58 protein-coding genes and 3 tRNA genes are annotated in these 55,139 nt (G+C 62.7%); 3 read left to right on the forward strand and 58 right to left on the reverse strand.

Translation table 11 applies throughout. The annotated features are described in order from the left end of the window. Positions 1 to 256: 256 nt before the first annotated feature. A complete protein-coding gene (locus tag E5162_RS13595; RefSeq protein ID WP_135945829.1) occupies positions 257 to 1,789 on the reverse strand; it encodes an acyl-CoA carboxylase subunit beta in 1,533 nt (510 codons plus the stop codon). A gap of 237 nt (positions 1,790 to 2,026) precedes the next feature. On the opposite strand from E5162_RS13595, the gene E5162_RS13600 reads away from it, so the two are divergent. Beyond that, positions 2,027 to 2,473, forward strand: a complete 447-nt coding sequence (locus tag E5162_RS13600; protein ID WP_135945830.1) for a hypothetical protein — start codon at positions 2,027 to 2,029, stop codon at positions 2,471 to 2,473. Here the strand turns inward: E5162_RS13600 and E5162_RS13605 are convergent. The 53 genes from E5162_RS13605 to tuf (E5162_RS13865) all read right to left on the reverse strand — a co-directional run bounded on the left by E5162_RS13605 (position 2,470) and on the right by tuf (E5162_RS13865) (position 51,103). Then, the gene (locus E5162_RS13605; RefSeq protein ID WP_135945831.1) at positions 2,470 to 3,210 is read right to left on the reverse strand and encodes an ATP12 family chaperone protein; all 741 of its coding nucleotides are present in this window, start codon (positions 3,208 to 3,210) and stop codon (positions 2,470 to 2,472) included. The two genes, E5162_RS13600 and E5162_RS13605, sit on opposite strands and share 4 nt — an antisense overlap. Then, positions 3,210 to 3,899, reverse strand: coding sequence for an HAD-IA family hydrolase (locus tag E5162_RS13610; RefSeq protein ID WP_135945832.1), 690 nt, complete (start codon positions 3,897 to 3,899; stop codon positions 3,210 to 3,212). Before E5162_RS13610 ends, E5162_RS13605 begins: the two co-directional genes overlap by 1 nt. Continuing rightward, positions 3,896 to 4,879 (reverse strand): RluA family pseudouridine synthase, encoded by a 984-nt coding sequence (locus E5162_RS13615; protein ID WP_135945833.1) that lies wholly within the window; start codon positions 4,877 to 4,879, stop codon positions 3,896 to 3,898. Before E5162_RS13615 ends, E5162_RS13610 begins: the two co-directional genes overlap by 4 nt. Beyond that, positions 4,876 to 5,262, reverse strand: a complete 387-nt coding sequence (gene crcB, locus E5162_RS13620; protein WP_135945834.1) for a fluoride efflux transporter CrcB — start codon at positions 5,260 to 5,262, stop codon at positions 4,876 to 4,878. The genes E5162_RS13615 and crcB overlap by 4 nt, the downstream gene beginning before the upstream one ends. Positions 5,263 to 5,308: 46 nt before the next feature. Then, positions 5,309 to 6,130 (reverse strand): PIG-L deacetylase family protein, encoded by an 822-nt coding sequence (locus E5162_RS13625; RefSeq protein WP_135945835.1) that lies wholly within the window; start codon positions 6,128 to 6,130, stop codon positions 5,309 to 5,311. A 70-nt stretch (positions 6,131 to 6,200) separates the two neighbouring features. Continuing rightward, complete coding sequence (locus tag E5162_RS13630) at positions 6,201 to 7,493, reverse strand: replication-associated recombination protein A (protein WP_135945836.1); 1,293 nt, start codon at positions 7,491 to 7,493, stop codon at positions 6,201 to 6,203. Between the two features lie 592 nt (positions 7,494 to 8,085). Then, positions 8,086 to 9,522 (reverse strand): Do family serine endopeptidase, encoded by a 1,437-nt coding sequence (locus tag E5162_RS13635; RefSeq protein ID WP_174235013.1) that lies wholly within the window; start codon positions 9,520 to 9,522, stop codon positions 8,086 to 8,088. A 173-nt stretch (positions 9,523 to 9,695) separates the two neighbouring features. Continuing rightward, positions 9,696 to 10,118 (reverse strand): 50S ribosomal protein L17, encoded by a 423-nt coding sequence (gene rplQ / locus E5162_RS13640; RefSeq protein ID WP_135945837.1) that lies wholly within the window; start codon positions 10,116 to 10,118, stop codon positions 9,696 to 9,698. Positions 10,119 to 10,166: 48 nt separating this feature from the next. Next, the gene (locus E5162_RS13645; RefSeq protein ID WP_135945838.1) at positions 10,167 to 11,186 is read right to left on the reverse strand and encodes a DNA-directed RNA polymerase subunit alpha; all 1,020 of its coding nucleotides are present in this window, start codon (positions 11,184 to 11,186) and stop codon (positions 10,167 to 10,169) included. An 86-nt stretch (positions 11,187 to 11,272) separates the two neighbouring features. Next, positions 11,273 to 11,662 carry a 30S ribosomal protein S11 gene (gene rpsK / locus E5162_RS13650; protein WP_135945839.1) on the reverse strand — a complete coding sequence of 130 codons (390 nt, stop codon included), beginning with the start codon at positions 11,660 to 11,662 and terminating at the stop codon, positions 11,273 to 11,275. Positions 11,663 to 11,674: 12 nt separating this feature from the next. Beyond that, positions 11,675 to 12,043: a 30S ribosomal protein S13 gene (gene rpsM, locus E5162_RS13655; RefSeq protein WP_135945840.1), complete on the reverse strand. Its 369-nt coding sequence runs from the start codon at positions 12,041 to 12,043 to the stop codon at positions 11,675 to 11,677. 209 nt (positions 12,044 to 12,252) lie between these two features. After that, positions 12,253 to 12,816, reverse strand: a complete 564-nt coding sequence (locus E5162_RS13660) for an adenylate kinase (protein WP_135945841.1) — start codon at positions 12,814 to 12,816, stop codon at positions 12,253 to 12,255. Next, the gene (secY, locus tag E5162_RS13665; RefSeq protein ID WP_135945842.1) at positions 12,813 to 14,165 is read right to left on the reverse strand and encodes a preprotein translocase subunit SecY; all 1,353 of its coding nucleotides are present in this window, start codon (positions 14,163 to 14,165) and stop codon (positions 12,813 to 12,815) included. Before secY ends, E5162_RS13660 begins: the two co-directional genes overlap by 4 nt. A 77-nt stretch (positions 14,166 to 14,242) precedes the next feature. Beyond that, on the reverse strand, positions 14,243 to 14,725 hold the full coding sequence (rplO, locus tag E5162_RS13670) for a 50S ribosomal protein L15 (protein WP_135945843.1): 483 nt from the start codon (positions 14,723 to 14,725) through the stop codon (positions 14,243 to 14,245). 28 nt (positions 14,726 to 14,753) lie between these two features. Beyond that, on the reverse strand, positions 14,754 to 14,948 hold the full coding sequence (gene rpmD, locus E5162_RS13675; protein ID WP_135945844.1) for a 50S ribosomal protein L30: 195 nt from the start codon (positions 14,946 to 14,948) through the stop codon (positions 14,754 to 14,756). Positions 14,949 to 14,958: 10 nt separating this feature from the next. Next, positions 14,959 to 15,540 carry a 30S ribosomal protein S5 gene (rpsE, locus tag E5162_RS13680; RefSeq protein ID WP_135945845.1) on the reverse strand — a complete coding sequence of 194 codons (582 nt, stop codon included), beginning with the start codon at positions 15,538 to 15,540 and terminating at the stop codon, positions 14,959 to 14,961. A 12-nt stretch (positions 15,541 to 15,552) separates the two neighbouring features. Continuing rightward, the gene (gene rplR, locus E5162_RS13685) at positions 15,553 to 15,915 is read right to left on the reverse strand and encodes a 50S ribosomal protein L18 (protein WP_135945846.1); all 363 of its coding nucleotides are present in this window, start codon (positions 15,913 to 15,915) and stop codon (positions 15,553 to 15,555) included. Between the two features lie 11 nt (positions 15,916 to 15,926). Next, positions 15,927 to 16,460, reverse strand: coding sequence for a 50S ribosomal protein L6 (gene rplF / locus E5162_RS13690; protein ID WP_135945847.1), 534 nt, complete (start codon positions 16,458 to 16,460; stop codon positions 15,927 to 15,929). A 12-nt stretch (positions 16,461 to 16,472) separates the two neighbouring features. Further along, positions 16,473 to 16,871 (reverse strand): 30S ribosomal protein S8, encoded by a 399-nt coding sequence (gene rpsH / locus E5162_RS13695; protein WP_135945848.1) that lies wholly within the window; start codon positions 16,869 to 16,871, stop codon positions 16,473 to 16,475. A gap of 12 nt (positions 16,872 to 16,883) precedes the next feature. Then, the gene (gene rpsN / locus E5162_RS13700; RefSeq protein WP_135945849.1) at positions 16,884 to 17,189 is read right to left on the reverse strand and encodes a 30S ribosomal protein S14; all 306 of its coding nucleotides are present in this window, start codon (positions 17,187 to 17,189) and stop codon (positions 16,884 to 16,886) included. A 50-nt stretch (positions 17,190 to 17,239) separates the two neighbouring features. Next, the gene (rplE, locus tag E5162_RS13705) at positions 17,240 to 17,800 is read right to left on the reverse strand and encodes a 50S ribosomal protein L5 (protein WP_135945850.1); all 561 of its coding nucleotides are present in this window, start codon (positions 17,798 to 17,800) and stop codon (positions 17,240 to 17,242) included. Beyond that, positions 17,793 to 18,107 (reverse strand): 50S ribosomal protein L24, encoded by a 315-nt coding sequence (gene rplX / locus E5162_RS13710; protein WP_135945851.1) that lies wholly within the window; start codon positions 18,105 to 18,107, stop codon positions 17,793 to 17,795. Before rplX ends, rplE begins: the two co-directional genes overlap by 8 nt. A 2-nt stretch (positions 18,108 to 18,109) precedes the next feature. Continuing rightward, a complete protein-coding gene (gene rplN, locus E5162_RS13715; protein WP_135945852.1) occupies positions 18,110 to 18,478 on the reverse strand; it encodes a 50S ribosomal protein L14 in 369 nt (122 codons plus the stop codon). Positions 18,479 to 18,517: 39 nt separating this feature from the next. Further along, complete coding sequence (gene rpsQ / locus E5162_RS13720) at positions 18,518 to 18,754, reverse strand: 30S ribosomal protein S17 (protein ID WP_135945853.1); 237 nt, start codon at positions 18,752 to 18,754, stop codon at positions 18,518 to 18,520. Positions 18,755 to 18,757: 3 nt separating this feature from the next. Beyond that, positions 18,758 to 18,961, reverse strand: a complete 204-nt coding sequence (rpmC, locus tag E5162_RS13725) for a 50S ribosomal protein L29 (protein ID WP_135945854.1) — start codon at positions 18,959 to 18,961, stop codon at positions 18,758 to 18,760. Beyond that, positions 18,958 to 19,386, reverse strand: coding sequence for a 50S ribosomal protein L16 (rplP, locus tag E5162_RS13730; protein WP_135945855.1), 429 nt, complete (start codon positions 19,384 to 19,386; stop codon positions 18,958 to 18,960). Before rplP ends, rpmC begins: the two co-directional genes overlap by 4 nt. Before the next feature lie 22 nt (positions 19,387 to 19,408). Continuing rightward, positions 19,409 to 20,113, reverse strand: a complete 705-nt coding sequence (gene rpsC / locus E5162_RS13735; protein ID WP_135945856.1) for a 30S ribosomal protein S3 — start codon at positions 20,111 to 20,113, stop codon at positions 19,409 to 19,411. Next, positions 20,113 to 20,493 carry a 50S ribosomal protein L22 gene (gene rplV, locus E5162_RS13740; protein ID WP_135945857.1) on the reverse strand — a complete coding sequence of 127 codons (381 nt, stop codon included), beginning with the start codon at positions 20,491 to 20,493 and terminating at the stop codon, positions 20,113 to 20,115. The genes rpsC and rplV overlap by 1 nt, the downstream gene beginning before the upstream one ends. Positions 20,494 to 20,497: 4 nt before the next feature. Beyond that, entirely contained in the window at positions 20,498 to 20,776 is a 279-nt protein-coding gene (gene rpsS, locus E5162_RS13745) for a 30S ribosomal protein S19 (RefSeq protein WP_135945858.1), read from the reverse strand. Positions 20,777 to 20,791: 15 nt separating this feature from the next. Continuing rightward, positions 20,792 to 21,628 carry a 50S ribosomal protein L2 gene (gene rplB / locus E5162_RS13750; protein WP_135945859.1) on the reverse strand — a complete coding sequence of 279 codons (837 nt, stop codon included), beginning with the start codon at positions 21,626 to 21,628 and terminating at the stop codon, positions 20,792 to 20,794. 25 nt (positions 21,629 to 21,653) lie between these two features. Then, positions 21,654 to 21,947, reverse strand: coding sequence for a 50S ribosomal protein L23 (locus E5162_RS13755; protein WP_135945860.1), 294 nt, complete (start codon positions 21,945 to 21,947; stop codon positions 21,654 to 21,656). After that, entirely contained in the window at positions 21,947 to 22,585 is a 639-nt protein-coding gene (gene rplD / locus E5162_RS13760; RefSeq protein ID WP_135945861.1) for a 50S ribosomal protein L4, read from the reverse strand. Before rplD ends, E5162_RS13755 begins: the two co-directional genes overlap by 1 nt. Next, positions 22,582 to 23,397, reverse strand: coding sequence for a 50S ribosomal protein L3 (rplC, locus tag E5162_RS13765; RefSeq protein ID WP_135945862.1), 816 nt, complete (start codon positions 23,395 to 23,397; stop codon positions 22,582 to 22,584). The genes rplD and rplC overlap by 4 nt, the downstream gene beginning before the upstream one ends. A gap of 4 nt (positions 23,398 to 23,401) precedes the next feature. After that, positions 23,402 to 23,716, reverse strand: coding sequence for a 30S ribosomal protein S10 (gene rpsJ / locus E5162_RS13770; protein WP_135945863.1), 315 nt, complete (start codon positions 23,714 to 23,716; stop codon positions 23,402 to 23,404). Between the two features lie 449 nt (positions 23,717 to 24,165). Beyond that, positions 24,166 to 25,341 carry an elongation factor Tu gene (tuf, locus tag E5162_RS13775; RefSeq protein WP_135945864.1) on the reverse strand — a complete coding sequence of 392 codons (1,176 nt, stop codon included), beginning with the start codon at positions 25,339 to 25,341 and terminating at the stop codon, positions 24,166 to 24,168. Positions 25,342 to 25,396: 55 nt separating this feature from the next. Then, positions 25,397 to 27,472, reverse strand: a complete 2,076-nt coding sequence (fusA, locus tag E5162_RS13780) for an elongation factor G (RefSeq protein ID WP_135945865.1) — start codon at positions 27,470 to 27,472, stop codon at positions 25,397 to 25,399. A 35-nt stretch (positions 27,473 to 27,507) separates the two neighbouring features. After that, complete coding sequence (gene rpsG / locus E5162_RS13785; RefSeq protein ID WP_135945866.1) at positions 27,508 to 27,978, reverse strand: 30S ribosomal protein S7; 471 nt, start codon at positions 27,976 to 27,978, stop codon at positions 27,508 to 27,510. Positions 27,979 to 27,990: 12 nt separating this feature from the next. Further along, positions 27,991 to 28,362 (reverse strand): 30S ribosomal protein S12, encoded by a 372-nt coding sequence (gene rpsL, locus E5162_RS13790; RefSeq protein ID WP_009801142.1) that lies wholly within the window; start codon positions 28,360 to 28,362, stop codon positions 27,991 to 27,993. A gap of 414 nt (positions 28,363 to 28,776) precedes the next feature. Beyond that, complete coding sequence (rpoC, locus tag E5162_RS13795) at positions 28,777 to 32,991, reverse strand: DNA-directed RNA polymerase subunit beta' (protein ID WP_135945867.1); 4,215 nt, start codon at positions 32,989 to 32,991, stop codon at positions 28,777 to 28,779. Between the two features lie 84 nt (positions 32,992 to 33,075). Continuing rightward, entirely contained in the window at positions 33,076 to 37,155 is a 4,080-nt protein-coding gene (gene rpoB, locus E5162_RS13800; RefSeq protein WP_135945868.1) for a DNA-directed RNA polymerase subunit beta, read from the reverse strand. 248 nt (positions 37,156 to 37,403) lie between these two features. Then, positions 37,404 to 37,778, reverse strand: coding sequence for a 50S ribosomal protein L7/L12 (gene rplL / locus E5162_RS13805; protein WP_135945869.1), 375 nt, complete (start codon positions 37,776 to 37,778; stop codon positions 37,404 to 37,406). A gap of 51 nt (positions 37,779 to 37,829) precedes the next feature. Continuing rightward, positions 37,830 to 38,345: a 50S ribosomal protein L10 gene (gene rplJ / locus E5162_RS13810; protein ID WP_135945870.1), complete on the reverse strand. Its 516-nt coding sequence runs from the start codon at positions 38,343 to 38,345 to the stop codon at positions 37,830 to 37,832. Between the two features lie 316 nt (positions 38,346 to 38,661). Continuing rightward, positions 38,662 to 39,369, reverse strand: a complete 708-nt coding sequence (gene rplA, locus E5162_RS13815) for a 50S ribosomal protein L1 (RefSeq protein ID WP_135945871.1) — start codon at positions 39,367 to 39,369, stop codon at positions 38,662 to 38,664. A gap of 6 nt (positions 39,370 to 39,375) precedes the next feature. Next, positions 39,376 to 39,807 (reverse strand): 50S ribosomal protein L11, encoded by a 432-nt coding sequence (rplK, locus tag E5162_RS13820; protein WP_135945872.1) that lies wholly within the window; start codon positions 39,805 to 39,807, stop codon positions 39,376 to 39,378. Positions 39,808 to 39,936: 129 nt separating this feature from the next. Continuing rightward, on the reverse strand, positions 39,937 to 40,470 hold the full coding sequence (nusG, locus tag E5162_RS13825; RefSeq protein WP_135945873.1) for a transcription termination/antitermination protein NusG: 534 nt from the start codon (positions 40,468 to 40,470) through the stop codon (positions 39,937 to 39,939). 5 nt (positions 40,471 to 40,475) lie between these two features. Next, positions 40,476 to 40,766 (reverse strand): preprotein translocase subunit SecE, encoded by a 291-nt coding sequence (gene secE, locus E5162_RS13830; RefSeq protein ID WP_135945874.1) that lies wholly within the window; start codon positions 40,764 to 40,766, stop codon positions 40,476 to 40,478. 39 nt (positions 40,767 to 40,805) lie between these two features. Further along, positions 40,806 to 40,881 (reverse strand) — tRNA-Trp (locus E5162_RS13835). Positions 40,882 to 41,030: 149 nt separating this feature from the next. Beyond that, positions 41,031 to 42,095 (reverse strand): class I SAM-dependent methyltransferase, encoded by a 1,065-nt coding sequence (locus E5162_RS13840; RefSeq protein WP_135945875.1) that lies wholly within the window; start codon positions 42,093 to 42,095, stop codon positions 41,031 to 41,033. A gap of 23 nt (positions 42,096 to 42,118) precedes the next feature. Beyond that, the gene (locus tag E5162_RS13845; RefSeq protein WP_135945876.1) at positions 42,119 to 44,971 is read right to left on the reverse strand and encodes a TonB-dependent receptor domain-containing protein; all 2,853 of its coding nucleotides are present in this window, start codon (positions 44,969 to 44,971) and stop codon (positions 42,119 to 42,121) included. A 195-nt stretch (positions 44,972 to 45,166) separates the two neighbouring features. Beyond that, entirely contained in the window at positions 45,167 to 46,945 is a 1,779-nt protein-coding gene (locus tag E5162_RS13850; RefSeq protein ID WP_158291313.1) for a tetratricopeptide repeat protein, read from the reverse strand. A gap of 8 nt (positions 46,946 to 46,953) precedes the next feature. Beyond that, positions 46,954 to 49,029 carry a tetratricopeptide repeat-containing sulfotransferase family protein gene (locus tag E5162_RS13855; RefSeq protein ID WP_158291314.1) on the reverse strand — a complete coding sequence of 692 codons (2,076 nt, stop codon included), beginning with the start codon at positions 49,027 to 49,029 and terminating at the stop codon, positions 46,954 to 46,956. A gap of 1 nt (position 49,030) precedes the next feature. After that, complete coding sequence (locus E5162_RS13860; RefSeq protein WP_135945879.1) at positions 49,031 to 49,804, reverse strand: 2OG-Fe(II) oxygenase; 774 nt, start codon at positions 49,802 to 49,804, stop codon at positions 49,031 to 49,033. A 123-nt stretch (positions 49,805 to 49,927) separates the two neighbouring features. After that, positions 49,928 to 51,103, reverse strand: coding sequence for an elongation factor Tu (tuf, locus tag E5162_RS13865; RefSeq protein WP_135945864.1), 1,176 nt, complete (start codon positions 51,101 to 51,103; stop codon positions 49,928 to 49,930). 250 nt (positions 51,104 to 51,353) lie between these two features. Between tuf (E5162_RS13865) and E5162_RS13870 the strand changes: the two genes are divergently transcribed. After that, positions 51,354 to 51,929 (forward strand): DUF7010 family protein, encoded by a 576-nt coding sequence (locus E5162_RS13870; protein ID WP_135945880.1) that lies wholly within the window; start codon positions 51,354 to 51,356, stop codon positions 51,927 to 51,929. 217 nt (positions 51,930 to 52,146) lie between these two features. On the opposite strand, the gene E5162_RS13875 is transcribed toward E5162_RS13870, so the two are convergent. The 3 genes from E5162_RS13875 to E5162_RS13885 form a co-directional block, all read right to left on the reverse strand. Next, positions 52,147 to 52,220: transfer RNA gene (locus E5162_RS13875), tRNA-Gly, on the reverse strand. A gap of 79 nt (positions 52,221 to 52,299) precedes the next feature. After that, positions 52,300 to 52,725 carry a DUF6491 family protein gene (locus E5162_RS13880; protein ID WP_135945881.1) on the reverse strand — a complete coding sequence of 142 codons (426 nt, stop codon included), beginning with the start codon at positions 52,723 to 52,725 and terminating at the stop codon, positions 52,300 to 52,302. A gap of 251 nt (positions 52,726 to 52,976) precedes the next feature. Continuing rightward, a tRNA-Tyr gene (locus E5162_RS13885) sits at positions 52,977 to 53,062 on the reverse strand. 112 nt (positions 53,063 to 53,174) lie between these two features. On the opposite strand from E5162_RS13885, the gene rlmB reads away from it, so the two are divergent. Continuing rightward, entirely contained in the window at positions 53,175 to 53,966 is a 792-nt protein-coding gene (gene rlmB / locus E5162_RS13890; RefSeq protein ID WP_135945882.1) for a 23S rRNA (guanosine(2251)-2'-O)-methyltransferase RlmB, read from the forward strand. A 54-nt stretch (positions 53,967 to 54,020) separates the two neighbouring features. Here rlmB and E5162_RS13895 read toward each other — a convergent pair whose 3' ends face one another. After that, positions 54,021 to 55,001: a GIN domain-containing protein gene (locus tag E5162_RS13895; protein WP_135945883.1), complete on the reverse strand. Its 981-nt coding sequence runs from the start codon at positions 54,999 to 55,001 to the stop codon at positions 54,021 to 54,023. Between the last annotated feature and the right edge of the window lie 138 nt (positions 55,002 to 55,139).

Below are 55,139 nucleotides of genomic sequence, written 5' to 3' on the forward strand. Positions count from 1 at the left end.
ACCGGCCAAGCTCGCCTTCATCGCCGTCGCCAGAAAGCTGCTCATAACCCTCAACGCCATCGTTCGAGATCAAAAACCCTACCACCCGTAAACACAGTTGCCGGGTCTCGCTTTGCTCGCCCGGAATGACGAAGGTTCGAGATATTTCAAGCAGCTCAGGAATGCTCTTTCCCAGCGAAAGCTGGGACCCAGAGAGCAAAGAACTCCATTGACCGGCGGCTGAAGGAGCAATCTTCTCCCCTTACGACGGCGCAAATCACAGCGGCAAATTATCGTGCTTCTTCCAGGGATTGCTCAGATTCTTGTTCTTCAGCGTGCGCAGCGCCTTGATCAGCCGGACCCGGGTCGAGCGCGGCTGGATGACGTCGTCGAGATAGCCGCGTGAGGCCGCCACGAACGGATTGGCGAAGCGGTCCTCGTATTCCTTGGTGTGGGCGGCCATCTTCTCCTCGTCGCCCAGATCGGCGCGGTGGATGATCTCGGCCGCGCCCTTGGCGCCCATCACCGCGATTTCCGCAGTCGGCCAGGCATAATTGATGTCGCCGCGCAGATGCTTGGACGCCATCACGTCATACGCCCCGCCATAGGCCTTGCGGGTAATGACCGTCAGCTTGGGCACGGTGGCCTCAGCGTAGGCGAACAGGAGCTTGGCGCCGTGCTTGATGAGGCCGCCATATTCCTGCTTGGTGCCCGGCAGGAAGCCCGGCACGTCCACGAAGGTGACGATCGGGATGGAGAAAGCATCGCAGAAGCGCACGAAACGCGCGCCCTTCTTCGAAGCGTCGATGTCCAGCACACCGGCCAGGCTCATCGGCTGGTTCGCCACGAAGCCGACCGTCTGGCCTTCCAGGCGTCCGAAACCGGTCACGATATTGGTCGCGTAGTCGGGTGCGATCTCGAAGAAGTCGCCCTCGTCTGCAGTCTTCCGGATCAGCTCCTTGATGTCGTAGGGCTTGTTCGGATTGGGCGGCACGAGCGTATCGAGACTCGGCTCGATCCGGTCAGGCTTGTCGTAGCTCGGACGCGCGGGGACTTTTTCCCGGTTGTTCAGGGGCAGGAAGTCGACCAGGCGGCGCATCTGGACCAGCGCCTCGATATCGTTCTCGAACGCGCCGTCGGCCACGCCCGATTTCTTGGCGTGAATGCTGGCTCCGCCCAGCTCCTCGTGCGTCACGACCTCATTGGTGACCGTTTTGACCACGTCGGGGCCGGTCACATACATGTAGGAGGTGTCCTTGACCATGAAGATGAAGTCGGTCATCGCCGGCGAATAGACATCCCCGCCCGCGCACGGGCCCATGATGACGCTGATCTGGGGCACCACGCCGGAGGCCAGCACGTTGCGCTGGAAGATCTCTGCATACCCGCCGAGCGCATCCACGCCCTCCTGGATGCGCGCGCCGCCGGCATCGAACAGGCCCAGGATCGGCGCGCCATTGCGCAGGGCCGCGTCCTGAACCTTCATGATCTTCTTGGCGTGCGCCAGGCTGAGCGAGCCGCCGAACACGGTGAAATCCTTGGCGAACAGATAGACCAGGCGCCCATTGATGGTGCCCGACCCGGTCACCACCCCGTCGCCGGGGATCTTCTTCTCGTCCATGCCGAAGTCGGAGCATTGATGCTCCACGAACATGTCGAATTCCTCGAAGCTGCCATCGTCCAGAAGGACCTCGATACGCTCGCGCGCCGACAGCTTGCCCTTCTCGTGCTGGGCGAGGACACGCTTTTCTCCACCCCCGGCCCGGGCGGCCTGACGCTTGGCATCGAGCTGTTCGAGGACATCTTTCATGGACTTCGCTCCCGAGATTTTCTTGTTGGATCGCTGGTTAGCACCGCCGCCCGAAAGGAGCAAACACCACGCCTGCCGGCACTGTGCGGCGGACAGGTCCAGCCGCCATGATTTTCCGGGCCACAGTTTAGGCCGCATTAAGCAAGAAAAGACCCAAGGCAACTAAATTGCGCCATTGGCCTTTCAATTGCAGGTTTCAGTACTATCGTCTAATGCTGACCGACTGGGAGGGGGGCAATGATCCTCGACTGGGAACTGGAAGCGCCATTTCGTCTCTACGCTCGCCTGCAAGGGCCGTTAAGCGTGTCGGAACGATGGCTGACCTATTGCGAACTTGCCGAGATCTGCCGCGATCAGCGTGTTTCCCAGCTCATGATTGATCATGGTGGCGCGCCTCTCGCCGAAGGCGAGCGGGTATATTTCCATCAGCACGATCCGATCAGCCGCCTGTTCTTGCTGGCCGACATCATGGAAGTGGCCATCATCCGGAGCGATCTGACCGCCCAGCGAGGTCGCGCTCGCAAGGCGTTCGCCAACGTTCAGATCATGGCCAGCAATTTTGAAACGCGCCTGAATGCCCGGCGCTGGCTCGATCGGACCTGGCAAGCGAGCGAGGAATTCACCGCTCTGGTGATCTCGCATGCGGCCAACCGTGTCGGGCCGGGCAAGGGACGGCGCAGCTAGGTTTTCGCGGCGTCCATGAGCTGGAACAGGTGGTCCGCGGCCAGCAGGTCGCGGCGCCGGTTTGCCGCCATGTCGGCAGCCTCGCTGTCCTCGCCCCAGGTTTCGGCCTGATAGTCCTGCTCGAGCTGGGCCGTCTCGAATGCCGCCTCTCCGGTAATACGCCCCTTGAGAAGTGCGAATCCCAGCACCGCCGAGCCGGTCAGGGGGACGGCACTGGCGAGGCCCGTCAGCCGCCAATTGTCCAGTGTGAGCGCATGGGCACGCAGCGTCTCGATGGACGCTTCGGGTTGCTCGATCGGCAGAATGGTCTGTGCCTTGTGCAGCGGCGCGTCCAGTTCGCGCGCCGCCCAGTCCAGATAGGGGTCCCAGGTTTCCGCCTGACGCCGCGCCAGATCGGGAAGGTCGCTGCGATAGCAAAGCATGTCGGTGCCCGCGAACCGGGCAATCTCGTCCGCCGCCCCGTCGCGGACCTGGTCCATGCGGTCCAGCGCCACATGCGCGAGCCGGGTCAGCGGCATTGAAAACGGATTGATCTCGATTTCCTGGGCCCGCCACTCGGTCGCCATTGCGGCGGCCAGCGCCTCCCCCGGCGCCAGCAAAATCGCGCGCGCGGGGGTCTTGACCGGACGGCCGTCGAGCAGAATGCGCCAGCCCTCGTCGACCGGGTCGATGGCGACCTCGCTATAGAATCGCTTGGGCAGCGGGCGGTTCTCCGCCTTCGCCTTGGACATGCTCATCAGGCTGCTCCCCGGCGCTCGTCGGCAAAGACCCGCAGCGCTGCAGACAGGCTGTCGAAATCCTCGTGAAGCTCATGTGCGCCGCCTGCTCTCACCTCGTCAGGCGTGTGAAACCCCCAGCTCACTCCGATGGCCCGCGTCTTGGCGGCCCGGGCCATTTCCATGTCGAAACTGGTATCGCCGATCATCACGGTGTTGCCGGCATCCACGCCGGTCTCCGCCATGGCGTCGAGCACCATGCGCGGATGCGGTTTGCCGGGACCGTGATCGACCGTCTGCAGCGTCTGGAAGTGGGTGTGCAGACCGTGATGGGAGAAGACGATGTCCAGCCCGCGCCGGGCCTTGCCTGTCGCGACGCCCAGAAGCCACCCCTCGTCGACCAGGCGCTCGACGGTCTCGCGCGCCCCGTCGTAGAGCGGCTCTGCAAACCCGTCCTCGGCCCGCATCTGGACGAAGGCTTCCTTGTAGTAGCCCGCCAGTTCGGCAGTACGGGCGACCGGATAGTCTGGCGGGGCAAGCCGCGAAACAGCCTCTCCAAGCTCCAGGCCGACGATCATGCGCACGCGGTCATAGTCAATTTCACCAAGACCGGCGCGCACGAAAGCGCGATCCATGGCCTTGTGAATGACCTGGCGGCTGTCGACCAGTGTTCCGTCGACGTCGAAGATGGCGAGCTTCAGGTCGCTCATGTGAGGGCCTCCTCGACAAAGATCAGGTCCGCGCGCGGATCGAATCCCAGCGCCTCGAACGTCTGCTTCATGTGCTCGGGCATGGGGGCTTCGATGATGAGCGGTTTCTGTCCCGGGCGCGGGATTTCCAGCTTGCGGGCATGCAGGTGGAGCTTGCGGGACAGGCCCTCGGGAACGGGCACGTCGCAGGTGTATTTCCCGTCGCCCAGAATGGCGTTGCCGGTCGCGGCCATGTGAACGCGCAGCTGGTGGGTACGCCCGGTTTCGGGCCGCAGCACGACCCAGCTGACACGCCGGCCCGCCTCCTCGGCCACGGCGTAGCGGGTCAGCGCATACTGCGCGCCCTCCTCGCCATGGGCGGCGCCGACCATCTGCTCGCGATCGGCATGGTCTCCGACCGCCTTCTTGATGAAGCCCTTGACCTCGCCGGCCTTGGGCACCGGCACGCCCAGACAGATCGCCCAGTAGGTCTTCTTCAAATCGCGCCCCTGAAACAGCTTGGCCAGGCGCTTGGCGCTCTGAGCGGTTTTCGCGACGATCAGGACCCCGGACGTGTCCTTGTCGAGGCGGTGCACCAGGCGCGGGCGCTCCTCGCCCCGGCCGAAGGCATCGAGCAGGCGGTCGACATGGTGGGTGATCTTCGACCCACCCTGCACCGCGAGGCCCGGAGGCTTGTTGAGCGCGATCAGCTCCTTGTCCTGGTAGATCACCAGCGACCGCGCGAACGTGGCATCTTCACGCGACAAGCTGAGCTCGGGTTTGGTCTCGCCGGGGTCGGGCAGTGGCGGCACGCGCACGATCTGGCCGGGCTGGAGCCGGTCGTCCGGTTTGGCCCGGCCGCCATCCACGCGCACCTGCCCCTTCCGCGCGAGCTTGGCCACCATGCCGAATGGCACATGGGGGAAGCGTCGCTTGAACCAGCGGTCGAGCCGGATATCGGCTTCGTCACGTGTGACTTCGAGGTTTTGGACGCCGCTCATGAGCCGAATAACCGCCTTGCAATCAGGAGGCCCGCAAATACCGCAAGCACGCTCAACACGACAGTCCCGCTCGCATAGGCCAGCGCCAGTCCCAGCATCTTGCGTTCGGCCATGACGACGACGTCCAGCGCGAAGGCGCTCATCGTTGTGAACGCTCCCAGAAACCCGACGCCGAGCGCAAACCGAATTTCCGTCGCATCCGGCCGCCCGGCCTGAGCGAGCCAACCAACCAGAAGGCCGATCATCAAGGAGCCGGCGACATTCACCAGAAACGTCCCGTAGGGAAATTCCGGCCCGAGCCAGCGCAGACCCGCCTGGTTCACCAGGTGCCGCGAAACCGCACCCAGCGCGCCGCCTGCGGCAATGAAAAGAAGATGGTTCATGACGCGAAGGGTTAGGGCGCAAGACCGGGAGTGGCAAGGCCGGTCGCTATCGCCGGTCCCACCCCTCCCCGGCGAACGCGTAATATTCCTCGGTCCATAGCGTGTACAGCAGCCAGGGGGGAAGGCCGTATTCGGCCTGGAGATACTCCGACTGGCTGTGATGGATCGCCCAGGCGCGCCGCTTGTCCCGCGCCGGCGCGACAACGGCAAAGTCCGGCGCTGGCTGCAGGCTGGCGATACGCGCACCCTGCTCGCCCCCGAAACGGTTCAGCGCCGGGCGCGGCGCGAGCACCCAGACGAGGTCGATCTGCCGGTTCGAGCGGGCGACGGCCTCGGCAGTGGCCCGCCCGATCGTCATGTGGTCGGGATGAAGCGATATCGCGCTCTGCGGATGGAAGCTCACCACAGTGTCCGGCCCCGCAACCGCAATCTCGGCGGCGACGCGCGCCACGAGATCCTCGAAATCGTGGTCGGCAAGCTGTCCGTCGCCCAGATCCTCGACCGTGTGACGGTCCACACCGATGTCGAAGCCGTGTCTTCTCGCCTCGGCTTCGCGCACGACACCCAGATGGGGTTGGTCGATGACGGGCGGATACTGCGTGCCCGCCTCCCCGCGCGTCGCCGTATAGAGGGCCACATGCGCGCCCTCCTCCACGGCACGACGCATCAGCGCGTTGGCGGTGATCTCGTCATCGGGGTGGGCAAAGACGAAGAGCAGGCGCTGCGCACCGAGGTCTTCCGTCACGCTGGACAGGCGCTCCACGCCGGGTTCGCCGAACATGGAGCGGGCGATCAGGAGCCCGGCAAGGACCGCCAGCAGGAGAATGGCGGCCGTCGCCGCAATGGAGATCAAAACGACGCGCCTCATAAGCTCCCCCTAATCTCGTTTCTCTGGTCGGTTGCCAGAGGCCCGGCGCGGACTGTACCGGACACGCCGCCTACCTCCGCAACTTGTCCCAGTGCTCCAGCCGCTCCTTGATCGCGGCTTCGCGGCCGCGGTCGGTCGGCTCGTAGAAGCGCTCGCGCTCCATGCCCTCTGGAAAATAGTTCTGCCCGGACACGCCGCCGGCCTCATTATGGTCGTAGCGGTAGCCCTCGCCATAGCCTTCGGACTTCATCAGCTTGGTCGGCGCGTTCAGGATGTGCTTGGGCGGCATCAGCGAGCCGGTGCTCTTCGCGCTGCGCATGGCCGCCTTGTACGCGGTGTAGACGGCATTCGACTTGGGCGCACAGGCCAGATGGACCACGGCCTGAGCCAAGGCGAGTTCGCCCTCAGGACTGCCTAGGAAGTCGTAGACCTCTTTCGCGGCAAGGGCGGCGTGAACCGCGGTCGGGTCCGCCAGGCCAATGTCCTCGTTGGCCATACGCACGATACGCCGCGCCAGGAAGAGCGGATCCTCGCCGCCGGCCAACATGCGCGCGAGCCAGTAGAGCGCGGCATCGGGGTCAGATCCCCGAACAGATTTGTGAAGCGCGGAGATAAGATTGTAATGCTCCTCACGATCCTTGTCGTAGACCGGCGCGCGCCGCTGGAGCACATCGGCCAGGTCAGCGAGACCGAGCGGTTTCTCCAGCTTGAGCGAGAAAAGCTCCTCGGCGAGGTTCAGAAGGTAGCGCCCATCGCCATCGGCCATGGCGATGAGCCCCTCGCGCGCCTCGGCTGTGATCGGCAGCGAGGCCTCCTCCAGACCTTCCGCGCGCTTGAGCAGACGCTCCATCGCCTCGGCGTCGAGCCGCTTCAGCACCATCACCTGGCAACGCGAGAGCAAGGCCGCGTTCAGTTCAAAGCTGGGATTTTCCGTCGTTGCGCCGACAAGGGTAATAATCCCCTCCTCGGCTACCGGCAGGAAGCCGTCCTGCTGGGCGCGGTTGAAGCGGTGGATTTCGTCGACAAAGAGCAGCGTCCCCGATCCGCTGGCCCGGCGCGCCCTGGCACGATCGAACGCCTTCTTCAGGTCGGCGACACCGGAAAACACCGCGGAAATCGCGTCGAACTCAAGCCCGGCCCCTTCAGCGAGAAGGCGCGCAATGGTGGTCTTGCCCACCCCCGGCGGACCCCAGAGTATAATCGAGGACAGCCGCTTTTGCGCGACCATCCTGCCGAGAGGGCCGGTTTCGGAGAGAAGATGATCCTGCCCCACGACTTCGGACAGCGTCCTTGGGCGAAGGCGATCAGCAAGAGGGCGCGGCGCGGACTGCTCGAGCCCGGCCGATTGGAAGAGGTCTGTCATGCGTGCATCGTGCCATAGAGAACCGGCAGATGAACATCGCCCTGTCAGCAACAGGCTGACGGGAGACAGACCGGCCTCAACTCCTCGACCGGACGATCACCGAATGTTCAACCGCATGCCACCGCCGGCTGCCTCTGCGGTGGCGCAAGCCGCACCTTCGGCTAGTCGGGACTACAAGCCGGGTTCGTCCCAGAACAGATACTGCCTTGGCGCTGAATGCGGCGGACCGCCTCTCGCGCACCGTCCGCGCTCGCGTCCCGGCCCTCGCCACTAGGGTCGCAGACATAACGCGGCCGCGTCCTTGTGCCCAGGCGATGCTCTTCCTGACACTCCCCGGCCGCGATCATGCGGGCGATTTCTTCGCGCTCGGCGTCGCGTTCGGCCTGGAGGGCCGCCCGCTCCTCAGACGTCATGCAACCCGCGACCAGAAACACGGCCGACACGCAGAGCATACCCATTGTCTTGTTCACTTCGTCCCCCAAGCCTCGCAAAGCCAGAAATTTATTTGGCTTTCCCCACGAGCCGATATTTAAGGGTAGTCAGGCTCGAACCGTCAACTCCAGTCGACAAATTTATCCGAGCCGCGGCATCCCTAAAGACGCAGAACCCTCGAATGGCGCTCACCCCGGCGGATGATCTCGATCGGCCATTCGCGGGCATTGTCCTGATCGGCCATGGCGTTTTCGAAGTCGGCGAAATCGTCCACCTCGATCCCCGCGATGGTGACAATCCGGTCGCCGGCCTGGAATCCGTAATAGTCGGCTACGGACCGGCGTCCGACGGCCACGATCATGACCCCGTCCATGAAGGGATCGATGCCGTTGGCCTCGTTGAAGGCGGGAGACAGTTCCACGATGCGCGCGCCCTGAAAGGGGTTGCGGCCGCCCACCGTGCGCGGCTCGGCGGTCGTGTTGCCCGGAGCCGGGCGCGATTCCACCTCGAATTCGCGCGTCTCGCCATCGCGAAGCACTTCAACGCGGGCGAGGTCGCCGAGCGCGTGCGTCGCGAACCGGAAGCGGATGCCGGTTTCGTTATTCACCTCCACCCCGTCGACCGCGACGATGATATCCCCGCGCTCCAGGCCGGCTTCTTCAGCCGCGCCGTCGGGCCAGAGGTCGGCCACGATGGCGCCGCGCGGCCGGTCGAGACCAAGCGACTGGGCGAGTTCGCTGGTCACCGGCTGAAGCTTGGCGCCGAGCCAGGGCCGGATCAGGTCTTCGCCATTGAGCGCGGCATTGACGACCGAGCTCACCATTTCGGCCGGGATCGCGAACCCGATCCCGATCGACCCGCCGGAGCGGGAGAAGATCGCTGTATTGATGCCGATCAGCTCGCCATTCATGTTCACAAGCGCGCCCCCGGAATTGCCCGGGTTCACGGCAGCATCGGTCTGGATGAAGAAGGAGTAATCGCTGATCCCGACCTCGGTGCGCGCCAGCGCCGAAACGATGCCGGAGGTCACGGTCTGACCGACGCCGAAGGGATTGCCGATGGCGAGAACGAGATCGCCGACCTCGGAGTCTCCCGCCTCATTGTAGGAGAGAACCGGAAGAGTCTCGTCGGCCTGGATCTGCAGAACCGCAAGGTCGGTGCGTTCGTCCGCCAGCAAGAGCTCCGCATCGAACTCGCGCCGGTCGGCGAGCACGACCCGTAATTCCTGAGCGCCTTCGACGACGTGATTATTCGTCACGATCACGCCGGACGGGTCCACGATCACCCCCGACCCCAGAGAGCCCACGTCGCGCTGCTGCGGCTGGCTGCCGAAGAAGCGCTCAAAGAAGGGATCGCCGGCAAAGGGCGAGCGCTGAGCCACTACGCGGCGCGAATAGACATTGACGACCGCCGGAGCTGCCTCGCGCACGATCGGGGCAAAGGAGAGCTGCATCTCGGTCCGGTTTTCCGGAACAGCGCGCTCCTCATGGAAGCTGTCCGACGCACGGTCCTGGAGCGTATCGACGTCCTCCTGCGCGCAGGCAGTGGCGGCAAGCCCGAGCATCAGGCTCAGAGTAGAGAGGGCAACGCGGATCATGAACTTGAATCCTGTTTCGACCGGCACAAAAATCGACTTCCATTTAGGCAACACGATCGCACCTGAACAGGCCATGACCGATTAAGATTTCGCAAGGCTGGCGCCGGCCCAAAATGAAAAAGGCCGCGCCCTCTTGGGCGCGGCCTTCCTCAATTGACAAGTTTGATGAGAACCTAGTCCTCGTCGGCGCCTTCCATCTCGGCGGCGCGGGCGCGGTCGATCGCGCCCTTGGCTTCCGGATCGCGGTCTACCAGCTCGATCACGGCCAGCGGCGCGTTGTCGCCATGGCGGAACCCGGCTTTCAGGACCCGCGTATAGCCGCCCTGACGCTCGGCGTAGCGGCCGCCCAGCGTGTCGAACAGCTTCTTGACCTGCTCTTCATTGCGGATCCGCGAAATCGCGAGACGGCGCGAGGCCAGGTCGCCTTTCTTCGCGAGCGTGATGAGCTTGTCCATGATCGGCTTGAGCTCCTTCGCTTTGGGAAGGGTCGTGACGATCTGTTCGTGCTCGATCAGGGACGCCGCCATGTTGGCGAACATCGCTTTGCGGTGCGACGCGGTCCGGTTTAGTTTGCGGTGCGCATTACCGTGGCGCATGACTTCTCTCCTTATCGTCCCTGGTAGAGTGCCTCGCGGCAGTCCATCCTAGACGTGATCCTCGTACTTCTTCGCCAGGTCCTCGATATTCTCAGGCGGCCAGTTCGGCGCTTCCATACCGAGGTGCAGCCCCATCTGGGCCAGAACTTCCTTGATCTCATTGAGCGACTTGCGGCCGAAGTTCGGCGTGCGAAGCATTTCCGCTTCCGACTTCTGGATGAGGTCGCCGATATAGACGATGTTGTCGTTCTTCAGGCAGTTCGCCGAACGCACCGAAAGCTCCAGCTCGTCGACCTTCTTCAGGAGCGCCGGGTTGAAGTCGAGCTCGGGAGTCTCTTCTTCCGGACCGCGCGCCTCGGAGGGCTCTTCGAAATTGACGAAAATCTGGAACTGGTCCTGCAGGATACGCGCGGCGTAAGCCACAGCGTCTTCCGGCGTGACCGCGCCGTTGGTTTCGATGTCCAGGGTCAGCTTGTCATAGTCGAGCACCTGGCCTTCACGGGTGTTTTCCACCTTGTAGGCCACCCGCTTGACCGGGCTGTACAGCGCATCCACGCCGATATAGCCGATCGGCGCATCTTCGGGACGGTTGCGATCGGCCGGGACATAGCCCTTGCCGGTAGTGACCGTCAGCACGAAGCGGACTTCAGCGCCCTGGTCCAGGGTGCAGATGACGTGATCTTTGTTGATCACCTCGATGTCGGCGACTTCCTCGATATCGCCCGCGGTCACTTCGCCCGGACCCGTCTTCTTGAGGGTCAGGCGCTTGGGACCTTCGGCGTGCATGCGCAACGCGACCTGCTTCAGATTCAGAACGATATCGGTGACGTCTTCACGCACGCCCGGAATGGACGAGAATTCGTGAACGACACCGTCGATCTGAACGGCGGTCACTGCAGCGCCCTGCAGAGAGGACAGGAGCACGCGGCGCAGTGCGTTGCCGAGCGTCATCCCGAAGCCACGCTCCAGCGGCTCGGCAATGATCTTGGCAAGGCGCGAGGAGTCGTAGCCGGGAGTGACTTCCGGCTTCATCGGGCGGATCAGTTCCTGCCAGTTTTTCTCGATCACGTTACGTCCCCTTCAAGCGGACTGCGCGCCGGAGGGGCCGACGCGCCACAGTGTATTCAGCAAGCCGGCAAACGCCGCACGAGTCTCTAGACGCGGCGACGCTTCGGCGGACGGCACCCGTTGTGCGGGATCGACGTCACGTCATGGATCATCGTGATGGTGAACCCCACCGACTGCAGGGCGCGCAGAGCGCTCTCACGGCCCGAACCCGGACCGGAAACGCGCACTTCAAGCGTCTTCACGCCGTGTTCCTGCGCCTTCTTGCCCGCATCCTCGGCAGCCATCTGGGCGGCGAACGGGGTCGATTTACGCGACCCCTTGAAGCCCATCAGACCGGCGGACGACCAGGAAATCGTATTGCCCTGGGCGTCGGCGATGGTCACCATCGTATTGTTGAAGCTGGCATTCACGTGCGCAACGCCAGCGGTAATGTTTTTCCGCTCGCGGCGACGTACGCGGCTGGGTTCCTTGGCCATAAACCTTGGTCCTTACTTCTTCTTGCCGGCGATCGGCTTGGCCGGGCCCTTGCGGGTCCGTGCATTGGTGTGGGTGCGCTGACCGCGGACCGGAAGGCCGCGACGGTGGCGCAGGCCGCGATAGCAACCAAGATCCATCAGGCGCTTGACGTTGACAGCCACCTCACGGCGAAGATCACCTTCAACCGTGTAATTGGCGTCGATCGTCTCGCGGATCTGCAGGATCTCCGCATCGGTGAGCTGGTTGACCCGCTTTTCAGCCGGAATGCCCACCGTCTCGATGATTTCACGGGCCTTGGTTGCACCAATGCCATGAATGTAACGCAGCGCGATCTCTACGCGCTTGTTCGTCGGAATGTTGACGCCGGCAATACGAGCCACGACGCTCTCCTTAATTCTTCAGGCCGCTTCACAGAAGACACCGGGACCGGCAGGTGCAGCCAAAGACACTGCACACAGGGACGGCTCCGGCCCTTTTGAGCGAAGGGCGCTTCTTATAGTCTCAGCGTCCCTCCCGTCAACAGGGAGCGACGTGTTCTCTTTCAGTAGAAGCAGGCGAGCAGGACCGATCCCGCCGCATGCTTCCGGTTCTAGCGGCCAAGCGCCTTGTCGATGCTCGCCGCCACGTCTTCGACGCTGCCCATGCCATCGACGTTCACCAGCTTGTCCTGGCTCTCGTAATACGGAATGAGCGGCGCTGTCTCGGCTTCATAGGTGTCGAGACGATTCTTAAACACTTCCACCGTGTCGTCGGGACGGCCCTCTTCCTTCGCGCGCTTTTCAACACGCCGGGTGAGCTCGTCCGGATCGACATCGAGCCGGATAACCACGTCGATCTTCTTGCCACGGCTTTCCAGCACCTTGTCCAGGGCTTCAGCCTGGGCAATCGTCCTCGGGAAGCCGTCAAAGATCGCACCGCCGGCGGCTTCGGCATCCGGCAGGCGCTCTTCGATCAGAGCGATGACGATCTCGTCAGACACCAGATCGCCGCGATCGATGATCGCGGAAACCTGCTTGCCGAGTTCCGTTCCGGCCTTGCGCGCAGCGCGCAGCATGTCACCGGTAGACAGATGAACCCAGCCGTACTCGTTCACGAGGCGCTTGGCTTGAGTGCCTTTGCCTGCGTTCGGCGGTCCGAACAGAATAACGTTCATCGCTTGCGCCCCCGCAGCTTCGTCTTCTTGATCAATCCCTCATACTGGTGCGCCAGCAAGTGAGACTGAATCTGTGTCACGGTGTCGAGGGTGACCGAAACGACGATCAGCACCGCCGTGCCACCGATATAGAAGGGAATACCTGGCGCCTGGGCCCGAAGCACTTCGGGAAAGACGCAGACAATCGTCAGATAGCCGGCACCGATGACCGTCAGGCGCGAGAGCACGTAATCAAGATACTCGGCGGTCCGCTTGCCAGGACGAATTCCTGGCAGGAAGCCCCCATGCTTGCGAAGGTTCTCGGCCGTGTCTTCCGGATTGAACACGATCGATGTGTAGAAGAAGCAGAAGAAGATGATGAGTCCGGCGTAGAAAGCAATAAAGAGCGGTTGGCCCGGGCCCAGCAGTGCGGCGACCGTGCGAAGCCACTCCGGTCCCCCGCCCTGTGCCGTGAAGCCCGCGATGGTCTGGGGCAGGAACAGCAGCGAGGATGCGAAGATCGCGGGAATGACGCCGGCCGTGTTCAGCTTCAGCGGCAGGAAGCTGGATTCGCCACCCATCATGCGGTTGCCCACCTGACGCTTGGGATATTGAACCAGCAGGCGGCGCTGAGCGCGCTCGATGAAGACCACAAACACCAGCACAGCCAGCATCAGCAGCAGCGCCACCAGAATCGTGCCGCCCCCGATCGTGCCTTCCTCGCCTTGAGCCAGCAGGCCGAACAAGGCCCGCGGCATCTCGGCAATGATGCCGGCGAAGATGATCAGCGAGACGCCGTTACCGACACCGCGCGCAGTGATCTGCTCACCCAGCCACAGCAGGAACATCGTTCCGCCGACGAGGGTAACCACAACCGTTATGCGGAAGAACCAGCCCGGATCGACGGCCGCCGAGACGCCGGACGAGTTGACCTGCTCCATACCGATCGCCAGAGCGAAGGCCTGCACAGCGGCAAGCAGCACGGTCAGATAGCGCGAATACTGGTTGATCTGCTTGCGGCCCTGTTCGCCGCCTTCCTTCTTCATGCGCTCCAGGCTCGGCACGGTGGCCGCCATGAGCTGCATGATGATGGATGCCGAGATATAGGGCATGACGTTGAGGGCGAAAATCGCCATCCGCTCAACGGCGCCACCGGCAAAGATATTCAGATTTCCGAGGATTCCGCCCTGCTGGTTTTCCCAAGTCTGGCGGAAGACTTCCGGATCGATCCCGGGAATCGGAACATAGGTCCCGATCCGGTAGATCACCAGAACCAGAAGAGTGAAGAGAATGCGCTTCTGAAGCTCTTTCGCCTGGGCGAAAGAGGCAAAATTCATATTGCGTGCGAGCTGTTCTGCAGCAGACGCCATGAGTTCAGATCACTCCATCCGGGCGGAAGACACGGTAACGACGAGCTTCCATGTAGGAAGCTCGTCGCCGCGTTACATTAGTCTTTGCTGTCGCTCTTGGCCGGAATCAGCACGGTGACCTTGCCACCGGCTTTTTCGACCGCAGCAAGCGCCGGCTTGGAGCCGCCCGCAACTACGAGATCCAGCTTGGCCTTCAGCTCGCCACCGCCGATCACGCGCACGCCGTCGAGGGCGCGGCGCACGACGCCGGCTTCGACCAGGGCAGCCGCATCAACGGTCTTGGTCGTATCCAGCTTCTTGGCATCGACAGCCGTCTGCAAGCGTTCAAGCGTGACTTCGGCATAACGCGCCCGGTTCGGCTTGGTGAAGCCGCGCTTGGGCAGACGTTGATGGAGCGGCATTTGACCGCCTTCGAAGCCCTTGATGGCTACACCGGAACGAGATTTCTGGCCTTTAACGCCACGTCCGCCGGTCTTGCCCTTGCCCGAGCCGATGCCGCGACCGACGCGGGTACGCTCTTTGACGGCGCCCGGATTGTCGCGCAGTTCGTTCAGACGCATGGGAGTACTCCTTTATCGAAGCAGCGGCCTAGCCGCGCTCCTCGACGATTTCGACCAGGTGGGAGACCTTGGCGATCATCCCGCGAATGGCCGGTGTGTCTTCCAGCTCGCGCTGCTTGCCGATCCGGCCGAGGCCGAGACCGACGAGCGTCTGAAGCTGAGTCTTGGGGCGCCGGGTCGAACTACCGGTCTGGCGCACGATGAGGGTGGTTTTCTTCGCCATCATCTACCCCTTAAGACTCAATCGCTTCAGGCGCCGAAGCACCGTCGCGGCGGCGGTTGGCAATGTCGCCCACCTTGAGGCCCCGCTTGGAAGCCACCGTACGCGGGCTTTCCTGCGCCTTCAGCGCTTCCAGCGTCGCGCGGATCATGTTGTACGGGTTCGACGAACCGGTGGATTTGGCCACCACGTCTTGAACACCGAGACTTTCCAGGATCGCACGCATCGGACCGCCGGCGATAACACCGGTACCCGGAGGCGCAGAACGCAGGATCACCTTGCCTGCACCCCAACGGCCCTTGCCGTCATGGTGCAAAGTGCGGCCCTCGCGCAGCGGAATGCGGACCATCGTCTTCTTGGCTTCCTCGGTCGCCTTGCGGATGGCTTCCGGCACTTCACGCGCCTTGCCCTGGCCAAAGCCGACACGGCCCTTCTGGTCGCCGACAACGGCGAGAGCGGCGAACTGGAAATTCCGCCCGCCTTTAACCGTCTTGGCAACGCGGTTGATGTGGACGAGCTTGTCGACGAGTTCGTCGCCCTGCTCATCATCACGGTCTTTGCGCCTGCCGCGACCGCGCTCCTGATCTCGAGCCATGCGTCGCCTCCCTTAGAATTGCAGGCCGCCCTCACGGGCGGCGTCGGCGAGCGCTTTGATGCGCCCATGATAAATATAGCCGCCCCGGTCGAACACGACCTCGGTCAGGCCCTTGGCTTTCGCACGCTCGGCGACCAGCTTGCCGACACGCTCGGCCAGCTCGACCGTCGCACCGGTGGCGGCGTCGCCGGCCACGTCTTTTTCCAGAGTAGAGGCGGCAGCAAGGGTCACGCCTTTGCTGTCGTCGATGATCTGGGCATAGATGTGCTTCGACGAACGGTAGACCGACAGGCGCGGACGCCCATTGGCCAGTTTTTTCAGCCGCGTGCGTGTGCGCTGGGCGCGGCGTTGCATCTTCTCGCGTGAGGATTTCATCGCCTGCGTCCTTACTTCTTCTTGCCTTCTTTCCGGCGAACATACTCGTCGGAATATTTGATACCCTTGCCCTTGTAGGGCTCCGGCGGACGGAAATCCCGGATTTCCGCAGCGGTCTGGCCGACCACCTGCTTGTCGGGACCTTCGATCTTGATCTCCGTCGGCTTCGGGGTGGCAATCTTGATGCCATTGCGCGGCGTGTAGACCACGTCGTGGGAGAGACCGAGCGACAACTTCAGATCGTTGCCCTGCATCTGCGCGCGGTAACCGACGCCGATCAGCTCCAGGTCGCGCGTGAAGCCTTGCGTCACACCGTGAACCATATTGGAAATCGTCGCACGCGTGGTGCCCCACATCGCGCGGGACTCCTTGCTTTCGTCGGCCGGCTGGACGGTGATCCCGTCATCGCCATGTTCGACCGCAACGTTGCGCGGCAACGCGAAGCTCAGCTCACCCTTCGGGCCCTTGACCTGGATTACCGCGTTGTTGATCGCGGCACTGACGCCAGAGGGGATTTCGACGGGAAGTTTGCCTAAACGAGACATTCAAATCTCCCCTTAGCTGATGTGGCAGAGAATCTCGCCACCCACATTCGCTTCGCGCGCGGCCGCGTCGCTCATCACACCCATCGGCGTGGAGACGATCGCGATCCCGAGCCCGTTGCGAACGAGGGGCAGATCTCTGACCTTGCGATACTCGCGGCGGCCCGGTTTGGACACGCGCTTGATATCGCTGATAACGGAGGAACCTTCGAAGTACTTCAGTTCGATTTCGAACTCTTTGAAGCCCTTCACATCGGACGTTTCGGAATAGCCGCGGATGAAGCCTTCTTCCAGCAGCACATCAAGAACGCGCTGACGCAGCTTCGAAGCCGGGGTGCGAACGCTGGACCGGTGGCGCATCAGCGCATTCCGGATACGGGTCAGCATATCGCCGAGCGGATCAATCATCGACATGAGTCCCTCTCCCTACCAGCTCGACTTGACCATGCCCGGGATAAACCCGTGGCTGGCCAGTTGACGCAGCGCGATGCGCGACATCTTCAGCTTGCGATAATAACCACGCGGCCGACCGCTGACTTCACAGCGATTCCGGATGCGCGTGGGCGCGGAATTGCGCGGAAGCTCGGCGAGCTTCAGCTGCGCGGCGAAACGCTCGTCAACCGGGCGTTCGGTGTCGCGCGCAATCGCCTTGAGACGCTCACGCTTGGCTTCGTACTGCTTTGCGAGTTTGCGGACGCGTTGGTTGCGTTCGACTGCACTCTTCTTAGCCATTCATCAATCTCCTGCGTGCGGACTCACCACGAGCCCGCGTTCCTGCTGCGTTAGTTCGAGAACGGGAAATCGAACTCGGCCAGCAGGGCCTTCGCTTCTTCATCGGTCTTGGCCGTGGTGCAAACCACGATGTCCATACCGCGGATCTTCTCGACCTTGTCGTAGTCGATTTCGGGGAACACGATATGCTCTTTCAGGCCCATCGCGTAATTGCCCCCGCCATCGAAGCTCTTGCCGTTCAGGCCGCGGAAGTCGCGGACGCGCGGCAGAGCGATCGTGATAAGGCGATCGAGAAACTCGAACATCCGATCCTTGCGAAGGGTCACCTTCGCGCCGATCAGCTGCTCTTCACGAAGCTTGAAGCCGGCGATGGACTTCTTCGCTTTGGTCGCGACGGGCTTCTGACCGGAGATCGCTTGCAGATCGGCCAGCGCGCCCTGGATCTTTTTGGAGTCCTGAGCTGCTTCGCCGACACCGAAGTTGATCACGACTTTCTCGAGCCGCGGAATCTCCATCGGATTGCTGTAGCTAAACTTCTCCTGAAGGCTCTTGCGAATCTCTTCGCGGTAGCGCGCTTTCAGGCGTGGTTCGTATTGAGCGACGTCAGACATCGATCACCTCGCCGGATTTCTTCGCGATCCGAACCTTCTTGCCACCCTCGACCTTGAAACCGACGCGTGTCGGCTCACCGGTCTTGGGGTCGGCGATCGCCACATTGGAGATCTGGATCGGAGCTTCTTTTTCTTCGATACCGCCGGCCTGGGCCTGCGTCGGGCGCTGATGGCGCTTGACCATGTTGACCCCGGAGACAAACACCCGGCCTTCGTTCGGCACCACTTTGGATACCGTGCCGGTCTTGCCTTTGTCGCGGCCGGTCAGAACGACGACCTTATCGCCCTTTTTGATCTTGGCAGCCATGACTACAGCACCTCCGGAGCCAGCGAGACGATCTTCATGTGTTGCTTGGCCCGCAATTCGCGCGGGACCGGGCCGAAGATACGCGTGCCCAGAGGCTCGTTGCTCTGGTTCAGAAGGACCGCAGCGTTGTTGTCGAAGCGGATCACGCTACCGTCGCGGCGTTTGATGTCCGCAGCGGTACGCACCACGACGGCCTTGCGCACGTCGCCTTTCTTCACCCGACCCTTCGGCGAGGCTTCTTTTACAGAGACGACAATAATGTCGCCGACGCGCGCATAACGCCGCTTCGCTCCGCCCAGTACTTTGATGCACTGCACACGGCGGGCGCCGGAGTTATCGGCCACGTCCAGATTAGTTTGCATCTGGATCATCGTGATCCTCCATAGATCAGGATGGTCTTCGAGGACGGCTTACGCCTGGTCCGCGACGACCTCCCACCGTTTGAGCTTCGACTTCGGCGCGCACTCCTGGATCAGGACCTTGTCGCCAATCTTCTTCACGCCCGCTTCGTCGTGGGCATGATACTTCTTCGAGCGGCGCACGGTCTTGCGCAGCAGCGGGTGCAGGAAGGTCCGTTCGACACGGACGATCACCGTCTTCGCTTGCTTGTCGCTGACCACGGTGCCTTGCAGAATTCGCTTCGGCATCGCCTAGCTCCCTTGGGCTTGCAGCGCGCGACGACGGATATCCGTCTTCAGTCGGGCAATGTCCTTGCGGATATGCCCGAAGCGCGCGGTGTTCTCCAGCTGGCCGGTGGCCGCCTGGAAACGCAGGTTGAAATGCTCTTTCTTCAGCTTGAGGAGTTCGTCCTGCAGCTGGTCATCGCTCAGAGCGCGAACGTCTTCGGGTTTCATCGCGCTGCCTCCTGTTCGCCCGGACGGGTCACGACCTTGGTCTTGATCGGAAGTTTGGCAGCACCCAGGCGCAGCGCCTCGCGCGCAACGTCTTCAGGCACGCCGTCGATCTCGAACATGATCCGGCCCGGCTTCACTTTGGCCACCCAAAATTCCGGGGAGCCTTTACCTTTACCCATCCGGACTTCAGTCGGTTTCTTCGAAACCGGAAGATCCGGAAATACGCGAATCCACACGCGGCCGGCCCGTTTCATGTGACGGGTGATGGCGCGGCGGGTCGCCTCGATTTGACGCGCGGTAACCCGCTCCGGCTCAACAGCCTTCAGGCCGTAAGAACCGAAATTGAGGGTGAAGCCGCCCTTGGCATTACCGTGAATGCGCCCCTTGTGCGCCTTCCGGTATTTCGTGCGCTTCGGTTGAAGCATGGCTTAACTCCTACCTCGAACTCTAGGCTGCGGCGCGGCCCGAACGGGCGCGCTGCTCACCGGTTTCCTGAAGACGGCGTTCGGACGCCATCGGATCGTGCTCGAGGATCTCGCCTTTGTAGATCCAGACCTTCACGCCGATGATGCCCATCGCGGTCATCGCTTCGGCAAAGCCGTAATCGATGTCCGCACGCAGCGTGTGAAGCGGGATAGAGCCCTCGTGGTATTGCTCAACGCGGGCAATTTCCGCTCCGCCAAGACGGCCGCTGCACATGATCCGGCACCCGAGGGCACCCATGCGCATCGTCGTTTGCAGCGAACGCTTCATGGCACGGCGGAACGCAACGCGGCGCTCAAGCTGCTGAGCGATGGATTCGGCCACCAGGTTGGCATCGGTCTCCGGCTTGCGAACCTCGACCAGGTTGAGGAAAACCTCACCACTGGTCATCTTCATCAGTTCGCGGCGCAGCTTCTCGATGTCCGAGCCCTTCTTGCCAATCACGACACCCGGACGTGCGGTGTGAATGGTCACACGGCACTTCTTGTGGGGCCGCTCGATGACAATCTTGGAGACCGAAGCATTCTTCAGACGGTCGTGAAGAAAGCGGCGGATTTTCAGATCTTCGTGCAGAAGCTCGGCATATTCCTCACCTTGAGCAAACCACCGGCTTTCCCAAGTGCGGTTGATGCCAAGGCGCAGGCCGATCGGATTGACCTTCTGACCCATTATGCGGCCTCCTCAACTTCGCGGACGACGATCGTGAGTTCGGAGAACGGCTTCAGGATGCGAGCACCCCGACCGCGCGCCCGCGCACGGAACCGCTTCATAACGATGTTCTTGCCGACATAGGCCTCGGCCACGACCAGAGAGTCGATGTCGAGACCGTGATTGTTCTCAGCGTTCGCGATCGCGGACTCAAGAACCTTCTTGACGTCGTCGGCAATGCGCTTGCGCGAGAAGGTAAGATCGTTGAGGGCGCGCTCGACCGGCTTACCGCGGATCATGGACGCGACCAGGTTCAGCTTCTGAGGGCTGATCCGGATCATACGCTGCTTGGCGCGAGCCTCATTGTCCGCGACGCGGCGGGGATTGGTTGACTGTCCCATCGCGCTACTTCCTCTTGGCTTTCTTGTCCGCCGCGTGACCGTAGTAGGTCCGCGAAGGCGCGAATTCGCCGAGCTTGTGGCCGACCATGTCTTCGGACACCAGCACAGGCACGAACTTGTTGCCGTTGTGAACCTGGAAGGTCAGACCCACGAATTGCGGCATAATTGTCGAGCGGCGCGACCAAGTCTTGATGGCCTGCTTACGACCACCCTCATGGGCGGCGTCCGCTTTCTTCAGGAGGTATCCGTCGACGAACGGACCTTTCCAGACAGAACGGGGCATAGCTAGCGCGCTCCCTTAGCGTTTCTTGCGCTCGTGGCGCGAGCGAATGATGAACTTGTCGGTGCCTTTGTTCTTGCGCGTCTTGCGACCCTTGGTCGGCTTGCCCCACGGGGTAACCGGGTGACGGCCACCAGAGGTGCGACCCTCACCACCACCGTGCGGGTGGTCGACCGGGTTCATCGCGACGCCGCGAACGGCAGGACGGCGGCCCAGATGGCGATTACGGCCGGCCTTGCCCAGGTTCTGGTTCATATGATCCGGATTGGACACCGCGCCAACCGTCGCCACACAATCCTGATGAACCATGCGCAACTCGCCGCTCATCAGGCGCACCTGGGCATAACCGGCGTCGCGGCCGACCAGCTGAGCGTACGCGCCGGCAGAACGCGCGATCTGACCACCCTTGAGCGGCTTCATCTCGACATTGTGCACGATCGTACCCACCGGCATGGAGCGCAGCGGCATGCAATTGCCCGGCTTCACGTCGACGCGCTGGCCCGCAAGGACCGTGTCACCGACACCCAGACGCTGCGGCGCCAGGATATAGGCAATCTCACCGTCTTCATACTTGATCAGTGCGATAAACGCCGAACGGTTGGGATCGTATTCCAGGCGCTCGACCGTGGCGGGCACATCCCACTTGGTCCGCTTGAAATCGATGACGCGATAGAGGCGCTTCGCACCGCCCCCGCGACGGCGAGCCGTCACGCGGCCGGTGTTATTGCGGCCACCATTTTTACGCAGACCTTCGACGAGCGTCTTTTCCGGACGACCGGAATAGAGTTCCTCGCGGTTGACCAGAACCAGCGAACGGCGGCCCGGCGAAGTCGGCTTGAATGTCTTCAGTGCCATGTGTGTCTTCCTTCTGCCAGACGCCCTAGAGGCCCGTCGTGACGTCGATCGAGTGGCCCTCTTCGAGGGTCACGACCGCTTTTTTCACATCGGTACGCCGGCCGACGATGCCGCGGAAGCGCTTGGTCTTGCCCTTGGTGATCAGCGTATTCACCGCCTTCACCTTGACCTTGAACAGCTCTTCCACCGCCTCGGCGATGTCCTTCTTGGTCGCATCGAGCGGCACGCGAAAGACGACCTTGTTGTCCTCGGACAGAAGAGTCGACTTCTCGGTGATCACCGGCGCGACGATGGTGTCGTAATGACGCGGAGCGGGCATCACGCGTTCTCCCGCGGCTGGAGCCGCTCGTTGATCTTTTCAACGGCCGCTTTGGTCAGGACCAGCGTGTCCCGGCGCAGCACGTCGTAAACATTGAGACCTTGCGCCGGCAGCACATCCACATTCGGAATGTTGCGCGCGGCGCGGGCGAAGTTTTCGTCCAGCGTCTCGCCGTCGATGATCAGCGCATTCTTCAGCCCGATCTTGCCGAACGCCTCGAGCAGCGCCTTCGTCTTCGGAGCGTCGAGCTTGGCCTCATCGAGAATGATGAGGCTCGAACCGCCGACCTTGGACGACAGCGCGTGCTTCAGAGCAAGCATTCGAACCTTCTTGGGAAGCTCGGTCGCGTGTGACCGCACCCGCGGGCCGTGTGCCTTGCCGCCGCCCACGAAGATCGGCGCACGGCGCGAACCGTGACGCGCGCCGCCAGTACCCTTCTGGCGGTACATCTTCTTTGTGGTGCGGCTGATCTCGTTACGCTCAAGTGCCTTGTGCGTACCGGCCTGGCGACGCGACAGCTGCCACTTCACGGCACGCTGAAGGATGTCGCCGCGGATCTCCTCGATGCCGAAAATCGCATCGTCGAGATCGACCGAGCCGGCCTTGCCGGCATCGAGCTTGATCACGTCGATCTTCATAACTTGGATTCTCCTTCGCCGGAGGTGTCGGCGGCGGCGTCGACCTGATCTTCGGTCGGCGCGCCTTCAGCCACCATGTCGGCCTGTTCAGAGCCCGGCTCCGGACTGTCGACTTCGCCGGCAGCCTTGAATTGGCCCGGGAAAGGCAGATCCTCGGCCTTCACACCTTTGACAGCGTCGCGCACCTCGACCCAGCCACTGGCCGAGCCCGGAACCGCGCCACGCACCCAAAGGATGCCGCGTTCGGCGTCGATACGAACGACTTCGAGATTCTGGACCGTGACGCGCTCGGCACCGAGGTGGCCGGCCATCTTCTTGCCTTTGAAGACCTTGCCCGGATCCTGGCACTGACCGGTCGAACCGTGGGAACGGTGAGAGATCGACACGCCGTGCGAGGCGCGCAGACCACCAAAGTTCCAACGCTTCATGCCACCGGCAAAGCCCTTGCCGATCGAAGTGCCCGCGACATCGACCTTCTGGCCGACGGCGAAATGATCCGCGGTCAACGTGGAGCCTGCGTCGATGAGCGCATCGTCGCTCACACGAAACTCAAGCACCTTGCGCTTGGGTTCGACGCTGGACTTGGCGAAGTGGCCGCGCATCGCCTTGGACGTGCGCTTGGCTTTCGCCGCACCGGCACCGAGCTGCAGCGCGGTGTAACCGTCGCGCTCAGCGGTTCGCTGCGCGACTACCTGCACATTGTCCATGTGCAGCACGGTAACGGGCACGTGATTGCCGTCCTCGGAGAAGATACGGGTCATACCGACCTTCTTCGCCAGAACGCCCGTGCGTAGCTGTTGAGCCTGGCTCATGGTCTTAAGCTCCCAGCTTGATCTCGACGTCGACGCCAGCAGACAGGTCGAGCTTCATCAGCGCGTCCACTGTCTGCGGCGTCGGGTCAACGATATCCAGGACGCGCTTGTGAGTGCGCATCTCGAACTGCTCGCGAGATTTCTTGTCGATGTGCGGACCCCGCAGCACCGTGAACTTTTCGATCCGCGTCGGCAGCGGGATCGGCCCGCGTACCGCCGCGCCAGTGCGCTTCGCCGTGGAAACGATCTCCCGCGCGGACGAATCCAGCACGCGGTGATCGAAAGCCCGGAGGCGGATGCGAATGTTTTGTTGTGCCATCGATCCGGTCCCAACAATGCGCGCGAGCCAGACCACAGACCTCTATGGCCCACGGCAGCTCACGCCAAATCCAAATTTTGCGTTTCATGGAGCTGCGTTTGCACTCGGCACGGCCAGCCCGCTCAGAAGGACGGTGGGATACTCTTCCCCGTCGGTTCCGTCAACACCCTGCAACGTAATTAGGCTCTTCGTCGGCAGCCAGTTGCGCAGCTGAACACTTCCTAGCACCCCATTTTAACATGGAAGGCCCGCACAGGGCCCTTCAACCGGGGTTGAGGCGCAGCAACGCCTGGCAGAAGACTGGCGCATCAATGGTGATTCTCTACCAGAGGTCCGCCCGAGAACTCCTGTTTCGCCTTCGGTCTATCCCGCTCATCGCAAAGAAAAAGGGCGGCTGCCATGTGACAGCCGCCCTGGTTCGATCGTGTCGCCTGGTGAGGCGGCGCGATTTACTCGATGATCTTGGACACCACGCCGGCGCCGACCGTACGACCGCCTTCACGGATGGCGAAGCGCAGCTTCTCTTCCATCGCGATCGGCTGGATCAGCTCGACATTCACTTCCACATTGTCGCCCGGCATCACCATCTCGGTGCCCTCTTTCAAGGTCACCACACCGGTCACGTCCGTCGTGCGGAAGTAGAATTGCGGACGATAGTTGGAGAAGAACGGCGTGTGACGCCCGCCCTCTTCCTTCGTCAGGATGTAGGCCTCGGCCTCGAACTTCTTGTGCGGCTTGATCGAGCCGGGCTTGCACAGCACCTGGCCGCGCTCCACGCCCTCGCGGTCGATACCGCGCAGCAGAAGACCCACATTGTCGCCCGCCTGGCCCTGGTCGAGCAGCTTGCGGAACATCTCAACGCCCGTGCACGTCGTCTTGACCGTGTCGCGGATACCCACGATCTCGATCTCGTCGCCCACTTTCACGATGCCGCGCTCGATACGACCGGTCACAACCGTGCCCCGGCCCGAAATCGAGAACACGTCCTCGATCGGCATCAGGAATTCGCGGTCGATCGGGCGTTCCGGGGTCGGGATGAACTCGTCCACAGCCGCCATCAGCTCGCGGATCTTGTTCTCGCCGATCTCGGGATCACGCCCTTCCATCGCCGCCAGCGCAGAGCCGGCCACGATCGGAATGTCGTCGCCCGGGAAATCGTACGAGGACAGAAGCTCACGCACTTCCATTTCGACCAGTTCGAGCAGCTCTTCGTCGTCGACCTGGTCAACCTTGTTCAGGAACACGACCAGAGCCGGAACGCCAACCTGGCGCGCCAGAAGAATGTGCTCGCGCGTCTGCGGCATCGGGCCGTCGGCCGCGTTCACAACCAGGATCGCGCCGTCCATCTGCGCCGCACCCGTGATCATGTTCTTCACATAGTCGGCGTGGCCCGGGCAATCGACGTGCGCGTAGTGACGACCCTCGGTCTCGTACTCGACGTGAGCCGTCGAGATCGTGATCCCGCGTGCCTTCTCTTCGGGCGCACCGTCAATCTGGTCATAGGCGCGAAAATCGCCGAAATACTTCGTAATCGCCGCCGTCAGCGTCGTCTTGCCATGGTCAACGTGACCAATCGTGCCGATGTTCGCGTGCGGCTTCGTGCGTGCAAACTTTTCCTTAGCCATCTTTAGTCTCGCTCTTCTGGCGTCGTTTATTCAGGGGCCTGGTCCGCCAACCGGATCAGGCGATTTTCGAGATAACCTCGTCGGCCACCGCTTGGGGAACCGGCGCATAGTGGTCGAACTGCATCGTGAACTGGGCGCGACCCTGAGTGGCCGAGCGCAGGTTGTTCACGTAGCCGAACATGTTGGCGAGCGGCACCATCGCGTTCACGACAGTTGCGTTGCCGCGCATCTCCTGGTCGCGGATCTGGCCGCGGCGGGAGTTCAGATCGCCGATGACCGAACCGGTATAGTCGTCCGGGGTCACAACTTCGACCTTCATGACAGGCTCAAGCAGCTTGATCTTCATCTGCGGCTTCGCTTCGCGCATCGCGCCACGGGCGGCGATTTCGAAGGCCAGGACGCTGGAGTCCACGTCGTGGTAGGCACCGTCGACCAGAGTCACCGAGAAGTCGATGAGGGGGAACCCGGCCAACAGACCATTGTGCCGGATCGACTCGATGCCTTTTTCAACACCCGGAATGTATTCCTTGGGCACCGAACCACCAACGATCTTGGACTCAAACTTGTAACCTTCGCCCGGCTCGTTAGGCGTGATCTGCAGCTTGATGCGCGCAAACTGACCCGAACCACCCGACTGCTTCTTGTGGGTGTAATCGATTTCGCAAGGCACACCGACGGTTTCACGATAGGCCACCTGAGGCGCGCCGACGTTCGCTTCGACCTTGAACTCACGCTTCATACGATCAACCAGGATGTCGAGGTGAAGCTCGCCCATACCGGCAATGATCGTCTGACCGGACTCTTCGTCGGTCGACATGCGGAAGGACGGGTCCTCGGCCGCAAGGCGCTGAAGCGCAACACCAAGCTTTTCCTGGTCCGCTTTCGACTTCGGCTCGATGGCCAGCTCGATCACCGGCTCCGGGAATTCCATCCGCTCAAGAATGACAGGCTTTGCCGGATCGCAGAGCGTATCACCCGTGGTCGTGTCCTTCAGGCCCGCGATGGCGACGATATCGCCTGCGAAGGCTTCCTTGATGTCTTCGCGCGAATTGGAGTGCATCAGCAGCATGCGGCCGATGCGTTCCTTCTTGTCCTTCACCGTATTCAACAGCGAAGTGCCCGTCTCGACCTTGCCCGAATAGATGCGGCAGAAGGTGAGCGTGCCCACGAAGGGATCGTTCATGATCTTGAAGGCCAGGAGCGCGGTCGGCTCATCATCGGAGGACCGGCGCTTGGTCTCTTCCTCGGTCTTCGGATCGATGCCGCGAATGTCGAGCACGTCGACCGGCGACGGCAGGTAATCGACAACCGCGTCAAGCATCGGCTGGACGCCCTTGTTCTTGAACGCCGAACCGCACAAGACTGGGTTGAACTTCAGGCCGATTGTACCCTTCCGGACAAGCTCAATAAGCTTCTCGTAAGACGGCTCTTCGCCAGCAAGATAAGCCTCCATGGCCTCATCGTCCTGCTCGACGGCAGTCTCGACGAGCAGCTCGCGGTATTCCGCAGCCTGGTCGGCGAGGTCGGCCGGGATTTCTTCCTCACGGAAGGTGGCGCCCAGATTCTCGGCTTCCCAGATGACCGCCTTCATCTTGAGCAGGTCGACCAGACCTTCGAACTCGTTTTCCGCACCGATCGGCAGCTGGGTAACGAGCGGAGTTGCGCCAAGACGATCCTTGATCATCTTGATGCAGTTGAAGTAGTCGGCGCCCAGCTTGTCCATCTTGTTGACGAAGATGATGCGCGGGACCTTGTACTTGTCACCCTGGCGCCAGACCGTTTCCGTCTGCGGTTCGACCCCGGCGTTCGCGTCCAGACAGCAAACCGCACCATCGAGCACACGCAGCGAACGCTCGACTTCAATGGTGAAGTCAACGTGGCCGGGCGTGTCGATGATGTTCAGACGCTTGTTCCGCCAGAAAGTGGTCGTCGCAGCAGACGTGATCGTGATGCCGCGTTCCTGCTCCTGCTCCATCCAGTCCATGGTGGCCGCGCCATCATGGACCTCACCGATTTTGTGCGACTTGCCCGTGTAGTACAGGATGCGTTCGGTCGTGGTCGTCTTGCCGGCATCGATGTGCGCCATGATGCCGAAATTACGATAGTCTTCGATCTTATAGTCGCGGGGCATTGGGGAGGTCCTTTAACGTCGGCCCGGGCAGTATCTTACCAGCGGTAGTGCGAGAAGGCGCGGTTGGCTTCGGCCATGCGGTGCGTGTCTTCACGCTTCTTCACCGCGGTACCGCGATTGGACGATGCATCCATCAATTCGGCGGCCAGACGCTCGCGCATCGTGTTTTCATTACGCCCGCGAGCAGCGGCAGCAAGCCAGCGAATGGCCAGCGCCTTGCGGCGGTCGGGACGCACCTCGACGGGAACCTGGTAGGTCGCACCACCCACACGGCGCGAACGCACCTCGATTTCCGGAGCAACGTTTTCGAGCGCCTCGTGGAAGACCCGCACAGGCTCACGCTTGGCCTTGCCTTCAACGATCTCAAGCGCACCGTACACGATACTCTCGGCGGCCGATTTCTTGCCGTCGTGCATCATGTAATTCATGAACTTGGTCAGATCGCGATCGCCGAACTTCGGGTCCGGGAAGATTTCGCGCTTCTCTGCGCGGTGACGACGGGACATCCCTGTCTCTCCTTATTTCGGACGCTTGGCGCCGTATTTCGAACGACGCTGACGGCGATCCTTGACGCCCTGGGTATCCAGCACGCCGCGAAGAATGTGATAACGCACGCCGGGAAGGTCCTTCACACGGCCGCCGCGGATGAGAACCACGGAGTGCTCTTGAAGGTTATGGCCCTCGCCGGGGATGTAGCTCACGACTTCGTAGCCATTGGTCAAACGGACCTTGGCCACTTTACGAAGAGCCGAGTTCGGCTTCTTCGGGGTCGTGGTGTACACGCGTGTACACACACCACGGCGCTGCGGGCAGGCCTGAAGGGCCGGCACCTTGTTACGCTTGGGCTTATCTTTCCGCGGCTTGCGGATGAGCTGATTGACTGTGGGCATCCCGCTCTTGTCCGTTCCTAATCCCGCTAGGGCGTTGCCACCGTCTTCAAGCAGCGAACGCGTAAAACCGATCTTGGACGAGAGCGTATCCCCCGGCCGCGATCGGATCCAAATTGTCTCGTTGTTTCGGGCGACGTCTAATCGGCGCACGGGGCGCGGATTACGGCTCGCCTCCGAAAACGAGCGCGGAACCTACTGGCGTGACTCGCTTCCGTCAAGCGGGGTGTGGAGGGGATAATGCATAGCCCGCCCCCCGGTCATATCCGGCGCTCTTCAAGCCCCCTCACCTTCGCCAGCAACGCCCGGTCCGGCAAGCCGGCCGGACTGGCTTGAAGCTTGTTTTGGCAATGAAAACAGAAAAAAGCCCCGGTCAGATGACCGGGGCTCATTTCATTCAGCGTACAGCCTGATCGATCAGGATTCGCTCTTTTCCTGCTCGGCCGCTTCCTCGATTTCGGCGGGGAGAGCCTCCGCGCCGGTGGCCGTGGCACTTTCCTGTTCTTCGAGACGATCCCTGTCGCGCTTGTCCGCTACTGACTGGTAGTCCCGCATAACTCCCCCGGTGCCAGCCGGTATCAGACGACCAACAATCACGTTCTCCTTCAGACCCTCGAGCATGTCGACCTTGCCCTGGATCGAGGCTTCGGTGAGCACGCGGGTGGTCTCCTGGAAGGAGGCCGCCGAGATGAAGGAACGGGTCTGCAGGCTCGCCTTGGTGATCCCGAGCAGGACCGGCTCGCCGGTCGCCGGCTTCTTCTTCTCCTTGACCAGTTTCTCGTTGGTCTCGAGGAACTCGACCTTGTCGACGTGCTCGCCGGCCAGGAAGTGCGTGTCGCCGGGATCGCCGACTTCCATCTTCTGCAGCATCTGACGCACGATCACTTCGATATGCTTGTCGTTGATCGGCACGCCCTGCAGTCGATAGACCTCCTGGATCTCGTTGATCAGGTAGCTGGCCAGCGGCTCGACACCCAGAATGCGCAGGATGTCGTGCGGCGCCGGGTTGCCGTCCATGAGGTATTCACCCCGCTGGATGACATCGCCTTCCTGGACCGTGAGGTGCTTGCCTTTGGGCACCAGGTATTCGACGGCTTCGGCATCCTCGCCTTCCGGCGTGATCTTGATCTTGCGCTTGTTCTTGTAGTCGCGGCCGAATTCCACACGACCGGTCATCTCCGCGATGATGGCGTGGTCCTTCGGACGGCGGGCTTCGAACAGCTCGGCCACACGCGGCAGACCGCCGGTGATGTCGCGCGTCTTCGCCCCTTCGGTCGGAATACGCGCGATGATGTCGCCCGGCTTCACCTCGTCCCCGTCGGAGATCGACAGAATGGCGCCCACCGACAGCATGTAGTTGGCCGGAGAGCCGCTCGGCAGCTTGACCGGATCGCCGCTCTCGTCGCTGACCACGATCGCCGGCTGGATGGAGCCCGACTTCGAAGTCGTGCCGCGCCAGTCGATGACGACCTTGGACGCAATACCGGTCGCTTCGTCGGTCTCTTCCTTCACCGAGATGCCCTCGAGCACGTCGATGAATTTCACCTTGCCGCCAACCTCGGTCACGATCGGAACCGTGTACGGGTCCCACTCGACCAGGCGCTGACCGCGCTTGACGGTTTCACCGTCATCGACGCGCAGCTTGGAGCCGTACTGGAGCTTGTAGGTCTCGCGCTCCTTGCCTTCGGAATCCACGATCGCAATCTGCATGTTGCGGCTCATGACGATGAAGGCGCCTTCGGAGTTCTGCACCGTGGAGCGATCCTTGAAGACGATCTTGCCTTCGTGGGTCGCTTCGATGAAGGACTGCTCGGACACCTGGGCCGTGCCGCCGATGTGGAAGGTCCGCATCGTCAGCTGGGTACCCGGCTCGCCGATCGACTGGGCCGCGATCACGCCGATCGCCTCGCCCATATTGACCTTCGTGCCGCGCGCCAGATCGCGTCCGTAGCAGGTGGCGCAGACGCCAAGGCGGGTTTCGCACGTGAGCGGCGAGCGCACCTTGACCGAAACAACGCCGGCCTTCTCGATCGCCGCGCACAGATTCTCGTCGAGATAGGCATCCCGCGTGGCGAGGATCTCGCCGGTTTGCGGGTCCTTGACCTCTTCGGCCGTGTTGCGGCCGAGAATACGCGTGGACAGGCCGGTAACGACTTCACCGCCATCGACCACGGCACTGATCTCGATGCCTTCCTCGGTGCCGCAATCGTCTTCGTTGACGATGCAGTCCTGAGCCACGTCGACAAGACGGCGGGTCAGATAACCGGAGTTGGCGGTCTTCAGCGCGGTATCGGCCAGGCCTTTACGCGCGCCGTGGGTGGAGTTGAAGTATTCAAGGACGGTCAGACCTTCCTTGAAGTTCGAGATGATCGGCGTCTCGATGATCGAGCCGTCCGGACGGGCCATCAGGCCACGCATACCGGCGAGCTGCTTCATCTGGTTCTTCGAACCCCGGGCGCCGGAGTGGGCCATCATGTAGACCGAGTTCACCTCGCCCTCACGGCCGTCCTTGCCGGGCATGGGCTTGGAGATTTCGTCCATCATGGCGTCGGCCACCTTGTCGGTGCACTTCGCCCAGGCATCGACGACCTTGTTGTACTTCTCACCCTTGGTGATCAGGCCGTCGACATATTGCTGCTCGTAGTCGGCCACCAGAGACCGGGTCTCGCCAACCAGATCGGCCTTGGCATCGGGGATCAGCATGTCGTCCTTGCCGAACGAAATGCCCGCCCGCGCGGCTTCCTTGAAGCCGAGCGCCATGATCTGGTCGCAGAAGATCACCGTCGCCTTCTGACCGGTGTGGCGATAGACCTGATCGATCAGGTTACCGATCGCCTTCTTGGTCAGAAGCTCGGCGAGCATGTCCGGGTTGAGCAGCTTGTGCTTGGGCAGATGCTCGAGCACTTTCATGCGGCCCGGCGTGGTGTCGATCACGGAGATCTTTTCGTCGCCTTCCGAATCCACGCCCTCGTAACGCGCCTTGATCTTGGTGTGCAGCGTGATGACGCCGGCATCCAGGGCCGCGTCGATTTCGGCCATGGAGCCGAAGATCATGCCCTCACCCGGCTCGCCGTCCTTGGAGATCGACAGGTAGTAGAGACCGAGGACGATGTCCTGCGACGGAACGATGATCGCCTTGCCGTTCGCAGGCGACAGGATGTTGTTCGTGGACATCATCAGCACGCGCGCTTCGAGCTGAGCTTCGAGGCTCAGCGGCACGTGCACAGCCATCTGGTCACCGTCGAAGTCGGCGTTGAACGCGGCGCACACCAGCGGGTGAAGCTGGATGGCCTTGCCTTCGATCAGTTTCGGCTCGAACGCCTGGATGCCCAGACGGTGCAGGGTCGGCGCGCGGTTGAGAAGGACCGGGTGCTCGCGAATGACCTCGTCCAGCACGTCCCAGACTTCGGGACGCTCTTTTTCGACCAGCTTCTTCGATTGCTTGACGGTACCCGACAGACCCTTGGCGTCGAGACGCGCATAGATGAAGGGCTTGAACAGCTCGAGCGCCATCTTCTTGGGCAGGCCGCACTGGTGCAGCTTCAGGTCCGGGCCGACCACGATGACCGAACGGCCCGAATAGTCGACGCGCTTGCCCAGAAGGTTCTGGCGGAAGCGGCCCTGCTTGCCTTTGAGCATATCGGCGAGCGATTTCAGCGGACGCTTGTTGGCGCCCGTGATCACCCGGCCGCGGCGGCCATTGTCGAACAGGGCGTCGACGGACTCCTGCAGCATCCGCTTTTCGTTACGGATGATGATGTCCGGCGCCCGCAGCTCGATAAGGCGCTTGAGGCGGTTATTCCGGTTGATGACGCGGCGATAGAGATCGTTGAGATCCGACGTCGCGAACCGGCCGCCGTCCAGCGGTACGAGCGGGCGCAGTTCCGGCGGAATCACCGGAACGACCGTCATGATCATCCACTCGGGACGGTTTTTCGACGTCATGAAGGATTCGACGATCTTCAGGCGCTTGGAAAGCTTCTTCAGCTTCAGCTCGGAGCCCGTCTCCTTCATGTCCTCGCGCATGCGCTCGGCTTCTTTTTCAAGGTCCATCGCGATGAGAATTTCGCGGATGGCCTCTGCACCGATGCCGGCGGTGAACGCGTCGTCGCCGTACTCGTCGACCGCTTCGTAATATTCCTCTTCCGTCAGCAGCTGGTTCTGCTGCATCGGGGTGAGGCCCGGTTCGGTCACGATATAGCTCTCGAAGTAGAGCACGCGCTCCACATCCTTGAGGGCCATGTCCAGGATCAGCGAAATCCGGGAGGGAAGCGACTTGAGGAACCAGATGTGGGCAACCGGGGCCGCCAGCTCGATGTGGCCCATGCGCTCACGGCGCACGCGCTGAAGCGTCACTTCGACGCCGCACTTCTCGCAGACGATGCCCTTGTACTTGATGCGCTTATACTTGCCGCACAGGCACTCATAGTCTTTCACCGGACCGAAAATGCGGGCGCAGAACAGGCCGTCGCGCTCCGGCTTGAAGGTCCGATAGTTGATGGTCTCGGGCTTCTTCACTTCGCCGTAGGACCAGGAGAGGATCTTCTCCGGGCTGGACAGCGAAATCCGGATCCGGTCGAAGGACGGGCCTTCGGCGGACGGGTTGAAGATATTCATGACCTCTTGGTTCATGGTCCGTCTCCTTGACGGTAGCGGCGGCGGAGCCTGTTGGAGGGGAGACCCCGCCGCCCTTTCGCTACATTGCCGGTTAGGCGTTTACTCGTTGACCAGCTCGACGTTCAGACCGAGCGAGCGCATTTCCTTGACGAGCACGTTGAAGCTCTCCGGGATGCCCGCCTCGAACGTGTCGTCGCCGCGCACGATGGCCTCGTAGACCTTGGTACGGCCGGCCACGTCGTCCGACTTCACGGTGAGCATTTCCTGCAGGGTGTAGGCAGCGCCGTAGGCCTGCAGAGCCCAGACTTCCATCTCCCCGAAGCGCTGACCGCCGAACTGCGCCTTGCCGCCCAGCGGTTGCTGGGTGACGAGCGAGTACGGGCCGATCGAACGCGCGTGGATCTTGTCGTCGACCAGGTGGTGCAGTTTGAGCAGGTGCTTGATGCCCACGGTGACCTTGCGGCGGAAGGACTCGCCGGTCTGGCCATCGTACAGGGTGACCTGACCGCTTTCGTCCATGCCGGCACGCTTGAGCATATCGACGATGTCCGGTTCGCGTGCGCCGTCGAACACCGGAGTGGCGATCGGAACACCGTTGGCGAGGTTGCGGCCGAGTTCGGCCAGTTCCTCGTCCGTCTCCGGCATCTCCTGATCATCACCATAGGCCAGGTTCAGCTTGGCCTTGAGCGGTTCGACATTGCCGTCCCGGCGATAGGCCTCGTAGGCCTCGCCGATCTGGCGGCCGAGCCCCTTGCAGGCAAAGCCCAAATGGGTCTCAAGAATCTGCCCGACATTCATGCGCGACGGCACGCCCAGCGGGTTCAGAACGATGTCGACCGGGGTCCCGTCATCCAGGAAGGGCATGTCTTCCAGCGGGTTGATCTTGGAGATCACACCCTTGTTGCCGTGACGGCCGGCCATCTTGTCGCCCGGCTGAAGCTTGCGCTTAATCGCGACGAAGACCTTGACCATCTTCATCACGCCCGGCGGCATCTCGTCGCCGCGCTGCAGCTTCTCGACCTTGTCCTCGAATCGGCGGTCCAGACGGGCGCGCGACTCGTCGAACTGCTTTTTCAGCGCTTCGACCTCGCCCATCGCCTTTTCGTCGTCCAGGCCGATCTTCCACCACTGCGACGCCGGAATCTCTTCCAGGCTCTCGGCCGTGACGTCACCCTTCTGGAAGCCGCGCGGACCGGAGACCGCCTTCTTCCCGATCAGGATGTCCTGAAGGCGCGAGAAGATGTCGCGTTCCAGGATGGACAGCTCGTCGTCCCGGTCCTTGCCCAGGCGTTCGATTTCCTCACGCTCGATCGTGATCGCGCGCTCGTCCTTTTCGATGCCGTGACGGTTGAAGACCCGGACTTCGACGATCGTCCCGGTTGTGCCCGGCGGCAGACGCAGCGAGGTATCGCGAACGTCGGACGCTTTCTCGCCGAAGATGGCGCGCAGGAGTTTCTCCTCCGGCGTCATCGGGCTTTCGCCCTTCGGCGTCACTTTGCCGACCAGGATGTCGCCGGCTTCGACCTCGGCGCCGATCGAGACAATCCCGGCCTCGTCGAGATTACGCAGCGCTTCTTCCCCGACATTGGGGATGTCGCGGGTGATCTCTTCAGGACCAAGCTTGGTATCGCGAGCCATCACCTCGAACTCGTCGATGTGGATCGACGTGAAGACGTCGTCGCGCACGATGCGTTCGGAGATGAGGATGGAGTCCTCGAAGTTGTAGCCGTTCCAGGGCATGAATGCGACGAGCACGTTCCGGCCCACGGCCAGCTCGCCGAGATCGGTCGAGGGACCATCCGCGATGATGTCACCGGTCTTGACCTGGTCGCCCACTTTCACGATCGGACGCTGGGTGATGCAAGTCGACTGGTTGGACCGCTGGAACTTTGCCAGGCGGTAGATGTCGACACCCGATGCGGTGGCATCGATATCGCCCGTCGCCCGGATGACGATACGCATGGCATCGACCTGCTCGACCGTTCCCTCGCGGCGCGCCGCGATGGCCGCGCCGGAATCGCGTGCCACAACCGCTTCCATGCCGGTCCCGACCAGCGGGGCCTCGGCCTTCAGCAGCGGCACGGCCTGGCGTTGCATGTTCGAGCCCATGAGGGCGCGGTTGGCGTCGTCATTTTCCAGGAACGGAATGAGCGCGGCAGCCACAGACACGACCTGCTTGGGCGAGACGTCGATGTAATCCACGTCCTCGCGCGGGATCAGCGTCGCGTCGCGGCCCGGGCCGATGCGGCAGTTGACGAACTCGTTGGCGAGCTCGCCGCTCTCGTTCACGGTTGCGTTGGCCTGCGCGATGTTGAAGCGCGCTTCCTGCATCGCCGACAGGTAGTCGACCTGATCGGTGAGCTTGCCGTCTTCCACCTTGCGGTACGGGCTCTCGATGAAGCCGTACTTGTTGACCCGCGCAAACGTCGACAGCGAGTTGATCAGGCCGATGTTCGGGCCTTCCGGCGTTTCGATCGGGCAGATCCGGCCATAGTGGGTCGGGTGCACGTCGCGCACTTCGAAGCCGGCACGTTCACGCGTCAGACCGCCCGGCCCGAGCGCGGACAGGCGGCGCTTGTGCGTCACTTCCGACAGCGGGTTGGTCTGGTCCATGAACTGGGACAGCTGCGAGGAGCCGAAGAATTCGCGCACGGCGGCCGCGGCCGGCTTGGCGTTGACCAGGTCGTGCGGCATCACGGTCTCGATATCGACCGAGCTCATACGCTCCTTGATGGCCCGCTCCATGCGCAGGAGGCCGATGCGATACTGATTTTCCATCAGCTCGCCGACCGAGCGCACGCGGCGATTGCCCAGATTGTCGATGTCGTCGATCTCGCCCTTGCCGTCGCGCAGACCCACCAGGGTTTGCAGGACCGCCAGGATGTCTTCCCTGCGCAGGACACGCACCGTGTCCTCGGCATCGAGGTCGAGGCGCATATTCATCTTCACGCGACCGACCGGAGACAGGTCGTAGCGCTCGGAGTCGAAGAAGAGGCCCTGGAAGAGCGCCTCGGCCGTGTCCGGCGTCGGCGGCTCGCCCGGACGCATGACGCGGTAGATGTCGACCAGTGCCTGCTCGCGGGACTCGTTCTTGTCGACGCCGAGCGTCTGGCGGATATAGCCGCCCACGTTCACACCATCGATGTCGAGGACGTCGAGCGAGTCGATGCCGGCCTCTTCGATCTGCTGAAGCGACTCTTCGGTGAACTCGTCACCGGCTTCCACGAAGATCTCGCCGGTTTCCAGGTTCACGATGTCGACCGCGGCAAAACGCCCGATGAGGTCGTCGCCGGCCACGATCAGCTTCTCGACGCCGTCATCGGCCAGCTTGTTGGCCGCGCGCGCGGACACCTTCTTGCCGGCCGGAGCGATGACTTCGCCCGACTTGGCATCGATCAGATCGCGCTGCGGCTTCACCCCGCGCCAGCGCTCTTTCACGAAAGGCATGGTCCAGCCCTTCGCGGTGCGCTCGAAGCTCACGTGGTCGTAGAAGATCGACAGGATTTCTTCGCGGTCCAGGCCCAGCGCGTACAGAAGGGTCGTCGCCGGAAGCTTGCGCCGGCGGTCGATACGCACGTGGACAATGTCCTTGGCGTCGAACTCGAAGTCGAGCCAGGAGCCGCGATAGGGGATGATACGCGCGGCAAAGAGGAATTTGCCCGACGCGTGGGTCTTGCCCTTGTCGTGGTCGAAGAACACGCCCGGCGACCGGTGCATCTGGGAGACGATGACGCGTTCGGTGCCGTTGACGATGAAGGTGCCCTTGTCGGTCATGAGCGGAATGTCGCCCATGTAGACATCCTGTTCCTTGATGTCCTTGACCGAGCGCGCGCCGGTTTCCTCGTCCACATCGAACACGATCAGACGCATCTTCACCTTCAGCGGTGCCGCAAAGGTGATGTCGCGCTGCATGCACTCGTCAACGTCGTACTTGGGGGCTTCGAACTCGTAGTTCACGAATTCGAGCACAGCCCGTTCGGAGAAATCCTTGACCGGGAAGACGGACTTGAACACGGCCTGCAGGCCTTCGTCAGAGCGTTCGCTCTGGTTCACGTCCTTCATCAGGAACTGATCGTAGGAGTGCTTTTGAACCTCGATGAGGTTCGGCATTTCAATCGCTTCGGGAATTCGACCGAATGACTTGCGAATGCGCTTCTTGCCGGTGAACGACAGACCCATTTCCGCTCCCTTCAAGGCTTTGTGCCTTGCGCCTTCGATAAGAACCGCGACAGTCGCGATCCCTACTCCGTCCCTTTCAACGGTCCGCCAGACATGAGGGGGCGGCGGACCGGCCTTGCCACTCCCGGGACGAAACGGAGCGGCAGGCGAAAACTTTTAGACGCCTCGACGGGCGCGCAGAATTCGCTCTGCGCGCCCGTCAAGCACCGTATATCTGCTGACCGCCCCGAGGGGCTGCCGGCACATAGTTATTTCAGCTCGACTTTCGCTCCCGCGTCTTCGAGCTTCTTCTTGATCTCTTCGGCTTCACCCTTGGAAGCGGCTTCCTTGACCGCTTTGCCGCCGGCTTCAACCAGTTCCTTGGCTTCTTTCAGGCCCAGGCCGGTGATCGCGCGAACTTCTTTGATCACGTTGATCTTCTTGTCGCCCGCGGAAACCAGGATGACGTCGAATTCGTCTTTTTCCTCAGCGGCCGCACCGGCGTCGGCAGCAGCCGGACCAGCAACAGCAACCGCAGCAGCGGCCGGCTTGATGCCTTTTTCTTCGAGGATGTCGTTGAGCTCTTTGGCTTCCAGAATGGTCAGAGCCATGAGTTCGTCAGCAAGTTTAGCTACATCAGCCATTTGTTTTCGTCCTTGATTAGGGTGTCAGTTCGAATGCGGAGAATGACCAGCTCAGGCGTCGGCTTTTTCGCCGATGACCTGAATGCAACCGGCAAGCGTTTGACCCGGCGAGTTGACGCGCGAGACGATCTCGCCCGCCTGGCCGAGCAGCCGGGCTGCAATGGTTCCGATGAGTTCTTCGCGCGAGGGCATTTTCGACAGTGCGTCGATCCCTTTTGCGTCGAACACTTCCTCGTCCATGAACCCGCCAATGATCTCGAACTTGTCGTTCGACTTGGCGTAATCCACGGCAACCTTCGGGGCGGAGACAAAGTCTCCCGAGAAAGCGATCCCGACAGGTCCGGTGAACATGTCGGAGGCTTTCTCGCCCGGCTGGCCTTGCAGCGCGATCTTGGCGAGGCGGTTGCGAACCACTTTGAACGTGCCGCCCACTTCGCGAAGCTTGGTGCGCAGCTCGGTCATTTCCGCAACGGTCATGCCCGAATAATGGGCAATGACCACGGACCCGCTTCCGGCGAAGACGCTTTTCAGGTCTTCTACGGAGGCTTCCTTGGTCTGGCGATCCATTTGCGGTCTCCCTGTTTGGGCCCCTCACCACGAGCGGCCCGGTGAAAGCGCCTGCGGCGGCAGCGCTTTCGCCCGCGGACGAAAACGCGCCTCCGTCGGCGCATTCCTGTCCCAGGGCTCGAACCGACCACCCCGAACGTGCGGGACAATCGAATTCTTGCTCTGTCTCACCCAGAGCCCCGTTCGGGGATTAAGGCACCCATTGCAGAGTGCCCCCTGTGATCTCGGACAGGTCGGGCGAACAAACCGGCCGGTAAAGGCCCCTTTGTCCGCCCCGCCCGGGCACGCAAGCGCACCCGGGAAGACGGTCTATCTCTTAAGCGGCCGCGGCGGCGGACGCTTCGGAGGTGTTCACTTTCACACCCGGCCCCATTGTGGAGCTGAGTGCGATTTTCTTCATGTACTGGCCCTTGGCGCCGGCCGGTTTGGCCTTGAGCAACGCGTCGAGCAGCGCCCGGATGTTGGCGACGAGCGCGTCTTCGCTGAAGCTCGCCTTGCCCACGCCGCAATGCACGATGCCGTTCTTCTCCACACGGAATTCGACGGCGCCGCCCTTGGCGTTCTCAATGGCCTTGGCCACATCCATGGTCACCGAGCCGACCTTCGGGTTCGGCATCATGCCACGCGGGCCGAGCACCTTACCGAGGCGGCCGACCAGCGGCATCATGTCGGGGGTCGCGATCACTTTTTCAAAGTTGATCTCACCCGCCTGAACCTTTTCGACCAGGTCCTCGGCACCGACGACGTCGGCGCCGGCCTTCTCGGCCTCTTCCGCCTTCGCACCCTTGGCGAACACGGCGACACGAACCGAGCGGCCGGTCCCGTTGGGCAGGCCGACAACACCGCGGACCATCTGGTCGGCGTGGCGCGGGTCGACACCCAGATTCACGGCCACTTCGATGGTTTCATCGAACTTGGCATTGGCGCGGTCCTTGACGAGCTTTACAGCCTCTTCGAGCGTGTAGAGCGCGTCGCGGTCAAGGCCTTCGCGGCCCGCGGCGATACGTTTAGCAATCTTAGCCATCGCGCCTTACTCCGTCACTTCGATGCCCATCGAGCGCGCAGAGCCCTCGATGATCTTGGTCGCCGAGTCGAGATCGTTTGCGTTGAGATCCTTCATTTTGGTCTCAGCAATCTCACGGCACTGGGCGCGGGACACCTTACCGATGTCGGACGCCTTACCCGCCTCGCCGGAGCCCTTCTGGACGCCTGCGGCCTTCTTGATCAGGAAGCTCGCCGGCGGCGTCTTCGTGACGAAGGTGAAGGATTTGTCCTGAAAGACGGTGATGACGGTCGGGATCGGAATCCCTTTTTCCATCTCTTGCGTCTTGGCGTTGAACGCCTTGCAGAATTCCATGATGTTCACGCCGCGCTGACCCAGCGCCGGACCGATCGGCGGCGACGGGTTGGCCGCGCCGGCGGGAACTTGCAGGTTGATATAGCCTGCGATCTTCTTCGCCATGTCCCTCTTCTCCTATGATCGCACACGTGCGTGCGACCCTTGCTGTGACGCCGCAAAGTGCGGCGGTGGGCGGCGCGGTAAACAGACCCGGAATGGACTTTCCCGGACCCTCCCGCACCGAAACGGTTGTCAGGCGGATTTTTCCACCTGGCTGTATTCGAGCTCGACCGGCGTCGCCCGGCCGAAGATGTTGATCGCGACCTTCAGGATCGCGCGGCTATCGTCAACTTCCTCGACGATGCCGGAGAAACTCTGGAAGTGACCGTCGGTCACGCGCACCGTTTCGCCAATCTCGTAGGTGACGGTCGGACGCGGACGCTCCGCATCCTCTTCCATCTGCCCCATGATCGACTTGACTTCGCGTTCCGGCACCGGCGTCGGACGCTTGCCCGAACCCAGAAAGCCGGTGACTTTCGGCGTATTCTTGACGAGGTGATAGGCCTCGTCGGTCATGTCCATCTTCACCAGCACATAGCCGGGGAAATACTTGCGCTCCGCATTGACCTTGCGGCCCTTGCGCACCTCGGTGACTTCCTCGGTCGGAACCAGGATTTCCTCGAACTTGTCCTCAAGCCCCTTCATCACCGCCTCGGCGCGGATCGCGTCTGCCACCTTCTTCTCGAAGTTGGAATACGCGTGGACAATGTACCACTTCGCGCTCATCAGGCTTATGCCCCCAAGGCCAGAAGGAAATCGATGATCAGGGAAATCAGGCTGTCGACACCGAAAAAGAAGACGGCTGCAAGGCTCGCCATGACCACGACCATGATGGTCGAGACGATCGTCTCCTGACGGGACGTCCAGGTGACCTTCCGGCCCTCCTGGCGCACCTCGCGCAGGAAGCGCAGAGGATTGAAAGCCTTCTTGGGCGCCGGAGCCGCCGGAGCGGACCCTGAACCGCCCTTGGACGTGCCCGCGCCGGGACGGGCCGGCTGTCGCGTCTTGCTTTGTCGCGCCATGCTACTCGATCAAATCCCTTAAGATCGTCCGCCAGAGACTGGCAGGGGCGGAGGGTCTCGAACCCCCGACCTACGGTTTTGGAGACCGTCGCTCTACCAGCTGAGCTACACCCCTACACAAAATGCCCGATACCGACCGGGCCGCGCGCTGTAGCACGGGACCAGCCGACGGGCCAAGTCTCGGAAGCAGGGGTTGTAACCAGACCAATCCGTTAACGGAAGCCCCGGACTTGAAAAAAATGCACCCGGGCAGGTGATGAGCCCTCAGCCCGCCCGGACGGCTTCAAGACGCCAGGCAAAGGCATTGCCGTGCGAAGCGGACACAACCTTGTCATAGCGCACGGATTCAAAGCCGCTCGCTTCGAGCCGGGTTTGCAGCGCGCCCAGGTCCTCGGGGGTCTGCGCGGCTTCCAGCATGGACTGCATGCGGCGGCGATAGACCTCCACCTCGCGCTCCTGGTGCTGCACCCAGTTCAACGCGTCCGGCGGCGCATAGGCATAGCGGCGCGCGCACAATTGATTGAGATCGTTCAGCATGCGCGCCAGAAACGGGGTCACGGCCATCGCCTCCTGCGAGGCCGCATGCATGGACCGCAGAAGTTGGTCGCGCGCAGCCACGAACTCCTGCTCCAGCGCCTGTGCCCGATCCCGGTCATGTTCCTTGCCGTCCAGAACATCGCGCGCTTGATCCAGAAGCGCATAGGCGCAAGCAAACACGCCGGTAGTTTTTACCTGACCCAACAGATCTGCGCAGGCGCGGCAATAATCCTCGATATCACCTCCTGCGAGGTGCATGACGAGCGCCAGCCGCCCGCCAGGAGCCAGGTGCCCGGCCGCCGCCATGACCGCATCCAGCCCTGCATACTCGACCCCGAACTGGCTCGCGACCAGATCAAAAGTGGACTCAGGAAAGGGCGGCTGAGCGGCATCGGCGACGACAAAATTCACCCGGCCCTCGTCGCTCGAGCGAAGAGTCTTCGCGCCGGCATGCTCGGACAGATCGCTGCCTACGGCGTGGAGAGCGAAGCGATCATCCTGGTCCGCCGCATAAGCAAGCGCGTGCTCGATCAGGATGCCGGGGCCAGTTGCAATGTCCAGCATCCGAGCCTGGGTCCTGCCATCAAAGCTTCGCGCGAACAGGTCCGCCCAAAAGGTGCGAAGTTCCGGACTGGTTGCTGCCCGGGTTCGCCCATCGGCACCATCGGCCCAGAACGCCTTCCATTCACCGCCTGTCTCGCTCACACGCAACTCCCTCGCTTTTCGTTTCCTGCCTGCCACGGCAACGGCACCGTTACAAAAGAAAATGGCGGGCCCTTGCGGGCCCGCCATCTCTTTACAGACTACCTAAGATCCTAGAAGCGCAGGTTGGCGCCCAGGAACAGGCGACGACCGAACGGGTCGTACGTCGCCGGGTAGGTGTTGGCCTGCTCAGACGAGGTCGAGGTCAGAACCGGCGGCTCTTCGTCGAACACGTTCTGGATACCAACGCTGAGGCGTGCCGCTTCGGTCACGTCGTAACCGAAGGTGACGTCGAAGTAATCGGTCGCGTCGATCTGCAGTTCGCGATCGCTCACGAACGGACGGAAGGATTCTTCCAGATCAACCGAACCGATCCGGCGCCAACGCACGGACGTGGTCAGAGCACCCCAGTACCAGCTGCCCTGCACGACGTGCTTGTACTCAGGCGTCGGCTCGCCGCACTGCGCGCCGAATTTGCCTTCGCAAGCCACGAAGCCAGCGGACGGCGAGTTCTGGTAGCCGTTGCTCAGCGTGTAGGTCGCGTAGTAGTTCAGGCCGAACGAGCCAAGATCAGCAGGCAGGCCCATCTGATCGGCATCCCAGAGGTAATCGACGCGAAGGTCGACGCCTTCGGCTTCGAGAATCGCGAGGTTGGCCGAGGACAGTTCCGGGAAGAACGGGTTGGCGATCTCACCGGTGCTCGGGTTACGAGCGCCCGTGAAGAAGTCACACGAGGACGAGATGTCCTGAATGTAGCACTCGTCCAACAGGTTCTGCAGGCTCGGCGTCGCGATCGCGTCTTCGATCTCGATCTTGTAGTAGTCGAGCTGAACCGTTGCGCCATCGAGGAAGGTCGGCTGCCACACTGCACCGATGGTGAAGGTGTCGGCCACTTCTTCTTCAACGTTCGGGTTACCACCGAAGAGCGATTCGATCTGAGCGTTCGACTGGAACGGCGTGCCGACCGAGGCGGCGGGAACACCCGTCGCGACGCAGTTGGCAACGATCGTTTCAGCACCGAAGCTGCCGAGACCGCTCGAGCACGGGTCAGCCGCACCCGGGAAGCCGTTGGTCAGCGGCGCGAAGAGGTCGCCGACGTTCGGCGCGCGAACCGCGCGGTTGTACTGCGTACGGAAACGCAGCGAGTCGACCGGTTCCCAGCCAGCGCCGACGGCGTAGGTCTGGACATCGCCAACCGTGGAGTAGTCCGACGCACGGAATGCGGCGGTGATACCCAGGCTTTCAATGCCCGGACGGCCGGTGATGAGCGGGACGTCAACTTCCGCGAAGAACTCGGTCACGTCGAACGAGCCTTCGATCGGCAGGGACTGGTTGAAGCCACGAACGTCCGGACCCAGCACGGAGTCAGGACGGATCGAGGCAGAGCTCTCACGATACTCGAGACCCAGCACGACCGCCGGAGCGACGTCGGCCATCGGAGACGCCATGTTCGACAGATTGCCGGAGACCGCGGCCACAGCCTGGGTCGCCTCGATCACGTCGATCTGGGCACCGGTGCGCGACACGTATTCGGCAGCTTCCGGAGACACCGAGCCGGCGCCATTCCAGATGTCGAGAGCCGGGGCAGTACAGCCGCTGGCAATCGCCGTCGGGCCGCCGTCGCAGAGGATCGCTTCCTGGAAGGCAGACACCGAGATGTTGCCGGACAGGATCTGAGCGACCGACGAACGGGAGTAGTTGTAGAACGCGTCGTACGACCAGTCGTCGTTGATGTCGCCGCGAACGCCGAACACACCCTGGAAGGTATTGGTGTCACGCAGGTTGTTACGCGTGCCGATCTCTTCCATCCGGCGGGCAATGCGGATGTCCGCCGTGCCGTCGCCGTTGTTCGAGCTCGTGTCGTTGGTGAACAGGTTACGCAGCTCGGTGGAGAGCAGCGGGTTGTCGAGGTTCACAGTCAGACCGAGCGTACCCGTCGGGGTCGGGGCCAGCTGGGAGTCCACAACGTTGTTCGAGTAGATGCCGCGAACATAGAGCTCCATGTTGCTGTTCAGCTCGTACGTGCCGAACGTGGAGATCATGTGGCGCTCTTGCGGGAGCTGCAGGTAGTTGGTCGGGGCGTAGTTGTACACCTGACGCTCGGCGATCGCGCCGCCGGGCTGGGTCATCAGGAAGTACGGGTCGCCGCTGCCATCAACCGGGTTCGTGTCGAAGTAGTTGCCCGCGGCGGGACGGACCCAGGTCTGCGGGATGCTGGACGAACCACCCGGAATGTACGGATCGGTGCCCGGACCCGGGCTCCAGAATGCGGTCTCGGAGAATTCGCGCGACGCCTGGAACACGGCTTCACGGTGGGTGTAGCCGTAGGACACAACCGCGTTACCGCGGCCGCCGTCGAAGTTGCCGCCAAGCGTGACGCTGACGTCGGTGATCGCCGCATCGCCTTCGTTGGTGGAGAACTCATGCGAAGCGCTGACTTCAACGCCTTCGAAGTCGTCACGCATGATGAAGTTCACAACACCGGCGATGGCGTCAGAACCGTAAACGGCCGAGGCGCCGCCGGTCACGACGTCGACGCGCTCGACGAGCGCGGCCGGGATGTTGTTCAGGTCGACGACCTGAGCTGCGCCGGAACCGACGAAGCGGGTGCCGTCCACGAGAACCAGGGTACGCGTGGTGCCCAGGCCGCGAAGGCTGACCGTCGCGGTGCCGTTACCCGGGTTGTTCGACGTGGCGTCGAAGGCCGGGATCAGCTGCGGCAGAGTGTTCAGAAGGTCTTCGGTGTTGACGACGTTGTTCAGCTCGAACAGCTCGGCGTCGACCGAGGTGATCGGGCTCGGCGCGACCGTGTCGGTGCGCTGAATGCGCGTACCGGTGACCTGGATGACGTCTTCCGCTGCAGCCGCCGGCGCGTCTTGCGCAACCGCGGTGGCACCGGAAAGCGCCAGGCCCGACAACATGGTCGTGCAAAGCAGCTTGGTGGCAAAAGCCTTTTTCGTGCTCATAGTAACTCCCCAAAACAGGCAACAAGTCGTGACGCAGACGGGACCCCTTCCCGAAACGGCACGATAGCTCTGTGAAATACCCTCGCGGCATTCCGACAGGCTGACCGTATGTTCGCGCTCACTGCCCCGTCAATCACGCAAGGCGGCCATGCGGGGAAATGGATCAACTCGTGACAAATTCGTCACATAGCGCGCTCAGGCTGGCACCAGATCGAAGGGAGCCGTGATGCGTTCGTCTGTCGCTTCAAAGGCTTCCACCCCGTGCCACATGTAGGACGGGAAGAATACGGCAAGTCCCGGTTCGGGCCGCACGTAATGCTCCGCCGGAAGGTCGAGGCCTGTGACCCCGGAGCCCCCCAGCCGGAGCCACCCCGATTTCTGCCCCGACATCACGGTGTCGGGCACATGCACGTAATAGCTGGCGCTGATCCATCCCGCCGGGTGGAAATGATCGACATGCCCGCCCCCGGACCGCAGAATCACCGACCACGCGCCGGTGAGGCGAAGCCGCTCGGATTTCAGCTTCAGGAAGGGGTGTCCCGGGTCGTCGGGAAGCGCGGATACGTAAGCCTCGGCCGCTTTCTGAAGCGCGCCCGCAAGCGCCTGGATGACGGGATCGTCGACATCCCACAACCGACCTTCGCTCTGCGTTCCGCCATAGAGAGTCTGATCGAGCGGATGCGTGCTGGACGTGTGCAGACGTCGAATCGAATCGGCCAGTGCCGCATTGAACGCCTCAAGCGACTCAAAGCCCTTCGGCGTCTCGATCGTCATCGCTCTGGTCAGCGTCTCGTAATCGTAGAGGTCGCGATAGCGAGAATCGCCGAGCGCCCGCCAGGTGAGTGTCTTGAGCGCCACATGACGTTGAAGCGAGGAATCGGGCACCTCGTCCTCAAGCAGCGTGGCCGCGTCTTCGAACCTGTGCGCGGAGAGCAGGAGTTCCGCGTACTCGTGGCGCGTGTCCACAGTCGCCTCGCTGCACGATAATGCGGCCTTGAAGTCCTCCTCGGCGAGGTCTGTCTGGCCCGCATGGCGGCGCAATGTCGCGCGAACGCTCAACGCGCCTGCAGACTCCGGCGCCAACTCCACCGCTTGCTCGGCTGCCGCCAGTGCGGGCTCCAGGAGTCCGGCACGCAGGCACATGCGGGCCTTCAGCGTCAGGAGGCCCGCGTCAGGCTGCCGAGAGAGCACCTGGTCGAGCGCGTCCGTGAAGCGATCCCCCGCGCCCTGTTCCCACAGGAAATTGGCGGCATCCTCGTGAATATCGCCGCGCAACGGTGCGCGTTGCACCGCACCCATGAACGCGCCGTGCGCCTCGTCGGTCCGACCGGCACGGCGTAGCCCGTGGGCGAGCTGAAGATGGGCATCGGGCGAGCCCGGCTGTAATTGGATCGCCAGCCTGGCATCCGCGAGCGCCGCGTCGATTCGCCCGAGCTTGCGCAAGAGTGCACTCCGGTTGAGCAGCGTCGGTGCAGCGCGCGGATTCACAGCGAGCGCCGCGTTGAACTGTTCGAGGGCCAGATCGTCCCTGCCCGCCTTTGCGTACAGCCGCCCGAGTGCGCTGAGCGGCGCAGCCTGGCCGGGCATTCGGTCGCGGGCCGCCTCTAGAGCACGCGTCGCCTCGTCCAGGCGTTCGAGCGCAAGATAAGCCAGTCCGGCGCCGAGACTCGCCGGCCCGTGGTCCGGCGCCTTGAGGGAGGCCGACTCATAGGCGGCCAACGCGGATTCGGTTCGGCCGGCGCGCCAGAGCGCATTGCCCAGATTGGTCAGAATAATCCCAGGCTGCGCATGCAACACCGCGGCCTTGTGAAAGGCCGGCTCGGCCTCGTCGAGACGTCCGGCCTGACCCAGAGCCATGGCCTTGAGGTGCCAGGCTTCCGCATCCCGGTCATGATCGGACAGATGACGGTCGAGCAGACGGAGCGCACCGGCGATGTCCCCGGTTCGCAGAAGGGTCACAGCTTGGGTATGCACGCCAGCATTCATGAGCCGAGCAGCCGCTTCCAGAATGGCCGGCGCGCGCTGTCACCGGACGATCGAGCGCTGACCGGCTCAGTGCCTGCGCCCTCACCGGCCAGAGCACCGGTTTGCGCGACGATACCGTGAGCGCGCAGTCCGTCGCGCAGGGGCTCCAGCCTGTGTTCGTAAGCCGCGCTGCCGCGCTTGTGGCTCGCGGTCGGCCCCTTGCGCACCTGCGTCGCGCTGAAGGTCATCACGGTGCGGTCGACCGTATGATAGTCGACGCACTGCTGTTCGAAATCGAGCCCGCACCCGTCGAGCAACCGCCGCAGTTCCGGTTCGAAGGAATCGATCAGGTCTTCGTACTGCACGAAATTCACCCGGCCCGGCAATGCCCGGTCCCAATGGCGCATGATCTGCGCGTACTGGCCGTAATAATGGGCAATATCCTCAAGATCGTTCGCGAAGGGCCACTGCGCCGTGAAATTGCGCCTGAAGATCGAGAACCCCGTCTCCACAGCGTTGCGCCGGATGTGAATGATCGGCGCTTCGGGGAAGAGCTGCGCGATCAGACCGACTGCGAGGAAGTTCGAGGGCTGCTTGTCCGTAACGAAGCGTGCGGGAGGAATATCGAAGCTGTCGTACTGACCGATATAGGTCTGGCGCCACGCTTCCAGACGCTCAGCCGGAAGCTTCCCGCCTTTCCAGCCTGTCTTGCGCATCCAGGCGAGCATTTCCTGGATGATGAACGGCATTGCGGGCAGCTCCCCGGCGGCGGAGACCTCGCTGTGAGCGGAGATGGCGGTTTCCAGCAAAGTGGTGCCCGATCGCGGCATGCCCACGATGAAGAGGGGCATGGTCTTGCGGTCGTACGCGGTGGCCGGTTCGACCGGTGCCGCGAAGGCCGACATCAGGCGCTGTGTACCGGAAGCCTGTGCTTGCGCATCATACCCCGGGCGGGTCTCGCTGATCAGCGACTGTTTGGCCTCGTTGGCCCGCGACCAGGAATCGAAAGCGTCATCGGGCCGCTTTCTGGCGTGGTAGATGTCACCCAGCGCGAAGAGGCCGATGGCTTGCTGATCGGCAGGCCGGCTGTCTTCCTCCAGCAGGGTTTCGAGGCGTTCGAGTTCTTCGTCACTGATTCGCCCGGAAGACACTTCGCAGAGCTGACCGAACGCCTCCAGATGATCGGGATCGGCCTCCAGCGTTCGCCGGCAATAGGCCTCCGCGTCTTGCATGTCGCCGGTGAAGGTGAGCAAGCGCGCCATCCCGAAATTGGCGTCCGGGTTGTCCGGCTCGATTTCAAGTGCCTTTGAAAAGCACTCGCGCGCCTCGTCCACGGACCGGGCGCCAAGACGCAGCCGTCCGAGCGCGGCCCAGTGGCGCGCATTGTCCGGCTCCGCATCGAGCAGGGGCCGGAAGATTCGGCTCGCCTTGTTGTAGTAACCTTGCTGGCCCAGAGCGTAAGCCAGAGCGCCGGTCATATCCGGATCGTCCGGCATGAGTGTGAGGAGACGCTCGGCATAAGCCTGCATCCGGCGCCAGTCGCCATTGCGATGAGAGATGGCCACGCGAATCTGCAGGGCCTCCGGCAGGTCGTCTGCCTGAGGTCCGATCTGGTCGAGTGCGGCGGACGCACCGGCGAAATCCTCCAGCACCAGGCGGGCGCCTGCGAGCCGGAGCGCAACACCGGCGTGATCGGGTTTGAGCTCGAGGCAATGGGCCAGCGCGTCTTCAGCCTCGTCAAACTGCTCCAGCCGCCCGGCCAGGTCGCCCCGGCGTCCCCATGTCTCGAACCGGTCCGGCCCCAGCGAGGTCGCCTCGCGGGCCGCCTCCATGGCCTCGTCGATCAGGCCGGAAGCCTCCTTCACGACCGAAAGATGCATGGCGACGATCGCACTGTCAGGCGCAAGGCTTCTCGCCTGTTCCATGGGCGCCCGGGCAGCCTCGACCGCCCCGCGTTCAGCCCGGCAGACAGCCAGCAGGCTGAGCGCTTCGGCGGTTTCGGGGGCTCCCGCCAGCACTTTCTGGCAATAGGTTTCAGCCGTATCCAGATCGCCGGCCAGCCGCCGTTCGTGCGCTTTTTCCAGATCCGTCATCTCAGCCTCCTGCCGAGGCGGACGCCGGCGGATCATCACGCAGCCACCCGGTAATCTGGTAGCGTCCGGCCGCCGCGAACTGGGTCACCGTACCCACCGAATGCATGACCGTCCCGTCAAAGAGCGACAACATGTTGAACCGGGGCAGAAAGGCCCGGCTCACATTGAGCTCGTCATCGAAAAAGGCAAGCATTCCACCCCAGTCCGGCTCCCAGCTGCGGGTAAAGCCCAGCGTGTAGGCCGCCCGGCGCTCGCGGTCATGGCCTTCATCGGTATGACGGGTGAGAAAATTGCCACGGGCGTACAGCGTGGCTTGCGCATCGGCCTTGGTGATCACGCTGGCGCCGATCACCTCCCGCCCGAATTCGAGAAATTCCGGCGAATTGAGAAACTCGGTGATCTGGTGGACCGGATGGCCGGAATCCCACCCGCTCGTATAGGCCTGGATCATCGGATAGGCGTGATAGAGATAGCCATAGTTCTGGCTCGCCCGGGTCAGCACACCCTGCATTCGCCGGGCCATCCCCTCGCGCCCGAGCCGCGCGATGTCGTCCTGGGTGAGCATGGCAACCTGCTCGCGCCCGCCCGGCTCGAAAGACGGCTCTGGAAAGACCAGCCGCCAGCTCAGGGTTCGCATCAGGACTTCTTCGATCGCCGCCGCAGTCTCTTCAGCGAAAATCTCGGGAATGCGCACGAGCTTGTCGCGAGCGTAAGCCTCCGCAAACGGTGCCGGATCGAGGTCCGGATTGAGCCTCAGTTCGATGTCTCGCGCCATGCTAAAGTCGCCCCGCCAGTCTGGTGTCCGGCGCAGTCTATCCCGCTCATCGCAAAGAAAAAGGGCGGCTGCCATGTGACAGCCGCCCTGGTTCGATCGTGTCGCCTGGTGAGGCGGCGCGATTTACTCGATGATCTTGGACACCACGCCGGCGCCGACCGTACGACCGCCTTCACGGATGGCGAAGCGCAGCTTCTCTTCCATCGCGATCGGCTGGATCAGCTCGACATTCACTTCCACATTGTCGCCCGGCATCACCATCTCGGTGCCCTCTTTCAAGGTCACCACACCGGTCACGTCCGTCGTGCGGAAGTAGAATTGCGGACGATAGTTGGAGAAGAACGGCGTGTGACGCCCGCCCTCTTCCTTCGTCAGGATGTAGGCCTCGGCCTCGAACTTCTTGTGCGGCTTGATCGAGCCGGGCTTGCACAGCACCTGGCCGCGCTCCACGCCCTCGCGGTCGATACCGCGCAGCAGAAGACCCACATTGTCGCCCGCCTGGCCCTGGTCGAGCAGCTTGCGGAACATCTCAACGCCCGTGCACGTCGTCTTGACCGTGTCGCGGATACCCACGATCTCGATCTCGTCGCCCACTTTCACGATGCCGCGCTCGATACGACCGGTCACAACCGTGCCCCGGCCCGAAATCGAGAACACGTCCTCGATCGGCATCAGGAATTCGCGGTCGATCGGGCGTTCCGGGGTCGGGATGAACTCGTCCACAGCCGCCATCAGCTCGCGGATCTTGTTCTCGCCGATCTCGGGATCACGCCCTTCCATCGCCGCCAGCGCAGAGCCGGCCACGATCGGAATGTCGTCGCCCGGGAAATCGTACGAGGACAGAAGCTCACGCACTTCCATTTCGACCAGTTCGAGCAGCTCTTCGTCGTCGACCTGGTCAACCTTGTTCAGGAACACGACCAGAGCCGGAACGCCAACCTGGCGCGCCAGAAGAATGTGCTCGCGCGTCTGCGGCATCGGGCCGTCGGCCGCGTTCACAACCAGGATCGCGCCGTCCATCTGCGCCGCACCCGTGATCATGTTCTTCACATAGTCGGCGTGGCCCGGGCAATCGACGTGCGCGTAGTGACGACCCTCGGTCTCGTACTCGACGTGAGCCGTCGAGATCGTGATCCCGCGTGCCTTCTCTTCGGGCGCACCGTCAATCTGGTCATAGGCGCGAAAATCGCCGAAATACTTCGTAATCGCCGCCGTCAGCGTCGTCTTGCCATGGTCAACGTGACCAATCGTGCCGATGTTCGCGTGCGGCTTCGTGCGTGCAAACTTTTCCTTAGCCATCTCGCTCAACCTTCATGATGGGATGGAACGTAAACGGCGCGAGGACCGCACCGCGAAACTGAGCGCGCGGGATAGCGCCCGCCGACGCGAAAGGCAAGAGGGTGTGGCGGTAGGCTCATACGCCCGCCTCGGTCGCTATCTCGCTCCGCGTCGAAAAAGCCAAACGATGAACGCCGAATCCTTGACATAGACAGGGCACCGCTCACTAATTCACTTTGTGGCCCTAACCTGTTAACCGTGGAACCCGCGTATGCTTGATCAGACTGCACTCGATGCAGAACGCCGCCGCCTGTTTGCCGCCAACCGCGCGGGCCTGCCCATGCCGGTGGCGGGCCTTGTGGTCTTCACGGCTTTGGCTATCGCCTCGGTCTTTGTCGATTACGCCAGCTGGATGCTGCTGTGCGCCTATGCGCTGGGGGCGATCTTCCCGATTGCGATGGCGCTGCAGGCGCCACTCAAGGCGCCCTTCTTCAAGACAAAATCTCCGCTGAACGGCGTGCTTTTGCCGGCGGTGATCGCGGCAAATCTCCACTGGCCGGTCACGGTGGCGCTGATGCTCGAAGCGCCAGCGCTCTTCCCGCTCGCGCTTGGTATGTCCACGATCGGAATCTGGGCTGTGGTCGGCTGGATGTATGCCAGCCCGGTTGGTCTGATGCATACGCTGATCCGGGTCGGCGGCGTGACGGCGCTCTTCCTTCTCCTGCCTGACACGGAAAACCAGGCGACGGCCATTTCCGCCTTCGTCGCTCTCGTCTACGCGATTTCGATTGCCGGCTTTGTCATCGAGCTGAACGCCCGCACCAAAACCGGAAGCGCGCCGGCCTGAATTTGACGGCGCGGCGCTGGCCACAGAATCCGCCGCGTGTCCGGTAGGGGCCGAACTCGCACGTGTTCGGAAAGGAGGCTGGGCCGTCATGGCCGTCTCCGCGTGGTAGCGCGCGCAGCCTAGGCCTGACATCGCAGAGCGTGGACAACGCGGCGCCGCGTGTCCGGGCCAAGGCATCCGCAGAATGTTTTTGGGACAAGCGCTTACCGCAAGAGGCTGGAGCGGGTGGCGGGAATCGAACCCGCGTATGCAGCTTGGAAGGCTGCCGTTCTACCATTGAACTACACCCGCGAAAGGCGCTCGTTTCTTATTGGCGATCTTTGCCGCGCGAAGCAAGCCTCACAGGTAGACCGGGTGCAGATCGAGGCCCCTACCCGCCGGCATCCGGATTCCATTCGTGGATGGAACTGATCAGGCAGGCCCGCGGCGCGGCCAGACCGGAGTAATCGGACGCGAACAGCGTTTCGTAGGGAATGAGGGAGTCCCCACGCGTCAGGCAGGACGAGAACGCATCGAACCGAATGGATTGCGCCCAGTCGAGATTGGGGCAGTAGCCGAATGTCTCGATGAGATAATGTTCGTTGACGCCGGCCTCGACGACAATGGTTCGGTCGGTCGCCTGGCCGAAACCGTCGATCTGGCTGGTAAAGCAGATGCGGTCGGCACGCTCTCCCAGACGCGGGTCATCAGCGAAGCGGGCAACACCGTCGGGCTCGTCGGTCGCCGCGGTTTCGCACGCTGCCGCCGTGAGTCCCACTGCTGCGCCGGCAAGAAGAATCGAGAACTTGCGGATCATGAATTCGGCTCCTCGAACAGTTGGTCGAATCGGCTTCGCAACGAGCCTGATGCCGCCCGGGTTCCGGGAGATGCGAATTTTTTACGTTCGCTTTGAATGCTATCGGAGGGGTGAACAGGGAAAGACGTCCGGGCGGCCACACAGATGTGTTTGCACGAGGTCGGCGCCCCTGGGGGCGCCGCGCCGAGCGGAAGCGCGACCGGGCCGGCTCTTCGAACTGCGAGAAAGGCGGGCTGGTGCGTGACGGGAAATGGTGGAGGGGGCTGGATTCGAACCAGCGTACGCCGAAGCGGGCAGATTTACAGTCTGCTGGATTTAACCACTCTCCCACCCCTCCAAAATACCACCGGGTGGTCCAGCTCAAAAAACCGCCCCGCTGAACGGTGTTGCGTTCGACCGCTGACCGTCCTAACGAGGCTGCTCCCCGATTTGGAGCGCGGACTATACTGATGGCCCATGAGCGGCGCAACACCCCGAAAAAGCCCGATGCAGCACGTTCTGCAGGCAAGATAACCGAGATCGAAGAAGGCTGGATCTGGGGCCGTCACGCGGTTCTGGCAGCGGTCGCAAACCCGCGCCGGCAGATCCTCGAGCTGTACGTGTCAAAGAATGGCGCGCGCGATCTGGCGGACGGGACGCCTTTCACCGAAGAGCACCCCGATTCGATTGCCCGGCGCCTGCCCGAAGGCGCGGTCCATCAAGGCTTCGCCGCGCGGGCGAAGGCACTTGATCCTGCCTCGCTGAAATCGGTCGCCGACCCGACGCACGGCGTGCTGGTCGTGCTCGACCAGATTACCGATCCGCACAATGTCGGCGCGATCTTCCGCTCCGCGGCCGCCTTTGGCGCGCGCGCGGTCATCCTGCAGGACCGCAAGTCCCCGCCCCTGTTCAGCACGGTCTGCAAGTCGGCCGTGGGGACGGCTGAATCCATCGACCATGTGCGCGTGGTGAACATCGCCGACGCTCTGGACGAGCTGCGCGATGCGGGACGGACCGTCCTGGGACTCGCCGGGGAAGCCAGCCTCAGCCTCGCCGATGCGGTGCGCGAGGCGGCCGGGCCGGGACTGGTCCTGGTGCTGGGCGCCGAGGACAAGGGATTGCGTCCGCGCGTGGCCGATCACTGCGATGCGCTGGTGCGCATTCCCATGAGCGACAAGGCGGAAAGCCTCAATGTCTCGACGGCTGCCGCCGTCGCGCTCTACGAGGCCTCCCGCTATAATCCCAAGCTGTATCCGCAGTAGGGCGGGAAGCTCGCGCGGCCGGCCGGCAGCCAGACACGCGAGCCTGTCCCTGCATCAGTCGCGGATGACGAAGCGGCCACCGCCGGTGCGGTTGATCCGGGCATCGCCGGAGGTCGAGTCCACGACAATATCGCCCCCGCCGGAGAGGCGGACCTGCGGGTCGCTGGCGTGCCCGTCAAACACAATATCGCCAGAGCCGCTGGTGCGTGCTTCAAAGCTGCTGGCCGTCCCGCCGCCAATGTCGATCGAGCCGCTGCCGTTCGAGGTCAGATCGAACGCGCCATCCGCACGGCCGGCTTCGAAATCACCGCTGCCGTTTACCGAAACGGTCAGCGCGCCGGCCTGGCCGATCTCGACATCTCCGGACCCGGCGATGCGTACGGTCGACCCGTTCATCACGCGATCGACCTCGATATCGCCCGATCCGGCGAGGCTGATATCAAGCGTGCGCACCTCGTCCGCGGTGATGTCACCGGATCCCGCAAGCCGGATCGACAGCGCGTTCACGTCCTCCAGATCGACATCGCCCGAACCGCTTACCGACACCTCGGCAGTCCCGGCCACATCGCCAACCTGGATGTCCATCGAGCCGGCAAGCGCGATATCGGCGTCGCCGGATATGTGGCCGGCCGCGAAATCACCACAGCTCGACGCGCTGAGATCCAGTCCGCCGAGATTTCCGGCCCGGCCCTCAAAGATGCTGTCGCCAACCACCAGCGTGGTTCCGGCAGGTACCGTGATCTCGATGTGAGGATATTCGGAGAAGGCAAGGCGCTCTCCGCCGCGCGGACCCAGCCGTGTCGTGCCCGTCAGGCCGGAGCGGCACTGCCAGCGCCGGGTGTCCTGACCGCCATCGACATGCAACCCGTCGGCACGCTCGGAAAAGCCTGGCTCGGGTCCAGCGCCGCGGCGTGCCAGGCGCGCGGAAAGAGAAGCGCCTTCACTAACGGTGATCTCGCCCACGAAATCTTCGATGCGAACGACAGGGCCGGCCGACTGCAGGGCCGAGGCGGCGAGGAGCGTAGTCAGGATCATTGTTCAACCTTTCGAACGTCTGTTGCACACCCTTCTGCACTGAAGGTCTGTGCTATTATGGTGTTATAGGGCTGAATACTGTTCGCATACGCTCGCCGTGACACGTTAAACCTTGTCCATTCACGGTCTGAGCCGTCA

This window comes from Marinicauda pacifica, assembly GCF_004793635.1.
Lineage (GTDB): Bacteria > Pseudomonadota > Alphaproteobacteria > Caulobacterales > Maricaulaceae > Marinicauda > Marinicauda pacifica.

Excerpts from the sequence above, each read along its gene's own strand:
- E5162_RS13595 (WP_135945829.1), bottom strand. The coding sequence starts at position 1,789 with ATGAAAGATGTCCTCGAACAGCTCGATGCCAAGCGTCAGGCCGCCCGG.
- E5162_RS13600 (WP_135945830.1), top strand. The coding sequence starts at position 2,027 with ATGATCCTCGACTGGGAACTGGAAGCGCCATTTCGTCTCTACGCTCGC.
- E5162_RS13605 (WP_135945831.1), bottom strand. The coding sequence starts at position 3,210 with ATGAGCATGTCCAAGGCGAAGGCGGAGAACCGCCCGCTGCCCAAGCGA.
- E5162_RS13610 (WP_135945832.1), bottom strand. The coding sequence starts at position 3,899 with ATGAGCGACCTGAAGCTCGCCATCTTCGACGTCGACGGAACACTGGTC.
- E5162_RS13615 (WP_135945833.1), bottom strand. The coding sequence starts at position 4,879 with ATGAGCGGCGTCCAAAACCTCGAAGTCACACGTGACGAAGCCGATATC.
- crcB (WP_135945834.1), bottom strand. The coding sequence starts at position 5,262 with ATGAACCATCTTCTTTTCATTGCCGCAGGCGGCGCGCTGGGTGCGGTT.
- E5162_RS13625 (WP_135945835.1), bottom strand. The coding sequence starts at position 6,130 with ATGAGGCGCGTCGTTTTGATCTCCATTGCGGCGACGGCCGCCATTCTC.
- E5162_RS13630 (WP_135945836.1), bottom strand. The coding sequence starts at position 7,493 with ATGACAGACCTCTTCCAATCGGCCGGGCTCGAGCAGTCCGCGCCGCGC.
- E5162_RS13635 (WP_174235013.1), bottom strand. The coding sequence starts at position 9,522 with ATGATCCGCGTTGCCCTCTCTACTCTGAGCCTGATGCTCGGGCTTGCC.
- rplQ (WP_135945837.1), bottom strand. The coding sequence starts at position 10,118 with ATGCGCCACGGTAATGCGCACCGCAAACTAAACCGGACCGCGTCGCAC.
- rpsK (WP_135945839.1), bottom strand. The coding sequence starts at position 11,662 with ATGGCCAAGGAACCCAGCCGCGTACGTCGCCGCGAGCGGAAAAACATT.
- E5162_RS13660 (WP_135945841.1), bottom strand. The coding sequence starts at position 12,816 with ATGAACGTTATTCTGTTCGGACCGCCGAACGCAGGCAAAGGCACTCAA.
- secY (WP_135945842.1), bottom strand. The coding sequence starts at position 14,165 with ATGGCGTCTGCTGCAGAACAGCTCGCACGCAATATGAATTTTGCCTCT.
- rplO (WP_135945843.1), bottom strand. The coding sequence starts at position 14,725 with ATGCGTCTGAACGAACTGCGCGACAATCCGGGCGCCGTCAAAGAGCGT.
- rpmD (WP_135945844.1), bottom strand. The coding sequence starts at position 14,948 with ATGGCGAAGAAAACCACCCTCATCGTGCGCCAGACCGGTAGTTCGACC.
- rpsE (WP_135945845.1), bottom strand. The coding sequence starts at position 15,540 with ATGGCTCGAGATCAGGAGCGCGGTCGCGGCAGGCGCAAAGACCGTGAT.
- rplR (WP_135945846.1), bottom strand. The coding sequence starts at position 15,915 with ATGAAATCCTCACGCGAGAAGATGCAACGCCGCGCCCAGCGCACACGC.
- rplF (WP_135945847.1), bottom strand. The coding sequence starts at position 16,460 with ATGTCTCGTTTAGGCAAACTTCCCGTCGAAATCCCCTCTGGCGTCAGT.
- rpsH (WP_135945848.1), bottom strand. The coding sequence starts at position 16,871 with ATGTCGATGATTGATCCGCTCGGCGATATGCTGACCCGTATCCGGAAT.
- rpsN (WP_135945849.1), bottom strand. The coding sequence starts at position 17,189 with ATGGCTAAGAAGAGTGCAGTCGAACGCAACCAACGCGTCCGCAAACTC.
- rplE (WP_135945850.1), bottom strand. The coding sequence starts at position 17,800 with ATGTCTGACGTCGCTCAATACGAACCACGCCTGAAAGCGCGCTACCGC.
- rplX (WP_135945851.1), bottom strand. The coding sequence starts at position 18,107 with ATGGCTGCCAAGATCAAAAAGGGCGATAAGGTCGTCGTTCTGACCGGC.
- rplN (WP_135945852.1), bottom strand. The coding sequence starts at position 18,478 with ATGATCCAGATGCAAACTAATCTGGACGTGGCCGATAACTCCGGCGCC.
- rpsQ (WP_135945853.1), bottom strand. The coding sequence starts at position 18,754 with ATGCCGAAGCGAATTCTGCAAGGCACCGTGGTCAGCGACAAGCAAGCG.
- rpmC (WP_135945854.1), bottom strand. The coding sequence starts at position 18,961 with ATGAAACCCGAAGACGTTCGCGCTCTGAGCGATGACCAGCTGCAGGAC.
- rplP (WP_135945855.1), bottom strand. The coding sequence starts at position 19,386 with ATGCTTCAACCGAAGCGCACGAAATACCGGAAGGCGCACAAGGGGCGC.
- rpsC (WP_135945856.1), bottom strand. The coding sequence starts at position 20,113 with ATGGGTCAGAAGGTCAATCCGATCGGCCTGCGCCTTGGCATCAACCGC.
- rplV (WP_135945857.1), bottom strand. The coding sequence starts at position 20,493 with ATGGGACAGTCAACCAATCCCCGCCGCGTCGCGGACAATGAGGCTCGC.
- rpsS (WP_135945858.1), bottom strand. The coding sequence starts at position 20,776 with ATGCCCCGTTCTGTCTGGAAAGGTCCGTTCGTCGACGGATACCTCCTG.
- rplB (WP_135945859.1), bottom strand. The coding sequence starts at position 21,628 with ATGGCACTGAAGACATTCAAGCCGACTTCGCCGGGCCGCCGTTCGCTG.
- E5162_RS13755 (WP_135945860.1), bottom strand. The coding sequence starts at position 21,947 with ATGCCCGCTCCGCGTCATTACGACACCATCGTCGCGCCGGTGATCACC.
- rplD (WP_135945861.1), bottom strand. The coding sequence starts at position 22,585 with ATGAAGATCGACGTGATCAAGCTCGATGCCGGCAAGGCCGGCTCGGTC.
- rplC (WP_135945862.1), bottom strand. The coding sequence starts at position 23,397 with ATGAGCCAGGCTCAACAGCTACGCACGGGCGTTCTGGCGAAGAAGGTC.
- rpsJ (WP_135945863.1), bottom strand. The coding sequence starts at position 23,716 with ATGGCACAACAAAACATTCGCATCCGCCTCCGGGCTTTCGATCACCGC.
- tuf (WP_135945864.1), bottom strand. The coding sequence starts at position 25,341 with ATGGCTAAGGAAAAGTTTGCACGCACGAAGCCGCACGCGAACATCGGC.
- fusA (WP_135945865.1), bottom strand. The coding sequence starts at position 27,472 with ATGCCCCGCGACTATAAGATCGAAGACTATCGTAATTTCGGCATCATG.
- rpsG (WP_135945866.1), bottom strand. The coding sequence starts at position 27,978 with ATGTCCCGTCGTCACCGCGCAGAGAAGCGCGAAATCTTCCCGGACCCG.
- rpsL (WP_009801142.1), bottom strand. The coding sequence starts at position 28,362 with ATGCCCACAGTCAATCAGCTCATCCGCAAGCCGCGGAAAGATAAGCCC.
- rpoC (WP_135945867.1), bottom strand. The coding sequence starts at position 32,991 with ATGAACCAAGAGGTCATGAATATCTTCAACCCGTCCGCCGAAGGCCCG.
- rpoB (WP_135945868.1), bottom strand. The coding sequence starts at position 37,155 with ATGGGTCTGTCGTTCACCGGCAAGAAGCGCATTCGCAAGTCATTCGGT.
- rplL (WP_135945869.1), bottom strand. The coding sequence starts at position 37,778 with ATGGCTGATGTAGCTAAACTTGCTGACGAACTCATGGCTCTGACCATT.
- rplJ (WP_135945870.1), bottom strand. The coding sequence starts at position 38,345 with ATGGATCGCCAGACCAAGGAAGCCTCCGTAGAAGACCTGAAAAGCGTC.
- rplA (WP_135945871.1), bottom strand. The coding sequence starts at position 39,369 with ATGGCTAAGATTGCTAAACGTATCGCCGCGGGCCGCGAAGGCCTTGAC.
- rplK (WP_135945872.1), bottom strand. The coding sequence starts at position 39,807 with ATGGCGAAGAAGATCGCAGGCTATATCAACCTGCAAGTTCCCGCCGGC.
- nusG (WP_135945873.1), bottom strand. The coding sequence starts at position 40,470 with ATGAGCGCGAAGTGGTACATTGTCCACGCGTATTCCAACTTCGAGAAG.
- secE (WP_135945874.1), bottom strand. The coding sequence starts at position 40,766 with ATGGCGCGACAAAGCAAGACGCGACAGCCGGCCCGTCCCGGCGCGGGC.
- E5162_RS13840 (WP_135945875.1), bottom strand. The coding sequence starts at position 42,095 with ATGGCGGGCCCGCAAGGGCCCGCCATTTTCTTTTGTAACGGTGCCGTT.
- E5162_RS13845 (WP_135945876.1), bottom strand. The coding sequence starts at position 44,971 with ATGAGCACGAAAAAGGCTTTTGCCACCAAGCTGCTTTGCACGACCATG.
- E5162_RS13855 (WP_158291314.1), bottom strand. The coding sequence starts at position 49,029 with ATGACGGATCTGGAAAAAGCGCACGAACGGCGGCTGGCCGGCGATCTG.
- E5162_RS13860 (WP_135945879.1), bottom strand. The coding sequence starts at position 49,804 with ATGGCGCGAGACATCGAACTGAGGCTCAATCCGGACCTCGATCCGGCA.
- tuf (WP_135945864.1), bottom strand. The coding sequence starts at position 51,103 with ATGGCTAAGGAAAAGTTTGCACGCACGAAGCCGCACGCGAACATCGGC.
- E5162_RS13870 (WP_135945880.1), top strand. The coding sequence starts at position 51,354 with ATGCTTGATCAGACTGCACTCGATGCAGAACGCCGCCGCCTGTTTGCC.
- E5162_RS13880 (WP_135945881.1), bottom strand. The coding sequence starts at position 52,725 with ATGATCCGCAAGTTCTCGATTCTTCTTGCCGGCGCAGCAGTGGGACTC.
- rlmB (WP_135945882.1), top strand. The coding sequence starts at position 53,175 with ATGGCCCATGAGCGGCGCAACACCCCGAAAAAGCCCGATGCAGCACGT.
- E5162_RS13895 (WP_135945883.1), bottom strand. The coding sequence starts at position 55,001 with ATGATCCTGACTACGCTCCTCGCCGCCTCGGCCCTGCAGTCGGCCGGC.